At 65.5% G+C, this 57,340-nt stretch carries 48 protein-coding genes; 27 read left to right on the top strand and 21 right to left on the bottom strand.

The features are described 5' to 3' along the window. The first annotated feature begins 82 nt into the window (after positions 1-82). Positions 83-547: a DUF4442 domain-containing protein gene (locus ACE3P0_RS04410; protein WP_374400222.1), complete on the top strand. Its 465-nt coding sequence runs from the start codon at positions 83-85 to the stop codon at positions 545-547. Between the two features lie 79 nt (positions 548-626). Next, on the top strand, positions 627-2,303 hold the full coding sequence (locus ACE3P0_RS04405; RefSeq protein WP_374400220.1) for a SulP family inorganic anion transporter: 1,677 nt from the start codon (positions 627-629) through the stop codon (positions 2,301-2,303). 53 nt (positions 2,304-2,356) lie between these two features. Here the strand turns inward: ACE3P0_RS04405 and ppk2 are convergent, their stop codons facing one another. From ppk2 to ACE3P0_RS04360, 9 genes are all read right to left on the bottom strand, one after another. Further along, positions 2,357-3,190 carry a polyphosphate kinase 2 gene (ppk2, locus tag ACE3P0_RS04400; RefSeq protein WP_374400218.1) on the bottom strand — a complete coding sequence of 278 codons (834 nt, stop codon included), beginning with the start codon at positions 3,188-3,190 and terminating at the stop codon, positions 2,357-2,359. A 124-nt stretch (positions 3,191-3,314) separates the two neighbouring features. Next, entirely contained in the window at positions 3,315-4,724 is a 1,410-nt protein-coding gene (locus ACE3P0_RS04395; protein WP_374400215.1) for an efflux transporter outer membrane subunit, read from the bottom strand. 10 nt (positions 4,725-4,734) lie between these two features. Then, entirely contained in the window at positions 4,735-5,871 is a 1,137-nt protein-coding gene (locus ACE3P0_RS04390; protein WP_374400213.1) for an HlyD family secretion protein, read from the bottom strand. Beyond that, the gene (locus ACE3P0_RS04385; protein WP_374400211.1) at positions 5,871-6,407 is read right to left on the bottom strand and encodes a DUF3302 domain-containing protein; all 537 of its coding nucleotides are present in this window, start codon (positions 6,405-6,407) and stop codon (positions 5,871-5,873) included. Before ACE3P0_RS04385 ends, ACE3P0_RS04390 begins: the two co-directional genes overlap by 1 nt. Positions 6,408-6,568: 161 nt before the next feature. Beyond that, a complete protein-coding gene (locus tag ACE3P0_RS04380; protein ID WP_374400208.1) occupies positions 6,569-7,546 on the bottom strand; it encodes a CapA family protein in 978 nt (325 codons plus the stop codon). Further along, on the bottom strand, positions 7,543-7,995 hold the full coding sequence (locus ACE3P0_RS04375) for a hypothetical protein (RefSeq protein WP_374400206.1): 453 nt from the start codon (positions 7,993-7,995) through the stop codon (positions 7,543-7,545). Before ACE3P0_RS04375 ends, ACE3P0_RS04380 begins: the two co-directional genes overlap by 4 nt. Beyond that, the gene (locus tag ACE3P0_RS04370) at positions 7,992-8,858 is read right to left on the bottom strand and encodes an SPFH domain-containing protein (protein WP_374400203.1); all 867 of its coding nucleotides are present in this window, start codon (positions 8,856-8,858) and stop codon (positions 7,992-7,994) included. The genes ACE3P0_RS04375 and ACE3P0_RS04370 overlap by 4 nt, the downstream gene beginning before the upstream one ends. Before the next feature lie 101 nt (positions 8,859-8,959). After that, entirely contained in the window at positions 8,960-9,463 is a 504-nt protein-coding gene (locus ACE3P0_RS04365) for a DUF4442 domain-containing protein (protein WP_374400200.1), read from the bottom strand. Positions 9,464-9,474: 11 nt separating this feature from the next. Continuing rightward, complete coding sequence (locus tag ACE3P0_RS04360) at positions 9,475-11,505, bottom strand: FAD-dependent oxidoreductase (protein ID WP_374400198.1); 2,031 nt, start codon at positions 11,503-11,505, stop codon at positions 9,475-9,477. A 453-nt stretch (positions 11,506-11,958) separates the two neighbouring features. On the opposite strand from ACE3P0_RS04360, the gene glgC reads away from it, so the two are divergent. The 3 genes from glgC (at position 11,959) to ACE3P0_RS04345 (ending at position 15,311) form a co-directional block, all read left to right on the top strand. After that, positions 11,959-13,269 carry a glucose-1-phosphate adenylyltransferase gene (gene glgC / locus ACE3P0_RS04355; protein ID WP_374400196.1) on the top strand — a complete coding sequence of 437 codons (1,311 nt, stop codon included), beginning with the start codon at positions 11,959-11,961 and terminating at the stop codon, positions 13,267-13,269. Beyond that, positions 13,266-14,741, top strand: a complete 1,476-nt coding sequence (glgA, locus tag ACE3P0_RS04350) for a glycogen synthase GlgA (RefSeq protein WP_374400194.1) — start codon at positions 13,266-13,268, stop codon at positions 14,739-14,741. The genes glgC and glgA overlap by 4 nt, the downstream gene beginning before the upstream one ends. A 99-nt stretch (positions 14,742-14,840) precedes the next feature. Further along, a complete protein-coding gene (locus ACE3P0_RS04345) occupies positions 14,841-15,311 on the top strand; it encodes a DUF4124 domain-containing protein (protein WP_374400191.1) in 471 nt (156 codons plus the stop codon). Positions 15,312-15,318: 7 nt separating this feature from the next. Here ACE3P0_RS04345 and ACE3P0_RS04340 read toward each other — a convergent pair whose 3' ends face one another. Continuing rightward, a complete protein-coding gene (locus tag ACE3P0_RS04340) occupies positions 15,319-16,275 on the bottom strand; it encodes an NmrA family NAD(P)-binding protein (protein ID WP_374400189.1) in 957 nt (318 codons plus the stop codon). 122 nt (positions 16,276-16,397) lie between these two features. Between ACE3P0_RS04340 and ACE3P0_RS04335 the strand changes: the two genes are divergently transcribed. From ACE3P0_RS04335 to ACE3P0_RS04325, 3 genes are read left to right on the top strand one after another with little or no spacing between them, the layout of a single operon-like run. After that, positions 16,398-17,264 carry a LysR family transcriptional regulator gene (locus ACE3P0_RS04335; RefSeq protein ID WP_374400186.1) on the top strand — a complete coding sequence of 289 codons (867 nt, stop codon included), beginning with the start codon at positions 16,398-16,400 and terminating at the stop codon, positions 17,262-17,264. 7 nt (positions 17,265-17,271) lie between these two features. Beyond that, positions 17,272-17,955 carry a glycosyltransferase family 2 protein gene (locus ACE3P0_RS04330; protein WP_374400183.1) on the top strand — a complete coding sequence of 228 codons (684 nt, stop codon included), beginning with the start codon at positions 17,272-17,274 and terminating at the stop codon, positions 17,953-17,955. Between the two features lie 45 nt (positions 17,956-18,000). After that, complete coding sequence (locus ACE3P0_RS04325) at positions 18,001-18,297, top strand: hypothetical protein (RefSeq protein ID WP_374400181.1); 297 nt, start codon at positions 18,001-18,003, stop codon at positions 18,295-18,297. A gap of 21 nt (positions 18,298-18,318) precedes the next feature. Here the strand turns inward: ACE3P0_RS04325 and ACE3P0_RS04320 are convergent, their stop codons facing one another. Continuing rightward, positions 18,319-18,714: a VOC family protein gene (locus ACE3P0_RS04320; RefSeq protein ID WP_374400179.1), complete on the bottom strand. Its 396-nt coding sequence runs from the start codon at positions 18,712-18,714 to the stop codon at positions 18,319-18,321. 100 nt (positions 18,715-18,814) lie between these two features. Continuing rightward, positions 18,815-22,921: an ATP-dependent RNA helicase HrpA gene (hrpA, locus tag ACE3P0_RS04315; RefSeq protein ID WP_374400177.1), complete on the bottom strand. Its 4,107-nt coding sequence runs from the start codon at positions 22,919-22,921 to the stop codon at positions 18,815-18,817. 259 nt (positions 22,922-23,180) lie between these two features. On the opposite strand from hrpA, the gene ACE3P0_RS04310 reads away from it, so the two are divergent. Together ACE3P0_RS04310 and ACE3P0_RS04305 are read left to right on the top strand one after the other, a co-directional pair. Next, a complete protein-coding gene (locus ACE3P0_RS04310) occupies positions 23,181-23,495 on the top strand; it encodes a hypothetical protein (RefSeq protein WP_374400174.1) in 315 nt (104 codons plus the stop codon). Between the two features lie 577 nt (positions 23,496-24,072). Next, positions 24,073-25,038 (top strand): SDR family NAD(P)-dependent oxidoreductase, encoded by a 966-nt coding sequence (locus tag ACE3P0_RS04305; protein WP_374400171.1) that lies wholly within the window; start codon positions 24,073-24,075, stop codon positions 25,036-25,038. 56 nt (positions 25,039-25,094) lie between these two features. Here ACE3P0_RS04305 and ACE3P0_RS04300 read toward each other — a convergent pair whose 3' ends face one another. After that, positions 25,095-27,035, bottom strand: a complete 1,941-nt coding sequence (locus ACE3P0_RS04300) for a glycoside hydrolase family 3 protein (protein ID WP_374400168.1) — start codon at positions 27,033-27,035, stop codon at positions 25,095-25,097. 265 nt (positions 27,036-27,300) lie between these two features. On the opposite strand from ACE3P0_RS04300, the gene ACE3P0_RS04295 reads away from it, so the two are divergent. Further along, positions 27,301-29,463, top strand: a complete 2,163-nt coding sequence (locus tag ACE3P0_RS04295; RefSeq protein ID WP_374400166.1) for an SLC26A/SulP transporter family protein — start codon at positions 27,301-27,303, stop codon at positions 29,461-29,463. A 129-nt stretch (positions 29,464-29,592) separates the two neighbouring features. Beyond that, a complete protein-coding gene (locus ACE3P0_RS04290; RefSeq protein WP_374400163.1) occupies positions 29,593-29,796 on the top strand; it encodes a hypothetical protein in 204 nt (67 codons plus the stop codon). A gap of 22 nt (positions 29,797-29,818) precedes the next feature. Here the strand turns inward: ACE3P0_RS04290 and ACE3P0_RS04285 are convergent, their stop codons facing one another. Next, positions 29,819-30,085: a high-potential iron-sulfur protein gene (locus tag ACE3P0_RS04285; protein WP_374400161.1), complete on the bottom strand. Its 267-nt coding sequence runs from the start codon at positions 30,083-30,085 to the stop codon at positions 29,819-29,821. Between the two features lie 107 nt (positions 30,086-30,192). Between ACE3P0_RS04285 and ACE3P0_RS04280 the strand changes: the two genes are divergently transcribed. The 7 genes from ACE3P0_RS04280 to ACE3P0_RS04250 all read left to right on the top strand — a co-directional run bounded on the left by ACE3P0_RS04280 (position 30,193) and on the right by ACE3P0_RS04250 (position 40,543). After that, complete coding sequence (locus tag ACE3P0_RS04280; RefSeq protein WP_374400159.1) at positions 30,193-30,999, top strand: phytochelatin synthase family protein; 807 nt, start codon at positions 30,193-30,195, stop codon at positions 30,997-30,999. A gap of 187 nt (positions 31,000-31,186) precedes the next feature. Beyond that, on the top strand, positions 31,187-32,380 hold the full coding sequence (locus ACE3P0_RS04275; protein ID WP_374400157.1) for an extracellular solute-binding protein: 1,194 nt from the start codon (positions 31,187-31,189) through the stop codon (positions 32,378-32,380). 69 nt (positions 32,381-32,449) lie between these two features. Further along, positions 32,450-35,758, top strand: a complete 3,309-nt coding sequence (locus tag ACE3P0_RS04270) for an ATP-binding protein (protein ID WP_374400154.1) — start codon at positions 32,450-32,452, stop codon at positions 35,756-35,758. Positions 35,759-35,889: 131 nt separating this feature from the next. Further along, positions 35,890-37,059 (top strand): hypothetical protein, encoded by a 1,170-nt coding sequence (locus tag ACE3P0_RS04265; RefSeq protein WP_374400152.1) that lies wholly within the window; start codon positions 35,890-35,892, stop codon positions 37,057-37,059. A gap of 56 nt (positions 37,060-37,115) precedes the next feature. Beyond that, positions 37,116-38,021 (top strand): tetratricopeptide repeat protein, encoded by a 906-nt coding sequence (locus ACE3P0_RS04260; RefSeq protein WP_374400150.1) that lies wholly within the window; start codon positions 37,116-37,118, stop codon positions 38,019-38,021. A 69-nt stretch (positions 38,022-38,090) separates the two neighbouring features. Continuing rightward, positions 38,091-39,734 (top strand): NAD(P)/FAD-dependent oxidoreductase, encoded by a 1,644-nt coding sequence (locus ACE3P0_RS04255; RefSeq protein ID WP_374400147.1) that lies wholly within the window; start codon positions 38,091-38,093, stop codon positions 39,732-39,734. A 29-nt stretch (positions 39,735-39,763) separates the two neighbouring features. Further along, positions 39,764-40,543, top strand: coding sequence for a hypothetical protein (locus ACE3P0_RS04250; RefSeq protein ID WP_374400145.1), 780 nt, complete (start codon positions 39,764-39,766; stop codon positions 40,541-40,543). A 53-nt stretch (positions 40,544-40,596) separates the two neighbouring features. On the opposite strand, the gene ACE3P0_RS04245 is transcribed toward ACE3P0_RS04250, so the two are convergent. Both ACE3P0_RS04245 and ACE3P0_RS04240 read right to left on the bottom strand, forming a co-directional pair. Next, a complete protein-coding gene (locus ACE3P0_RS04245; protein ID WP_374400142.1) occupies positions 40,597-41,106 on the bottom strand; it encodes a methyl-accepting chemotaxis protein in 510 nt (169 codons plus the stop codon). A gap of 9 nt (positions 41,107-41,115) precedes the next feature. After that, complete coding sequence (locus ACE3P0_RS04240) at positions 41,116-42,180, bottom strand: methyl-accepting chemotaxis protein (protein ID WP_374400140.1); 1,065 nt, start codon at positions 42,178-42,180, stop codon at positions 41,116-41,118. 383 nt (positions 42,181-42,563) lie between these two features. On the opposite strand from ACE3P0_RS04240, the gene ACE3P0_RS04235 reads away from it, so the two are divergent. Further along, positions 42,564-43,880, top strand: a complete 1,317-nt coding sequence (locus tag ACE3P0_RS04235) for a hypothetical protein (RefSeq protein ID WP_374400138.1) — start codon at positions 42,564-42,566, stop codon at positions 43,878-43,880. Between the two features lie 147 nt (positions 43,881-44,027). Here ACE3P0_RS04235 and ACE3P0_RS04230 read toward each other — a convergent pair whose 3' ends face one another. Both ACE3P0_RS04230 and ACE3P0_RS04225 read right to left on the bottom strand, forming a co-directional pair. Continuing rightward, entirely contained in the window at positions 44,028-44,408 is a 381-nt protein-coding gene (locus ACE3P0_RS04230) for a hypothetical protein (RefSeq protein WP_374400135.1), read from the bottom strand. A 157-nt stretch (positions 44,409-44,565) separates the two neighbouring features. After that, positions 44,566-44,907: a zinc ribbon domain-containing protein YjdM gene (locus ACE3P0_RS04225; RefSeq protein WP_374400133.1), complete on the bottom strand. Its 342-nt coding sequence runs from the start codon at positions 44,905-44,907 to the stop codon at positions 44,566-44,568. Between the two features lie 207 nt (positions 44,908-45,114). Here ACE3P0_RS04225 and ACE3P0_RS04220 point away from each other — a divergent pair, with 207 nt between their 5' ends. Together ACE3P0_RS04220 and ACE3P0_RS04215 are read left to right on the top strand one after the other, a co-directional pair. Beyond that, a complete protein-coding gene (locus tag ACE3P0_RS04220; protein WP_374400131.1) occupies positions 45,115-45,555 on the top strand; it encodes a VOC family protein in 441 nt (146 codons plus the stop codon). A gap of 113 nt (positions 45,556-45,668) precedes the next feature. Then, positions 45,669-46,799, top strand: coding sequence for a methyltransferase (locus ACE3P0_RS04215; RefSeq protein WP_374400129.1), 1,131 nt, complete (start codon positions 45,669-45,671; stop codon positions 46,797-46,799). Positions 46,800-46,838: 39 nt separating this feature from the next. Here the strand turns inward: ACE3P0_RS04215 and ACE3P0_RS04210 are convergent, their stop codons facing one another. Further along, complete coding sequence (locus ACE3P0_RS04210; RefSeq protein WP_374400127.1) at positions 46,839-47,486, bottom strand: hypothetical protein; 648 nt, start codon at positions 47,484-47,486, stop codon at positions 46,839-46,841. Between the two features lie 171 nt (positions 47,487-47,657). Between ACE3P0_RS04210 and ACE3P0_RS04205 the strand changes: the two genes are divergently transcribed. Beyond that, complete coding sequence (locus ACE3P0_RS04205; RefSeq protein WP_374400125.1) at positions 47,658-49,709, top strand: bifunctional 2',3'-cyclic-nucleotide 2'-phosphodiesterase/3'-nucleotidase; 2,052 nt, start codon at positions 47,658-47,660, stop codon at positions 49,707-49,709. Beyond that, on the top strand, positions 49,706-50,503 hold the full coding sequence (locus ACE3P0_RS04200; protein ID WP_374400123.1) for a tetratricopeptide repeat protein: 798 nt from the start codon (positions 49,706-49,708) through the stop codon (positions 50,501-50,503). The genes ACE3P0_RS04205 and ACE3P0_RS04200 overlap by 4 nt, the downstream gene beginning before the upstream one ends. 130 nt (positions 50,504-50,633) lie before the next feature. Here the strand turns inward: ACE3P0_RS04200 and ACE3P0_RS04195 are convergent, their stop codons facing one another. Both ACE3P0_RS04195 and ACE3P0_RS04190 read right to left on the bottom strand, forming a co-directional pair. Next, positions 50,634-51,926 carry a hypothetical protein gene (locus tag ACE3P0_RS04195; RefSeq protein ID WP_374400122.1) on the bottom strand — a complete coding sequence of 431 codons (1,293 nt, stop codon included), beginning with the start codon at positions 51,924-51,926 and terminating at the stop codon, positions 50,634-50,636. A gap of 165 nt (positions 51,927-52,091) precedes the next feature. Next, positions 52,092-52,982 (bottom strand): LysR substrate-binding domain-containing protein, encoded by an 891-nt coding sequence (locus ACE3P0_RS04190; protein ID WP_374400120.1) that lies wholly within the window; start codon positions 52,980-52,982, stop codon positions 52,092-52,094. A gap of 217 nt (positions 52,983-53,199) precedes the next feature. Between ACE3P0_RS04190 and ACE3P0_RS04185 the strand changes: the two genes are divergently transcribed. The 3 genes from ACE3P0_RS04185 (at position 53,200) to ACE3P0_RS04175 (ending at position 57,024) form a co-directional block, all read left to right on the top strand. Beyond that, entirely contained in the window at positions 53,200-54,381 is a 1,182-nt protein-coding gene (locus tag ACE3P0_RS04185; protein WP_374400118.1) for an acyl-CoA dehydrogenase, read from the top strand. 168 nt (positions 54,382-54,549) lie between these two features. After that, positions 54,550-55,770 (top strand): CaiB/BaiF CoA transferase family protein, encoded by a 1,221-nt coding sequence (locus tag ACE3P0_RS04180; RefSeq protein WP_374400116.1) that lies wholly within the window; start codon positions 54,550-54,552, stop codon positions 55,768-55,770. A gap of 663 nt (positions 55,771-56,433) precedes the next feature. Beyond that, positions 56,434-57,024, top strand: a complete 591-nt coding sequence (locus tag ACE3P0_RS04175; protein WP_374400114.1) for a hypothetical protein — start codon at positions 56,434-56,436, stop codon at positions 57,022-57,024. Positions 57,025-57,340 lie beyond the last annotated feature (316 nt).

The following is a 57,340-nucleotide window of genomic DNA, read 5'->3' as shown; positions in this document are numbered from 1 at the left end:
CGCTGCAGTGGCAGGGCAATTACTGATCGCCGACTACGCCTTAATCGGCGAAGATTCGCGCTCCTGCCCAAGCAAGCACCTCATGAAAGCCAGCACCTTTCGCCGCCTGATCAATCTGTGGCCGCCCTTCTTCTTCGCCGGCATCCGCGCGACCCGGATTTCCGATGACTATCGCGAGGCCGATGTCGCGCTGAAGCTGCATTGGTACAACCGCAACTACGTCGGCAGCCACTTCGGCGGCAACCTGTTCTCGATGACCGACCCGTGGTTCATGTTGATGCTGATTCAGGTGCTTGGTCCGAAATATCTGGTGTGGGATCGCGCGGCGACGATCGAATTCGTGGCGCCGGGGCGAGGCACGGTCACCGCGCGCTTTCGGCTGAGCGATGCGGACGTGGCGGATGTGGTCGGCAAGACGGCCGGCGGCGACAAGTACCTGCCGACCTTCCATGTAGACGTCCTCGACGCGCAGGGCCAGCTGGTCGCGAAGATCACGAAGACCGTCTACATCCGTCTCAAGGCAGTACATCGGCCCACTGCCGGCTGACGCACGTCAGTTCCGGGGCGGTAACGCAGGGAACATAATCGGTGTGCGCGGCCGCCGCGCACACCAGATGGAGCTCTGCATGTCACACGGTTCGGAATTGCCTTCCACCGCCAGCGCAGCAGCCGGCGGCCCTACGCTGAAACTCGACCTCATCGCCGGTCTGACCGCCGCGGCGGTGGTACTGCCCAAAGCCATGGCCTACGCAACGGTGGCGGGCTTGCCGGTTGCGGTCGGTCTCTATACCGCGCTGGTGCCGATGGTGATCTACGCGCTGCTGGGCACCTCACGCGTGCTCAGCGTCAGCTCCACCACCACGCTGGCGATTCTTGCCGGCACCGAGCTCGCACTCGTGGTGCCAGATGGCGACCCGGCGCGCCTGCTTGCCGCGAGCGCAACGCTGGCGGCCTTGGTAGGCGTGATGCTGATGCTGGCAGCGGTGCTGCGTCTGGGCTTCGTCGCCAACTTCATATCCGCCCCGGTGCTGACCGGCTTCAAGGCCGGCATCGGCCTGGTGATCCTGCTCGATCAGGCGCCCAAGCTGCTGGGGCTGCATATCACCAAACAGGGCTTCTTCCATGACCTGCTAACGGTGGCCCAGCATGTGCCGGAGGCACATCTGCTGACGGCGCTGGTCGCCGCCGCCACGATGGTCGTGCTGATCGGCATGGAGAAACTGTGGCCGCATTCGCCAGCGCCGCTGGTCGCCGTCGGTGGCGGCATCGCGGCGTCGTGGCTGTTCGGTTTGAAGGCGCTCGGGGTATCCATAGTCGGCACGATCCCGCAGGGTTTCCCGAGTCTGACGATGCCGGACCTCGCCCTGGTGCAACAGCTGATTCCCGGCGCGATGGGCATCGCGCTGATGAGCTTCACCGAAACGATTGCAGCGGGCCGCGCCTTCGCGCTCAATAGTGAACCTCGTATCGATGCGAACCGTGAGCTGATCGCGACCGGCGCAGCGAACCTTGGCGGTGCTCTGCTCGGCGCGATGCCGGCCGGCGGCGGCACCTCGCAGACGGCGGTGGTGCGCGCGGCGGGCGGGCGTTCGCAGAAAGCATCGCTGGTAACCGCTGCTGCGGCGCTGGCGACCATGCTGGTGCTGGCACCGATGCTGGGCCTGCTGCCGAATTCGGCGCTCGCAGCGGTGGTGATCGTGTATTCGGTGGGCCTGATCCAGCCGAAGGAGTTCGCCGCGATCCGGAACATCCGCAACATGGAGTTCCGCTGGGCCTGTGCGGCGGCGCTCGGCGTGCTGCTGTTCGGCACGCTGAACGGCATCCTGGTGGCGATAATCGTGTCGCTGGTGGGTCTTGCGGCACAAACCGCACGGCCGCATGTGTATGCGCTGGGCCGCAAGCCGGGCACCGATGTGCTGCGTCCGCTGTCCGCCGAGCATCCGGAAGACGAGCGCTTCGAAGGCTTGCTGGTCGCACGCCCCGAGGGGCGGATCTTCTTCCTCAATGCCAACGCGATCGCGGATCGCCTGACCGAGCTGACCGACGAGTTCAAGCCGCGCGTGCTGGTGCTGGACATGAGTCGTGTGCCCGACATCGAATACTCCGCACTGCAGATGTTGATCGAGGGCGACAAGCGCGTCGCCGAACACGGCGTCACGATGTGGCTGGCGGGCCTGAACCCCGGTGCGATGGCGATGGTGCAGCAAGCCGGGCTCGCCGCGCACCTCGGGCGCGAGCGCATGATCTTCAACGCGCAGACCGCGATCGAACGCTTCCTCGCCCAAAACAATAAACCCGCCTGAGCGGGTTTCAGCATGGTCCGACAGGGCCGGCGCCTTGGCGCCGGCCTGCGTGATCAGTACTTTTCCGGCACGTACTTGAACGGATAGTCGAGCGACTTGACGCGCCCGATCTTGCGCTTGGGCAGCTTCACCGGTTCGGCCGGAATCTCTTCATACGGCACATGCGCGAGCAGGTGGCTGATGACGTTCAGGCGCACCTTCTTCTTGTCTTCGGAACGCGCCACGAACCACGGCGCCCAGGACGAATCGGTCTTCGCGAACATCTCGTCGCGCGCAACGGTGTAGTCGTCCCACTTGTCGAAGGACTTCACATCCATCGGCGACAGCTTCCACACCTTGCGACCGTCGTCGATGCGGTCGCGCAGGCGGCGTTCCTGCTCTTCCGGGCTGACTTCCAGCCAGTACTTGAGCAGGATGATGCCGGACTCGACCATCGCCTTCTCAACCATCGGCACCACGTTAAGGAACTTCTCGACCTGCTCCGGCTTGGTGAAGCCCATCACCCGCTCGACCCCGGCGCGGTTGTACCAGCTGCGGTCGAAGATCACGACCTCGCCGGCCGCCGGGAAGTGCTGGATGTAGCGCTGGATGTACATCTGGCTCTTTTCGCGTTCGGTCGGCGCAGGCAGCGCCACGACGCGGAATACGCGCGGGCTCACGCGCTCGGTAAGCGCCTTGATCGTGCCGCCCTTGCCGGCACCATCGCGCCCCTCGAAGACAATGCAGACCTTCAGCCCCTTGGCCACGACCCACTGCTGCAGCTTGACCAGCTCGACATGCAGGCGCTTGAGCTCCTTGTCGTAAGCCTTGGCGCTCATCGGTTCAGTCGAAACCGGCGCGGCCGGTTCGGACTTCTTGGCGGAATGCTTCTTCTTGTTGCCGGACATGACGACCTCCTTCGCGTGAGGCAGACCGGCTTCGGCGTGGATGCTGCGGCCGCGTCGGCCTGCAATCGGATCTGGTTCGTGCCGCCGCCGGCAAGCCGGCGGCGGTTGTTCGCCCTTGCTACGCTTACTGTGTTGCTGCCGCAACCGGCGCCGCGGGCGCGAAATCGCCGCCCAGCGCCAGATGCAGATTCACCCGCTGCACCCGTGCATCGCTTTGCACCCGCAGCTGTTCGCCCTGCACCGCGATCAGGCCAAGCTCTTCGTTGATCAGCGCGCGACGGTCGACCGACCCGACGCGCAAGCGATGGCCTGCGAGCTCCACCTGACGGCGGTTTTCAAGAACCCGCGCGTCGAGCTGCTTGGCACGTGCCTGCAGCGCAACGTTTGCCGCCAGCGCGTTCTCCACATCGGCGAAGGCCCGCTGACCTGCCGCTGTGTAAGCGGCTACTGCGGCTTTTTGCTCCGCGGTCTTGGCTTCGACTTGCGCTTGAAGCGCCCCACCGGTGAACAAGGGCGCCACAATACCCGCCCCCGCACTCCAGACCGGATTGTTGCGATCGGCCAGGATGAAGAGTGAGCTGTCGATCGAGTTAACGCCTGCGGTCAGCTTGATTGCCGGCAGCCGCGCAGCCTTGGCCTCTTCGACCATGTAGAAGCTCGCGGCGACCTTGCGCTCGGCCGAGATGATGTCCGGCCGGCGCTCCAGCAACTGCGACGGCAAACCGGCCGGCACCGCTTCCGGCATGGCAGGCAGGCTTCCGGCCACCGCCAGTTCGGCCGCCGGGTAACGGCCCAGCAAAAGTTCCAGCGCCCGCTGCGCCTGCGTTTCCGCCAGTTTCAGCTGCTCGACGGAATCCTGCCGCGCGGCGAGGGCTTCGCGCGCGGTGGACACCGCCGTGCCGTCGGTATTGCCGACGCGCTTGCGTGTTTCTTCCAGCTTGATCAGGTTCTGCGTCGCGACAACCGATTGCTCGGCCAATTTGCGCTGCTGCTGCGCTTCGATCGCGAGGTACCACGCGCGCGCCACGCCGGCCGCAAGCGACTGCCGTGCCCACGCCAGATCAGCGACGGTGCTGTCGTACTGCGCGGTGGCGGCAGCGCGTTGCGAGCGCACCCGCCCCCACAGGTCGACTTCCCAGTTGACGCTGAGCCCGCCGCCGGTAAGACCGCTGCCGTCCGACAGCTTGCCCCCCGTTCGACCGTAGGCCACCACATTCGGCCAAAGGCTGCCGCCGGCAGCGGTGACGATCGCGCTCGCCTGCTCGATACGTGCCGCCGCGACCTTCAGATCGGGGTTGTTGGCCATCGCTTCGTTGACCAGCGCGAGCAACTGCGGGTCGTTGAAGCGCGCAAGCCAGCCATCGGCAAATTGCCCGGAGGGAGCGCCCGCCTTCCAGCTTTCAGGCAGGGGCGCGTTAGGCAGTGTCTGCGCACGCAGATCCACCCCTTTCGGGGGGGATTGCAGCGCGCAGCCACCGGCCGCAAGCACCAGCGCGACAGCAAGCGCCGCGCGGCTTAGGTTGAAATCAGCCATGGTCCGCTCCTCAGTGCAGCTTCAGGACCAGGTAGTTCATGATCGACCCGATGCGCAGCACGACACGGCGCACCAGCTGAACCGGCTTGATGTGCTCGGTGTAGATAGCACCGTGCCCAACTGCGCCCGCTGCGAGGAACATGTCGCGGTGCCTGTCTTCCAGCTCAAGCTTCACTGCGAAGCGGCCGGGTGGCAGCGGTGCCGGGCCGGTCTGAGGAATCTGCCCGCTCATCGGCAACTGCCCCTGACCCTGCGCCCACACGATCGACTGCACCCTGGCTTTCAGCACCTCGCCAGGATAGGTCGGCAGCGCCAACTCCGCTTCGTTGCCGGGCTCAACGTTGTAGAGCTCGTTCTGCTGGTACAGCGCGAGGATCTGGTACTCGTCCTCAACGAAGGTCATCGCCGGTTGCAGCGGCATCGGTACCACCCAAGAACCCACGCGCAGCTGGTTATTGATCACGGTACCGTCTGCAGGCGCATACATCGTGGTCTGCGACAGTTCCCACTTGGCGTTGTCGAGCTGCGCACGCACCGCGGCAACCTGGGCTTGCTCGCCGTTGACCTGCGCCCCCATCTGCTCCTTGATCTGGCGTTCGCTGGCCTGCGCTGCCGCGAACTCAGCCTGCAACTGCTTGACGTTGGCCTGCGCCTGTTCGAGGTCGAACTTGTTGCCAGCCTCGGTCTTCGCGAGCTCGCTGAATTCCGCGACGCGCTTGTTGGCCAGATCAAGCTGCGCCTTGACGCCCTCGGTCTTGCTGGTCGCAGCCTTCAGCTGCTCGTTCAGGTTCTTTGCGCTGGCGATTGCGCTGGCGAGTTGCGATTCGAGCGAGCGCACCGTCTGCTCATACGGCGTCGGGTCGAGCTTGAACAGCACATCACCCTTCTTCATGTGAACGTTGCCTTCGGCCGGCACCGCGATAACACGGCCGCGAACCTGCGGCACAACCTGCACGGTATATTTGATAACCCGAATATCCGCCGACGAAGGCGCCACCACGTTCAAGGTCAGGACCAGCCAGGTCAGCGCAACGATCGGAATCGTCACCACGATGGCCTTGGAGATGGTGTTCCAAGGCAGCCACTTGAACTTGAAGAAGATCAGCCAGACGAAGAACGAATAGATACCGATAAGTAGGGCTTCCATTATGCGGCCCCTCCCTGGCTGCGGGCGGCAAGCTGCGCACGCACCGCTTCGAGTTCCGGACTGAGCTTGCGGACCTTGGCCATCTGTTCGAGTTCTTCCTTCAGGTGGGCGATCTCGGCGCGGACCGCATCGTCGCCCGGCGCCTCGGTGAGCTTTCTACCGTGCTCAATGAAATAGTCGTCGTGCTTGTCAGTGCCGTAGACGGCGCGGTAGGCCACCGGCTTCGTGTAGGCCCACAGCCAGGCAAGCGGCCACAGCAGCCCGCCGAAGAACAAGGAAAGCAGGCACAGGGTGGTGATGCCCTCGGTTTGCGGATGGTGTTTCTTGTGCGCAACCTTCTCCGGGAGGATGTGCACCAACCAGAACAGGGCGATGCCGACTGGCGGCATGACAATGAGTACGAACCAAGCGAGGAAGTTCGCGACCTTGTCTTCCATCTCTGGCGAGAGTAGCGAGGCGTGCGCGCCACTCGACAGGATCAGCAATCCCGCGAGACAGCCAAAACGCAGTGCTGACGATGTTTGAAACCGGGACATCGAGGAGTCTCCACCGAAAATATGGGGGGGTCGGCGTCGGCATAGCGGTTCAACGAAGGCTATGCCGACGCGCTTTGTAATTGTTTGCTTCGGATTGCGCGCAAAGCAAGCAAATCTGCTCGTTGCCGTTGATATGAGTCACGCGCTTCGCAGTGTCCGCGTCAGGGCGCCACCGACCCGCAACGCAGCGACACGGTACGCTCACCGCGACGCCAGCACGGCGCTGCGTTCGCCGACAAGTGCGCAGTACCCGCATCGTCCTGATGCGCGACGACCACATTGAACGCCGACGCACCCTGCCGATCGACATCGAGCCGCAACAGCCAGCCGGTGGTCGATGCAACGGTGTTGAAACCATCGAACACGAAGTTGCCGAGGCTCCACACGATCGGTTTGCCGCGGTAGAGGCTTGCCCCCTGCGTGACGTGTGGATGCCCACCGACCACCGCATCGGCACCCGCCTCGATCATCAACTCGGCCAGCGCGCGCTGGCGCGGCCCCGGCTCCGGCTCATGCTCCCAGCCCCAGTGCATGAACGGAATCACAATGTCGGCCCCGGCCTTGCGCGCGGCACGGATGTCGGCGACGACATGGCTGTCTTCGCTCCATGCGATGCCGGGCCAGTTCGCCCCCGCCTCGAAACTACGTGGCTTGAACTCGTTGTAGGCGAGCACCGCGATGCGCAGCCCTTTCTGTTCGATCCACAACGGCGCATGGGCTTCGGCGAGATTGGCGCCACCACCGAAACTTGCGATGCCGGCGGCGCGCACATGGCCGAGCGTTTCAAGGAAGGCCGCGCGGCCATAGTCGCCCGAATGGTTGTTGGCCACCGCCAGCGCATCGAAGCGGCCTTTCAGCACCCGCATCACTGAAGGATCTGCGCGAAACGTCCAGGGTTTGTTGTCGAGCGCCTTGCCGGTCGTCGCGACCGGGCATTCCAGATTGCCGATCGTGAAGTCCGCACTGCGCAGCAGCGCATCGAATTCGGCGAGCGGATCGCCCCCCGCGGCAATGGTCTTGCCGGGGCCGTCGTCGAGCATGATGTCGCCCGCGAACAGCAGATGCACCGGGTCGGCTTTCGCCGGCGCAGCCACTGCGGCCGCCAGCAGCGCCGCAATGAAAACCGTCACCACCCTCATGGCCGAGCCCCTTTCTTTCCGAGCTCGCACCAGTATTCGAGCTCGCCTTCGCGTACCGGCTCATACACCCGCTGCATACCGGTAAAGCCAAAGCGGCCGCCGCGCGCGAGCGGCAAGGGGAATTCGGCGACGTGAATCGGGACCGCAGCGTCGTCACGGTCCGCATAGGTGTAGAGCTTCACGGCGCCGGCCCTGTCGGATGCACGCTCAAACACGATGCGAAACAGGAAGTAGGAGCCCACCGACACCGGCGCCACGTTGTAGGGTGATGCGACTGCGCTGGCGCGCAGCAGCTGAGTCTCACCGCCGTAGCTCACATGGCAGCGCACCTCGTCAGCCGCCTGTACCGGCGTCGTCAGCAAACCCGCAGCGGCACACATCGCAACACAGCGACGTCGCCGCGACGACGCGCGCAAGGCCAGATCAATGCGACGCTCAACGCGGCTCATTTTCCGCTGTGCGCCGGTATGTTGATCAAGGGTGCAGAGCTCATGTTCGCCGGCACCACCACGGTGTTCGTGTTGCCCTTCTCGGCAAAGGTCTGCAAGGCCTGATTGGCCTCATGCTGCAGGTATTCACGCGTAAGGCTGTCGGCGATGATCTTGTTGGCGCGCGCGATGCCTTCTGCCTCGGTGACGCGGATCTCGGCCTGCTTCTTGGCGATCTCGGTCTGGATCGTCATCGCTTCGAGCTTCTTCTGATTCGCCACCGCGGCGCGAATCGATTCCTCGATCGAGGGGTCGGTGACCACGGCGCGGATCACCACGCGAGTGACGGTGAAAACATGCGGATCGTTGCGGTCCAGCTCCGCCTGCACGTTGCGGCGGATCGAGGCCGCCATCTCGTCGCGCTTAGTGTGCATCACCAGGGAGTCGACGCGGGCGACTTCTTCATACACTGCATTGCGCACGATGCGCATCACCACGCCCTGTGCCGGCATCCAGATGCCGGAATGTTCATCACGCACCGACTGGCCGGCGTACTTCACCTGCAGCGCGGGGATCTGCGCGTCGGCGACCTTGTAGTAAACGCTGACATCCATGTCGCGCAGGCTCAGGTTGTCCTTCGCCTTCGGCGTCAGGTCCTGCAGGTCGATCGCGACTTCCTTGGCACTGAATTCCGCGATGCTGGAAATGAACGGCCACTTCAGATAGACGCCAGGCGTCACCGCGTCCGACGAAATCACGCCCAGCGTGGTGCGCACGCCCACGTTGCCCGAGCCGATCGTACCGGCAAGCCCGAAGAAAAACGCGCCGACCGCCAGCAGCCCGAGTACCAACAACGGTACGCGACTACGCGACTGAAACTCCATGAGGCACTCCCTGCGTTGCACGAAATGCACTCATGGTATCGGCTCCGCGCCGGCGAGGGCAGCGCCGGGTCAGATCCTGCTCAGGCGCGGCTCGGTAGCGCTCAGTGCTTGGGGCGCTGACTCGGAATCCAGGCCCAGATGAATTCGCACTCGACCGGGTGCTCGCCGGCTTCATCGGTCACGACGACCGCGACACTGACCTCACCCTTGTCGGTGTCCTGCATCAGTTGCCGCTGCTCGGGCGTCAAGGTGGCCACCGCGCGCAGGCTGCCGGTGGCGCGCTTGCGGAAATGCACCGAGAGCGACTTGGCGAGCGGCAGGCAGTCGTCGCGCACATTCATGCCAACGACCATGCCGGTCGCCGTTTCTGCCAGCAAGGTCGTCGCCGCCGCATGCACACCCTTGATATGGTTCTGCACCGGGCGCCGGTTGGCGATCGCGATCTCGACCCGCGCGGGGCTCATCTCGACATATTCGAGCGAAGCCGTGCCGGTGAAGGGCACCGCGCGGCGCAACGCGAGATTCCGCGCAGCTGGGCGCAGGAACGCCGGCAGCGCGTCGAGCTTTGCGAGCGTGCGAGCGAGGCGATTCGGTTTCGCGCTCATCTCGCCTCCGCTCACAGCGCTGCGGCCAGTTCGGCGCCCTGGCGGATCGCGCGCTTGGCATCGAGTTCGGCGGCGACATCGGCCCCGCCGATCACATGCGCGGTCTTGCCGAGCGCCGCGAGATCGTCGGCCAGCTTGCGCAGCGGTGTCTGGCCCGCGCACACCACCACGTTATCGACGGCCAGCACCTGTTCCTTGTCGCCAACGCGGATATGCAGGCCGGCGTCATCGACCTTCAGATACTCGACGCCGGTCATCATCTGCACCCGCTTGTTCTTCAGTGCAGCGCGGTGGATCCAGCCGGTGGTCTTGCCCAAACCGGCGCCCATCTTGCTCGTCTTGCGCTGCAGCATCACCACTTCGCGCGGGCTGGGCGCAGGTTGCGGCTTGGTCAGCGCGCCGCCCTGCGCATAGCTCGGATCGACGCCCCACTCCTTCAGCCAGCCATCGCGATCCAGAGCCAGCGAGTGCCCTTCGTGGGTGAGGAACTCGGCCACGTCGAAGCCGATGCCACCGGCACCGACCACTGCGACACGCTTGCCGACCGGCTTCTTGTGGCGCAGCACATCGATATACGAGAGCACTTTAGGATGATCGCCGCCGGGCACCGACAGGCCACGCGGCTGGATGCCGGTGGCGATGACCACCTCGTCGAAGCTAGTGAGTTCTGCCGCCGCGACCCGCTTGCCGAGCTTCAGATCGACCTTGGCGTTTTCGAGCTGGCGCGTGAAGTAGCGGATCGTCTCGTAGAACTCTTCCTTGCCTGGTACTTGTTTAGCGATGTTGAGCTGACCACCCAGTTCGCTCTGCGCATCGAACAACGTCACGGCAAGTCCGCGCTGCGCCGCGTACATCGCGGTCGCCATGCCGGCTGGGCCGGCGCCAACGACAGCCACGGTTTTCTTCTTGAGTGCCGGGACAAATTTGAGTTCAGTCTCGCGACCCGCGACCGGGTTGACCAGACACGAGGCGAGCTTCTGCTCAAACACATGGTCCAGGCAGGCCTGGTTGCAGCCGATGCAGGTGTTGATTTCGTCCGCCTTGTTCGCCTTCGCCTTGTTCACGAAGGCCGGGTCGGCAAGGAAGGGGCGCGCCATCGACACCATGTCGGCGCAGCCATCGGCCAGCACCTGCTCGGCCACTTCCGGGGTGTTGATGCGGTTGGTCGTGATGAGCGGAATCTTCACCACGTTTGCATCCTTCAAGCGCTTGGTCACCCACGCGAAGGCCGCCCGCGGCACGCTGGTGGCGATCGTCGGCACGCGCGCCTCATGCCAGCCAATGCCGGTGTTGATCATCGTCGCGCCCGCGTCTTCAATCGCCTGGGCGAGTTCCACCACCTCGGGCCAGGTGCTGCCGCCCTCGACCAGATCGAGCATCGACAGGCGGTAGATGATGATGAAATCCGGCCCGACGGCGGCACGCACCGCCTTCACCACTTCGACCGGGAAGCGGATGCGGTTCTTGAACTCGCCGCCCCAGGCATCGGTGCGGTGATTGGTACACGAGGCAATGAACTGGTTGATCAGGTAGCCCTCGCTCCCCATCACCTCGACACCGTCGTAGCCGGCCTTGCGCGCGAGCGCCGCACAGTTGGCAAAGTCGCGGATCGTCTTGGCAATACCGAAGCGGCCAAGCTCCCAGGGCTTGAACGGGCTGATCGGCGATTTGATACGCGAAGCCGACACCGCCAGCGGGTGGTAGGCGTAGCGGCCGGTGTGCAGGATCTGCATCGCGATCTTGCCGCCGGCTTCGTGCACCGCGTCGGTCACCGGCCGGTGATGGCCGACCTGCCAGGGCCACGACAGCTGGGCCGCCGACGGGTAAGCACGCCCCTGCAGGTTGGGCGCGATGCCTCCGGTGACGATCAGCCCCACGCCGCCTTTGGCGCGCTCGGCGTAGAACGCGGCCATGCGCTCGGTGCCATCCTTCGCCTCCTCCAGCCCGGTGTGCATCGACCCCATCAGCGTGCGGTTACGCAGCGTCGTGAAGCCCAGATCAAGCGGTGCGAGCAGATGCGGATACGGTTGGGCGGCGGTCATGGCGCGACTCCTTGCAAGCGTTGCGGGCACCGGATCACGGCCCCCAGATGCGGCGCATTACACCATACCGTACCGTATGGTGCCAATCCTGCGCCGCAGCACGACTTTCCTGCCTGCCGCGGGCTCGCGCCGAACTGAGCAAGTGCGAGCGACTCCGAATGCCGCTTGCGCACTTTGCGGCGCTTGCCCCGCGGCGGTGCGCTGCAAGTGCACAATGCGCCGATGGCGTGCCCCAACTGATCTGGCGCAACAGCCTGCGGCTGCATCGTTGCAGCCACGGCAGCGACGGTGATACTTAGTCCAGAAGAGCGCAAGATTCAGCTTGAACAGCGAGCGGCATCCGGCTTGCTTCATCACACGCCGGCAACAGCCGCATGAAAGAGTCCGGATGCCGGAGCGGTCGGGGGACCGCGGCGGCGTAATCCAGGTTCATACATCTCAACGGGGGACATCATGGCAGCCGATCCTGCATCGACGGCGAGCACACACAGCGCTCGCCAACCACGCTTTGTCAGCCAGCTCACGCGCAATACCTTCGCCATCGTACTGGCCGGGGGGCGCGGCAGTCGGCTCAAGCAACTGACCGACTGGCGCGCCAAGCCGGCCGTGCCGTTCGGCGGCAAGTTCCGCATCATCGACTTCACGCTATCCAATTGCGTGAACTCCGGTATCCGCCGCGTCGGGGTGGCAACGCAGTACAAGGCGCAAAGCCTGATCCGGCATCTGCAGCTTGCATGGAGCTTCCTCGATGGCCGCCTCGGCGAGTTCATCGAGATCATGCCGGCGCAGCAGCAGGTGGATGAATCGCAGTGGTACCAGGGCACGGCTGACGCGGTGTTCCAGAACCTGCACGAGATCCGCCATGCGAACCCGGAATACGTGCTGGTACTGTCCGGCGACCACATCTACCGCATGGACTACGGCCGCATGCTGGCCGCGCATGCCGAATCGAAGGCCGACCTCACGGTGGCTTGCATCGAAGTGCCGATCGAAGAGGCCAAGGGCTTCGGCGTGATGTCGGTGGATGACAACAACCGCATCGTCGACTTCGCCGAGAAGCCCGCCAATCCGCAGCCGATGCCGGGCAAGCCGGACGTCGCGCTCGCCAGCATGGGCATCTATGTGTTCAACGCCCGCTTCCTGTTCGAACAACTGCTGCGCGACGCGGACGATCCGAAGTCGACCCACGACTTTGGCAAGGATGTGATCCCGCATTGCGTGAAGCGCTATCGCACCTTTGCGCACAGCTTTGCCGACAGTTGCGTCGGAGATCCGGGCAAGCCCGCCTACTGGCGCGACGTCGGCACGCTCGACGCGTACTGGGAAGCCAACATGGATCTGGTGCAGGTGATCCCGCAACTGAACCTGTACGACGAAGACTGGCCAATCTGGACCTGGCAACCGCAGAGCCCGCCCGCGAAGTTCGTTTTTGATGACGACGACCGTCGCGGCGCGGCAGTCGACTCGATGGTGTCGGGCGGCTGCATCATCAGCGGTTCGACGATACGCCGCACGATGCTGTTCTCTGGCGTACGGGTGAATAGCTACTCGCTGATCGAGGACTGCGTGATCCTGCCGAATGTCGACATCGGCCGCCATTGCGTGCTGAAGAAATGCGTGCTCGACAAGCGCTGCGTGATCCCGGAAGGCACTGAGATCGGCGTTGACCCGGTGCAGGATCGCAAGCGCTTCCATGTCACCGAGTCCGGCATCACGCTGGTCACGCCCGCCATGCTCGGGCAGAAGATGAATCTGATTCGATGAAGAAAAAGCAGCGCCCGATCCACGTTCTGTTCGCCAGTGCGGAGATCGCCCCCTGGGTCAAAACCGGGGGGCTGGGGGACGTTGCCGCGGCGCTGCCGCCTGCGCTCGCGCAGGCGGGTTGTCGCGTGCGCGTATTCGTCCCCCGCTACCCCGCCATCGCCAAGGCCTTCCCGCATGCGAAGGAGCTGGTGCGGATTCCAGGCCTTGCGGTGCGGCTGCCGGAATCCCGCGTGCTGGACGCTGGCGAGATCGCGCCCGGCGTCGGCCTCTGGCTGCTCGACTGCCCAAGCCGCTTCGAGCGCGAAGGCAACCCTTACGTGGACGCCGACGGCAAGGAATGGCACGACAACGTGTGGCGCTTCGGCCTGCTATCGCGCATCGCGAGCTGGCTCGCGGAGAACGGCAAGGAGACCGGCTGGCCGGTTGATGTGCTCCACTGCAACGATTGGCACACCGCGCTGGCACCCGCCTACCAGCACTACCTCGGGGGCGAGACGCCCAGCGTCGTCACGGTGCACAACCTGGCTTTTCACGGCCAGTTTCCGGAGTCGACCATTGGCGATCTGGGTCTGCCGAGGCGCGCATTCCGCTTCGACGGTATCGAGTTCCACGGCAAGCTCTCGTTCCTGAAAGCCGGGCTTCAGCTGAGCGACCGCATCACCACCGTGAGCCCGAACTACGCCGCAGAGATCCAGACCACCGAATACGGTTGCGGCCTCGACGGCCTGCTGCGCTATCGCAAGGCACGCCTGCTCGGCATCCTGAACGGCATCGACGAGGAACAGTGGAATCCCGCGAGCGATCCGTTGATCGAAACGCGTTACAGCATCGAGACGCTGGATCAGAAAGCCGCCAACACCGTCGCGCTGCGACGCGATCTCGGGCTCGACCCGGGCACCAGTCCGCTACTCGGCGTGGTCAGCCGCATGGGGCACCAGAAGGGCTCGGATCTGCTGATCGAGGTCGGTGACGCGCTGATCGCGATGGGCGTGCAGCTCGCGGTGCTCGGGTCCGGAGAGAAACCACTCGAGGCAGCTTTCGAAGCATTGGCCGCGCGCCACCCCGGCCGTGTGTCGGTCACGGTCGGTTACAACGAACGCCTCGCGCATCGCATTGAAGCCGGCGCCGACATTTTCCTGATGCCGTCGCGTTTCGAGCCCTGCGGCCTCAACCAGATGTACAGCCTGCGCTACGGCACGCCGCCGATCGTGCGACGCACTGGCGGCCTCGCCGACACAGTGGTCGATGCAACGGTGGAGACGCTGAAGGACGGCAGCGCAACAGGCTTCTCGTTCGACTACGCCAGCGGCGAAGCGCTGCTCGCCTGCATCCGCCGCGCGCTCGATCTGCACCGCGACCCGCTGCGGTGGCGGCAGCTGCAGCGCAGCGGCATGCAACGCCACTTCGGCTGGGCGCTCGCGGCCGCGCAGTATCGCGCGCTCTACGAATCGATGCTGCCGACGCGGCGTTAAGGCGCTGGCGCACGTCCTCCGGTCGCTGACGAGCGAGGCAAGGTGCCAGGCCGGACGAACGCGGGCTACACTGATGTCATGAAACTCGGAATGCCTACCATGAATGCTCGACTGCGCGCGCTGTTCCTGCTGCTACCCCTGCTCTTCGCAGCAGCCCCTTCACATGCGGCAGACGAGGTATTCAAGTGGCGAGATGAAAAGGGGCGTTGGCAGTACGGCAACCAGCCCCCACCCGGCGTCAAGGCGGAGCGCGTGAACGCCACGATCTCGACCGTGCCCGCCTACAAACCCAAACCGCTGGGAGGCCTGCCACGCGTGACGGAACCCGCCGAAGCCCCCGCTGCAGACGGTGGAGCCCCACCGGTTACGTCGGCGTCGCGGCAACAGATGATGGACGCCTGCGAACAGGCCGGCGGGACTGACTGCGACGCGATCGTCAATGCCGCGCTGAATGCGTCAGTCGGTCAGGCCGCGACACGCCGCGCTGGATCGGGCGCATCGTCCGGCGCCGCCTCCTCGGCATCCACCCCGAGTGGGACATCTAAACCCACAACACCACAACCACAGTAGCCAGGGTTCAAGCCGCAACCGCAGTAACCACGGCGTCGCTGTGAATCGACGCTAGCGACGCCGCCAACGCACGACTCAGCGGCGTGTGCGGCGGCTCGCCGATCAAACGGCGCAAGCGGGTATCGTCCAGCCGGTGTGGCCGCAGCCACAGGTAGCGCATCTCGGCCAAGGCACGGAAGATCGGCACCACCGGCGAGGCGAGCCGAAGCAGCCACCACGGCAGTCGCCCCCGCTTGAGCGGTCTCCCACATACCTGCTGCAGCGCCGCATGCAGTTGCGTCCCGGTCAGCGTTTCGCCGGCGAAATGCAGGGTTTCGAAGGGGGCGAGTTCGGCCCGGCGCGCAGCGACGGCAACGAACACTTGCGCCAGATCGGGCAGATAGGCCCATGCGTGCGGCACATCGGCCGGCCCCGGCAGCGTCACACGCCCCTTGGCGATGTCCTTCGCGATCACCAGATCGAACCACGATCCCGGCCCGCCGCCGAAGAAGTCCCCTGCGCGGATCACGATGCTGCGCACACCGTCAGCCGCTGCATCACGCATCTGCTGCTCCAGCGCGATGCGGATCTGTCCCCGCTCGGTTTGGGCGATCTGCGGCGTCGCCTCGGTCAGCAGCGGTGGCAAGTCGGCACCGAAGTTGTAGACGTTGCCCGGCAGCATCAAGGTCGCACCGCTGGCCCGTGCAACCGCCAGCACGCTGGCGGCAAGAGGCGGCACGAGTTCGCGCCAACGGGTGTAGTCGGGATTCAGTGCGTTGATCAGCACATCGGCGCCGCGTGCCGCCTCGATCAGCGCGGCAGTATCCAGCGCGTCGCAGATCACTGGGCTTACCCCCTCCGGCAGCGCATCGGTCGGTTCGCGGCGCATCTGCGCACGCACCCGCCAGCCCGCCGCCGCGAACGCGTCGACCAGCGCCCGCCCGATCCGGCCGTTCGCACCCAGTACCAGCACCGTTTCTCGCATGATTTGTTCTCCACACCGTCGGTTCGACATGAGCCCATTGTGGTTCGGCGCGAAATACAAAAGAATGCGCAATACAGAAACACATCAATTCAGAAATGCATAACAAACCGATCAGCCCTCCAATGCCAGACTGGGATCTGGTCCGCGCCTTCCTCGCGGTGGTGGAGGCCGGTTCGCTGACCCGTGCGGCCACACTGCTGAACACCAGCCAGCCAACGCTGTCACGCCAGATCGCTGCGCTGGAGGCGCAGACCAGCGCGGCACTGTTCGAGCGCACGACGCGCGGCCTCTGCCTCACCGAGGCGGGCGAAGCCTTGGTCGAGCCCGCCCGACGCATGCAGGCCGCCGCACAGGCGCTGTCGCTCGCGGTGGCGGGTCGCGCACAAACACTGGCCGGCACCGTGCGGCTCACCGCCAGCGAGATGATGTCGGCGTATGTGCTACCACCAGAGCTCGCTCAACTGCGCGCAGCACATCCCGAAATCGAAATCGAGCTGGTCGCCTCGAACCGCATCGACAACCTGCTCGCGCGCGAAGCCGACATCGCGATCCGCATGGTGCGGCCCGAGCAAGGCAGCCTGGTGACGCGCCACGTGGCCGATTACCCGCTCGGCTTCTATGCGCACGCGAGCTACCTCGCCGGGCGCCCGCCGGTCACGCCCAATACGCTGGCTGCGCACGATTGGGTGGGGCTCGATCAATCGCCGCAGTTGATCGAAGGTTTCCGCGCTGCCGGCTTTGCGATCGACCGGCACTTCTTCGCCTTCCGCTGCGACAACCAGATCGTTGGCTGGGAAGCGGTGCGCGCAGGCCTGGGCATCGGCATCACGATGCAGCGCGTCGCCGCGCGTGACCCGAACCTCGTCCGCCTGTTGCCGGAATTCGCCGTACCACCCTTGCCGGTGTGGCTCACGGCTCACCGCGAATTGCGCGCCACGCCGCGCATGCGCATCGTGTTCGATGCCCTCGCCGCCGCGCTGGCGGCCTAGTTGCATCGTGCCGCTCGGAAACGCCCCGCTCGTCTCCTGCCTGATGCCCACCTTCGATCGACACGCGTGGCTGCCCGCCGCGATCGCAGGCTTTCTGGCGCAGGACTTCAACGATGCAGAACTGCTGATCGTCAGCGAAGACGGCCTGCCTGCATCGCTCGAACCCGCGCTCGCCAGCGGGCGCGTGCGCCACCAGCCCTGCCCCGCCGATCTGCCGCTCGGCACCAAACGCAACATCGCCTGCGACGCGGCGCGCGGCCGCATCCTGCTGCACTGGGACGACGACGATCTGCAGGCGCCGGACCGGATTCGGCGACAGGTCGCCGCGCTCGCCACAGGCCACGCCGAAATCCATGGCTCGCGAGACATCGTCTTCCGCGAGCAAGCAAGCGGCCGCTGCTGGCGCTACCGCTATGAGGGCGCCGCGCCGTGGGTATACGGCGCAACCATGGCCTTCACCCGCGACTACTGGCGGCGGCATCCGTTCGAGCCGTGCAACATCGGCGAAGATAATGCCTTCGTATGGGCGGCGGCGCCGCACGAAGTCCTGATGGCGGACGCCCCGGATCTCTGCCTGTGCGGCATCCATGCGGGCAACACCAGCCCCAAGGACACCACCGCCGAATGGTGGCGGGAAGTTGACCTGCCGCCATACTGGCGCACGCACGTCACGCGCCTGCCGCATCGCTGAGGCTAGACTTGCGTTGACCGTACCGCTGCCCTCGGGAGGCCCTCGATGAGTACCGAAGCGCTCAGCACTTTCCTGCGAATCGCCCGTTCGGACGCCGCGTTGCTCGCGGAGCTTCGTGCGGCTTCCGACGCCGATGGCCTGCGCGTCGTCGCACTCGCGGCGATCGCCGCACGCCATGGGCACACGATCGACCCAGCATCACTCGGCGTCGCACCGCCACCACGCGCCAACGCTGCCGCTCAAACGCTCAGCAATGCCTCGCCACCGAGCCCGCTACGTGCCCGCTTCGGCGATGTGCAACTGTTCCGCGATGCCACGGGGGAACTGCGCGTACGCCTCTAAGCGGCGGCGCCCGCAGCCCGCTCAAACGCGGCGGGGCTCGACCAACTCCAGCGGAAGTCCGTCTGGATCCGCAAAGAAGGTGAAGCGCGCGCCGGTCAGCTCATCCACGCGCACCGGCTCCACGGTGACACCCGCCGCCATCAGCGACGCAACGCTCGCATCCAGATTCTCGACCGCGAACGCCAGATGCCGCAGCCCCTGCGCCTCCGGCCAAGAAGGCCGCGACGGCGCACCGGGAAACGAAAACAACTCGATCTGAGTACCGTCCGGCAAGGCCAGATCCAGCTTCCAGGAATCGCGCAAAGCGCGATAGGTCTCCGCCACAACGCGAAGCCCCAGCACGTCGGTGTAGAAACGCTTGGAACGCGGATAGTCGCTGCAGATGATGGCGGCGTGGTGGATGCGGAGTGGGGTCATTGGTGTCGTTCGATAGGTCTGGCTATGCGCAGGAGGCAAATGCGACTGGCACCTGACGGCGGGTCCACCGCTTGCATGGTTGGCAATATGCACAGCCACATCATCGCGGCCGCGCATCCCAGATCTTCTGCAGCCGCTTCACGCTCACAGGTATCGGCGTCTTGAGCTCCTGCGCAAAGAGCCCCACGCGGAGCTCTTCGAGCAGCCAGCGGAACTCCTCGAGCTGCGGGTCGATCACGCCGGCCTTGGCCTTGGCGAGCCATTCGCGCTCGAAGGGCTGCGCGAGCGACTTCCATTCGGCGAGGAGCTGCAGGTCGCGCGCGGGGTTGGTGCGCAGCTTGTCGATGCGCACGCCCATGGCCTTGAGGTAACGGCCGAAGTGCGTGAGCTTCTCGAACGGGTAGGCGAGCAGGAAGTTCTTCGGCATCAGCTTCGCGAGCTGTTGCTGCAAGTCGGCCAGCGTATCGGGCTGGCCCTTGAGCGTGAGAAAGCGCTTGGTCAGTGACGCATGCTCGACGACCAGCGCGCCCGCAAGGCGCATCAGCTCCTGCGCGACCAGAGAGATGCGTGATTTGGCATCCTGCGCGCGTTGCGCGAAGGCCTCGGCGTTGGTGGGAAGCGGGTCCATCAGGCAGGTGCGCTCCAGCGTCGCGGCGACGAGCTGCGCCTTCAGCTCCGCTTCGGTGCCGAAGGGGATGAACTGCAATGCGAGCTCACGCAGGCCGGGCAGTTTCTCGACCGCCTTGACCTGGTCCTTCAGCGTCAGCGCAAAGAGCCGTGCGAGGCCCTTGCGATGCACGCGAGCGGCCTCCTCCTCGGTGTCGACTGCAGTCAGACTCACCGACTCGCCGTCGTCCTGCAGCGCGGGGAAGCCGATAACCATGCGGCCGGCGACCTTCACTTCGAGCAGCTCGGGCAGTTCGCCGAAGCTCCAGCTGGTGAGGCCGGTCAGCTGGGCCGGCTGACTCTTCGCGGGCGCCTCCGCCTGCGGCGATGGGGCGCCCGGCTTCGCGGCGGCCCCACGCTGTGCAGGCTCGGGCGATGCTTCCGCCGGCTTGCCTGCCACCTTCAGCGCCGCCAGCTGCGCCCCCATCGAACCCGGCACCTGCGCCGCCTTGAAGGCCGCCTGCACCTGGTCCTTTAGCCGCGTGCGCAGCTCCGGCAGGTTGCGCGACATGCCCAGCACGCGGCCGTGCTCGTCGATGACGCGGAAGTTCATGAAGCAGTGCGGGTTGAGGTTCTCGGCGCGGAAGCTCTCCAGCGGCAGCTTCAGCGACACGCGGTCCTCAACGAACCTCTGCAGCGCGCGCATTAGCCCGTCTTCGCGGTTCACCTCGCCCGCCTCCACCTGCTCGATGAAGGCCTTGGTGCTCTGCCCGATCGGTTGCAGGCGGTGGCGATGCTTCTGCGGCACAGTCTTGAGCAGCGCGGTGACCTTCTCTTCCAGCAGGCCAGGCACCAGCCATTCGCAGCGCGCGAGCGGCACCTGGTTGAGCATCGCCAGCGGCACAGTCAGCGTGACGCCGTCCTCCGGGTCGTTGGGCTCATGCAGGTAGGTGAGCTTGAGCTTCTGCCCCAGCACCTCGAAACCGGCCGGGAAGCGGTCGCTCGACGCGCCCTCGGCCTCGTGCCGCATCAGCTGCTCACGCACCAGGAACAGGCCCTTCGCGTTCGCGCGCTCGGCCGTCTTGCGCCAGGCTTCAAAGCTGCGCAGGTCAGTGACGTCGTCGGGGATCTGCGCGTCATAGAAGGCGTAGATCAGCGCGTCGTCCACCAGCACATCCGGGCGGCGGGTCTTGTGTTCGAGGCGTTCGATCTCGGCCATCAGGCGCTGGTTGTGCGTCAGGAAGCCCATCTGCCGCAGGGCGGCCTCATCGACGTCGCCCTGCACCAGTCCCTCGCGGATCAGCAACTCGCGACACAGCTTCGGGTCGACGTCGGCGTAAGCCACGGCGCGTCGCGGGTAGAGCGTGATGCCATGCAGCACACCGCGCTCCCACGCGCGCACCGCGCCAAACTTCTTCTCCCAGTGCGGTTCGTAGACGCTGCGCTTGATCAGGTGCGCGCCCACCTCCTCCACCCACTCCGGCTCGATCTTGGCAATGCAGCGGGCGTAGAGCCGTGAGGTGTCGATCAGCTCGGCAGCCATCAGCCACTTGCCGGCGGTCTTCTTCAGGTAGGAGCCCGGATGCGGCCAGAACTTGATCGCCCGAGCCCCCAGGTAAGAACCCGCAGCCGGCCCCGAGGCATCTTCGACACGGCAACCAATGTGGCCCAGCAGGCCGGTCAGCAGTGCCTTGTGGATCGCCTCATAGCCCGCATCCAGTTCGCTTTCTTTCCAGCCGTGCTCGGCGCACAGCGAATGCAGCTGGCCGTGGATGTCGCGCCACTCGCGCATCCGCATCCAGTTGAGGAAGTGCTGCTTGCACCAGGCTTTCTGCTTCGACGAGGACTCGTGTTTCCAGATGTGGTCGAAGGCCTTCCAGGCATTCACGAACCACAGGAATTCGCTCTTCGGCTCGTCCTTGGAATCTGCCGCGGAGCGGAACTTCGCATGCGCCTGATCGGCGGTGCCGCTCTGCTCCTGCGGCCGCTCGCGCGGGTCCTGCACCGACAGCGCGGCGGCGATGATCAGCACCTCACGCAGCGCACCGCGGTCGCGCGCGGCGAGGATCATGCGGCCGATCTTCGGATCCAGCGGCAGTTTGGCCAGCTCGCGGCCGATGGCGGTGAGGTTGTTCGCATCGTCGGTCGCACCCAGCTCGTTCAAGAGCTGGTAGCCGTCGGCGATCATGCGCGGCAGCGGCGCTTCGAGGAAAGGGAATTCCTCGACCGCGCCGAGCCGCAGCGACTTCATGCGCAGGATCACGCCGGCGAGCGAGGAACGCAGGATCTCCGGTTCGGTATGTGCCAGCCGGCGGTTGAAATCCTCTTCGTCGTAGAGACGGATGCAGATGCCGTTCTGCACCCGGCCGCAACGGCCCGCGCGCTGCTTGGCGGCGGACTGCGCGATCTTCTCGATCTGCAGGAGCTCGACCTTGTTGCGGTGGCTGTAGCGGTTCATCCGCGCGAGGCCAGAATCGACCACGTAGCGGATGCCCGGCACCGTCAGCGAGGTCTCGGCGACGTTGGTCGAGAGCACCACGCGGCGCCCGTTCGAGCGCGAGAACACCCGTGCCTGTTCGGCGGCGGTCTGGCGCGCGAAGAGCGGCAGGATCTCGGCTCCGGGCGGGTGGTTCTTGCGCAGCGCCTCGGTGGCTTCGCGGATCTCACGCTCGCCGGGCAGGAAAACCAGCACATCGCCAGGCCCTTCGCGCTGCAGCTCGCTCACCGCGTCGCAGATTGCTTCGTACAGGTCCTTGTTCGGGTTGCGGTTCCTGGATTCGGCGACTCTCACGCCTGCGCGCACCGGCGGCTTCTCGACCGCATCCTCGTCCTCGATCGGGCGGTAGCGCACCTCGATCGGGTAGAGCCGGCCCGACACCTCGATCACCGGCGCGGGCTTACCGTTTTGCGCAAAGTGGTTCGCGAAGCGCTCGGCGTCCAGCGTCGCCGAGGTCACGATGACTTTCAGGTCCGGCCGCTTGGGCAGCAGTTGCTTGAGGAAGCCGAGCAGGAAGTCGATGTTGAGGCTGCGCTCATGCGCCTCGTCGATGATCAGCGTGTCGTACGCCGCCAGCAGCGGGTCACCCTGCGTCTCGGCGAGCAGGATGCCGTCGGTCATCAGCTTGATGTAGCTCTCGCGCTTCGTGTGGTCGGTGAAGCGCACCTTGAAACCGACCGTCGTGCCCAGCTCGCTCTGCAATTCCTCGGCGATGCGGGTGGCCGTCGCCCGCGCGGCCAGCCGCCGCGGCTGCGTATGGCCGATCAGGCCCGCCTCGCCCCGCCCGAGTTCCAGGCAGATCTTCGGCAGCTGCGTGGTCTTGCCCGAGCCGGTCTCGCCGCAAACGATCACCACCTGATGTGCGCGGATCGCCTCGGCGATCTCCGCCCGCCGGCCGCTGACCGGCAGCTCTTCCGAGAAGCTGGGCTTGGGCAGGTTCGCTTTACGCGCAGCACGCTCGGCAATCGACGCCTCGAACTTCGTCCGCAAGGCCTCCGGCAGCTCGGCGAGCGTGACGGCGCGCTTGGGCAACTCACGCAAGGCCCGGCGCAAGCGCGGGCGGTCGGCAGAGAGGACGAGGTCAATCAGTTGCGGCGGAGGCATCAGTGCAAAACCGGGCGAGGCACAAAGGGGTGGAATTCTACCGCCCCTCGGCATGGCGCCGCGCTGACACGCCCTTCGCATCGAAAAACTGATTCTGGGCGGGGAAATCTCGCAAACCGAGAAATTGATCGATCAATTCAATTTCCTAATTGCCGGGCTTCCAAGCAAGGCTTATGCGGACATGGAATCATTCAATTGGTAGCGGCAGGACAATCTCCCTAGAATTCAATCGTCGAAAAAACGATCAATGGAGATTCAGATGACCAACTCATATCGCACAACTGCCCTGCTGACTCCTGACCAGGCATATGGTGAGATTTACGAGGCCGACGGTCATTTCTGGGCCGAATCGATCCTGCTTTCGGACGGCATGGAATGGGTTACCGGAAAGTCAGAAGACTTCGCGTCCCGTCGCGAAGCCGCCGCCTGGCTGACCAAGCAAGGGCTCACCGCAACCGAATCGTTTGAGGATGTTCTTGCCGCCAGCATCAGCGCAGTGATCAACGCGGACATCTGGAAACGCATTGGAAGCCTCATTCGCCCGATCCAATTCGCACGTCATTCGGCTGCCTGATGAAATGTCTCGCGCAATAGGGCGAGGCACAGCCGGACGCCAAAATGCAATTACCCGTTAATTGCGCGAAAACGCTGTTTTTATTCGCCACCGCATTCGGCAACCGGATGCGGTGATTGTGAAATTGACTCAATCGAACCACCAAATAACGGCGCTCTCTAGATATCCGAAACGTCGGTAACTCCGTGACGAGCCTTGGCCTCCCCCGCGGCCTGTCGCGGCGCAATACACCCACATCCCAACCAGCACCAAATTGCCCTCGCGCCGCCGGCGTCTTGAGCGCAACCTCAATCGGACGGTAGTGCACCTGAATCAGGCAAAGCCGGCCGGCCCCCTCGATCACCGAGGCTCACCGTCTTGGGCCAGAGGTTCGCGAAACGATCCGCAGCTCGCCTTGCCGACACCGCTTCGTGACAAATATCGCGATACGCCACGCAATGCTCGAAGAGTGGCGGCCCCGCCGCCGCGCGGCTGATCCCTGTCAAAACTGCATCGCGTACGCCCGCCCTAGTCTGCAGGCTTTGCTTGGCGCTGACTCCGTGCATCGTTACCACCGCTGCCTGCCCGGCAGTTGGGAATGCGCAAAGCCGCTCACAATTGCGAGGGCAAGATGCTGCGATATCTCTGGAAGAGTCTGAAACGCTGGCGCGCCATTGAATTGGGGCCGATCGCCCAGGTGTTCCGGCTGGATCGCTCAACCCCTGTCACCCGCAATGGAGGGCGCCGCGTGCGACAAGCTGGCGCAAGACATCGCCGCTGGCTCGCCATTCCGGCTGCACCTGCTTCCCAGCCGTACGCGCCGACAGGGGCCGTTCCCGCTCCATCGCAGCCCCCGGCGAAAGAGCTCGCGCTGATTGTGGGGGTCGGCCCTGGGTATGGCTACGCGCTGGCGCGTCGGCTGGCGCGCGAAGGCATGGCCGTCGTCGTGGCGGCTCGTAATGCCGTGCGCCTCGACACGCTCGTGGCGCAGATTGAGTCGGAGGGCGGCACTGCCTTCGCATATGGCTGCGACGCGACGAACGAGGCCTCCGTCACCGGACTCTTCTCGCATGTGGCAGCCCAGCATGGCGTGCCCGATCTTGTCGTGTATGCGTTGCAGAGCTTCGGCCCCGGACTCACCATCGACGTTGAGGTTCCCGCCTTTGAAGAAGGCTGGCGCAAGAATTGTCTGGGCTCATTTCTGGTGGCGCGGGCCGCGGCCCGCGCCATGCTGCTGCGCGAGCGCGGCACGATCATTCTGACCGGATCAACCTCGTCGCTGCTTGGTCGCGCAGGCCATCTGAATCTTGCGGTGGGCAAGTTCGGCCAGCGCGCGCTCGCCCAAGTGCTGGCGCGCGAGTTGTGGTCCCAGGGTATTCACGTGGCACATATCGTGATCGACGCGGACATTCACGAGGGCCAGGGACGCGAAGACGGCGGCCCGCAATCCGACCCCGAACACATTTCGGAAACGATCATCGCGCTGCATCGACAGCCGCGCTCGGCGTGGTCAAGCGAGTTGGATGTTCGGCCATGGAACGAGCAGTTCTGGGAACACTGTTAAGCCTGCGCCTGTCTTCCATGCTGGCGCAATGACGCTGCGCCCGACGGTCGTTAGGCTCAGCGTCTGCAAACACTCGAGCCGACGGCCTTGCCGGCAACATCGATCCCGTCGCCCGCAGCCCATGTGAGGCTCGCGCAGCGTTTGTCGAGCGGCGCGTCGGCGCGTTGGTAGCCGGCAGCGTTGGCGGGCCAGCCGACCGGCAGGCGGCCGGTGAAGGGTTTGTCACCGAACAGCACGTCGGCGAGGCCGGCGCCTTCGCTGCCCGGTAGCCAGGCCATCACCACGGCATCGACCTTGTCGATGACCTTGTCGAGCAACTGCGGACGACCGGCAACGACGACCAGCACCAGTTTGTCGACGCGGCTGCGCAGGGCGTTGATGGCGCTGATTTCACGGCGGTCGAGGGCGAGGTCTTCGATGTCGCGATCGCCGACGCCCTCCGCATACGGCGGTTCGCCGACGAACACGATGCCGACGTCGGCGTGGCCTTGCAGCTTGCCGTCCTCCTGGAAGGTAACGGCCGTGTTCGCTCCACCAACCTGTTTGATGCCTTCAAGCAGGGTGGCGCCGACGATCTCGTTGTTGCCACTGACGCCCTGCCATTGCAGTGTCCAGCCGCCCGACTGGAATCCCAGGTTGTCGGCGAACTCACCGGCAACGAAGATCGACTTGCCGCGTGTCAGCGGCAAAGCGCCGGCGTTCTTCAGCAGCGTCGCGGACTTGGCGACCGCTTCGCGCGCCACCGCACGGTGCTGTGCGCTCCCGAATTCGGCCAACAGGCTGCGCTGAGCCCGCGGGTGCTCGAACAGGCCCATCGCGAACTTCGCGCGCAGGATGCGGCGCACTGCGTCGTCGATACGCTGCTGCGGCACCACTCCCTTGTTCACCGCGTCGCTCAGCACGCGGATGAAGGCGCGGTAATCCTTCGGCACCATCGCCATGTCCACGCCGGCATTGATTGCGCTGGCAACCTGAGTCTCGAAACTGCCGGGCAGTTGCTGGATGCCGTCCCAGTCGGAAATCACAAAGCCCTTGAAGCCGAGCCGCTGCTTCAGCACGCCGGTGAGCAGCGTCTGGTTGCCGTGCAGTTTCTCGCCGTTCCAGCTCGAAAAACTCGCCATCACGCTGCCGGTGCCGGCGTCGAGCAAGGCCTGGTAGGGCGGCAGGTAACGTTCGAGCAGCGTTTCGCTGTCGCCTTGCGTGTCGCCCTGGTCGAGCCGGTACTGCACGCCCATGATGCTTTGGCGCGAACTGCCCCAGGCGGTGCCGCCGTCGCCGATGAAATGCTTGGCCGTGGGCAGGATCTGCGCCGCGTCGGGCGCAATCGGCGCCATCAAGCCGCGGACGTAGGCGGTGGCAAGCGTGGAGACCGCAGCGGCATCTTCGCCCAGCGATTCGGCGGCGCGTCCCCAGCGGATGTCCTGCGTCACGGCGACCATCGGACTGAAGTTCCAGTAAATGCCGGTTGCCGCCAACTCGCGTGCGGTGACTTCGCCGATGCGCTTCATCAGATCGGCGTCGCCCGCCGCGGCCATGCCGATCATCTGCGGAAACACCGTGGCGCCGACAACCGACTGATGCCCGTGCACCGCATCGATACCGTAGATCACCGGGATGCCCAGCCGCGTCGCGAGCGCCGCATCCTGGTAGGCGTCGATCATGTTGGCCCAGCTATCGGGCTTGTTCGGGCTGGGCGCGCTGCCGCCACCAGATAGCACGCTGCCGAGCATCAGCGCGCCCACCTCGCCGGGCCCCGCTTCAGCGCGTTCCGCCTGCGTCATCTGGCCGATTTTCTCGGCCAGCGTCATGCGCGAAAGCAGATCTTCGACGCGGGCATCGACGGGCTGCGAGGCATTTTTGTAGCGCGCGTTCTTCGGTACCGGGGCAAGAGGCGAAGCGGAAGCCGGCTTGGCGGCGTGGCTGACCCCCGCGTCGCAGGCAGCAATACACAAAAGAACGGCGGCAAGGGAACCGTGAATCGATGCTGCGAGCCTCACTTGATGCGCTCCAGGGCATGCGCCGGGCTGGCGCCAGATCGGTCGATTCTAGGACGCGGGCCGTGTGATGAGGCTGTCCCGGCTTGCGGAGTTTGTTATGCGCTCGCGCGAATCCGACGCGCAATCGCGTTGTGGCGCACGCGTTCCAGGGCTAGGCTGAATCATGACGCGCCCCCTCGCGGGCGGCGCGCGAGGACGACGGTCACAGAACCGGGGCGCAGAACATGGATACGGCTAGCTCGCGGCAGGCTTGGGCCGGCGATGCGTGGGGGGGCTGGCGGCGATGCTGGTGGCGCTGCCCTCGGCGATCGCTTTCGGCGTAACGATCTTCGCCCCGCTGGGCGACGAGTTTGGATCGCGCGGCGCGATGGCCGGCATTCTCGGCGCCACCGCGCTGGGCTTGATCGCCTCGATCTTCGGCGGCACCGACCGCCTGATCACCGCGCCGTGTGCGCCGGCGGCCGCCCTGCTCGCTGCGCTGTCGCTGGATCTGGGCCGGCGCGGCACGCCGCCCGAAACCGTGTTGTTGATGCTGATGCTGATCGGCCTCACGGCCGGCGCGCTGCAGATTGCGTTCGGGCTCTCCGGCATCGGCAAGCTGATCCGCTTCATCCCCTACCCGGTGGTCAGCGGCTACCTGTCCGCCGTTGGCCTGACGATCATCGGCGGGCAGTTGCCCCGCGTGCTGGGTGCGGACAAAACCACCAGCCTGTGGGGCGCGTTGCTGCATCCGGAAGGCTGGCGCTGGGAAAGCCTGCTGGTCGGTGCGGTCGTCATCGGCGTGATGCTGGGCGCGCCGCGCCTGATCCGCGCCGTGCCGGCCGCGATCATCGCGCTGCTCAGCGGGGTACTCGCTTATCTTGCACTGGGCGGCGCCAACCCGACGCTGTGGCAGCTGCAGCACAATCCGTTGATCGTCGGCCCGCTGAACCAGAGCGAAGGGGCTTTGTTCGACGCAATGGGGCAACACATGCTGACGCTGCGTGCCTGGACGCCCGCGCTGCTGGCGCAGGTTTTCATGCCCGCGCTATCGCTCGCCGCGCTGCTGTCGATCGACACACTGAAGACCTGCGTGGTGCTCGATGCGATGACGCGGTCGCACCACAACCCGAACCGCGAAATGATCGGCCAGGGCCTGGGCAACATCGGCTCCGCGCTGCTCGGCGGCATCCCTGGCGCCGGTACGATGGGCGCATCGCTGGTCAACGTTTCGAGCGGCGCGCAGACGCGTCGTTCCGGCATGCTGGAGGGGCTGTTCGCCCTGCTTGCCTTCCTGCTGCTGTCCTCACTCGTGGCCTGGGTGCCGATCGCGGCCTTGGGCGCGATCCTGCTGGTGGTCGGCTACCGCATGATCGACTGGCACAGCCTCGCCTTCTTCCGCACCGCGTCGACACGCTTCGACTTTCTCGTGATCCTCACCGTGATCGGCGTGGCGCTGGTGTTCAACCTGATCGCAGCCTCCGGCGCGGGCATCGCGCTCGCGGCGGTCCTGTTCCTGCGCGAGCAGAGCCGCAGCACGATCCTGCGGCGCAAGCTCGAGGGCGGCGAGATGTTCTCGCGCGTCGTGCGGCACGAGGTCGAATTGAAGATCCTGCTGCGCGACGGTTTCAAGATGGTGATCGTCGAGCTGCAGGGCGCGCTGTTCTTCGGCACAGCGAACCAGCTCTATCAGGCGCTGGAACCCGAGATCGGCCAGCGCACCTATGTCGTGCTGAATCTGCGACGGGTGCAATCGCTGGATCTGAGCGCGACGCACGCGCTGGAGCAGATCAAGGATCGCCTCGAAGCCGCCGGCGCCTACCTGATCTTCACCGAGATCCCGCGCGGCCTGCCGAGCGGCCTGAAGATGAAGCGCTACCTGCGCGAAGTGGGCCTGGTGCGCGACACCGAGAAGGCGCTCGCCTTCCGCGATCTCGACCAGGCGCTGGAATGGATAGAGAGCCAGATGCTCAGTACCGAGCCGGGGCTAGCGCCCGTCGAAGAGAAACCGCTCGAACTCGATCAGATCGAAGCCCTGCTCGGCTGGAAGCCCGGCTGCCTGGCCGCCATTGCACCGGCAATCGAAGCGCGGCACTACGCCGCTGGCACCAAGGTGCTGAATCTCGGTGGCCCGGAAGACGAACTGCTGTTCATCCGCCAAGGTACGGTTCGCGTCTTGCTGCCGCTGCAGGGCAAGGACCACTGGCACATCGGCACTTTCGGCCGGGGCGACTTCATCGGCGAGATGGGCTTCCTCGATCCTTCGCGCCGCGCGGCCGACGCCACGGCGATCGACGAAGTGGATTGCTATGTGCTGTCGCGCGAGCGCTTCAACGCGCTGGCCGACGCGCACAGCGCAGCCGCCGCGCATATCTTTGAAGGCATTGCCTGCGTGCTGGCGATGCGCGTGCGCTTCATGAACAAGGAACTGCGCGCGCTGCGAACCTGAGCCCGACCACTACGCCGGGCCTTGACGGGCACCCGCGGCAGCCACGTTACAATCCAGCCGACACGCCCATGCACGCGGCTCGAAAGGCCGCGGCGCGCGCATCACGCAAACCTGCTTCGAGCCCCTGACATGCCGCTCTCCCCCGCCATTGCAAAGCACCTCCCGCAGAAACTGCGCACCTACTGCGAGGGGCTGCGGTTTCCGCATGTTTTCCTCGCGTCGATCCCGCTTTTCATCGTCACGCTGGTGCTGTTCGAACACATCCCCTACGGCAAGGACGTGGTAACCGGGCTTGGGCTCGCGCTGTTCATCAGTTCGCGGCTGCGCACCTGAAGCGGGCTATCGCCCGCCACCGCTACATCGTGTTCCACGCGGTGCAATAGCCCGCGGGCGAGATCTCGTCGTCGCCCGGCATCAGCCTGCAGCCGCCGGGCGCGGTATCGGATGCACCCGGCAGGAATTCCAGGCAGTTCGCGCACTGCGAGATGCCGTTCGGCGTTGGCTGGTATTTCAACGCGGCGCGCTGGGCGGCGTTGGTGCTGGCGCACGCGGATCGGGCCACAAACACTAGCGGAACGCTAAGCACTGCGCCGGATAGCGTGAGCATTCGGCGGCGGGTCATCGGAGCAATCATCGGGGCCTCTGTCTGGGGTGATTGTTCTTGTCGCGTCGACCGCAACGCCACGGCCGGTCTTTCCACTATAGTCAGCCGGAAAGCCGGAGGCCGACATGCACCTGCTCCACCGCCTTGCCTGCGCAACGCTCGCCAGCGTAGCGATCGCCTTGCCTGCCCAAGCGGACGATTCCACCGCGCGCGAGTTGCTGCCCTTCGGCAGCGCCGCCGGCATGGCGCGCCTCGCGCGGGCCAGCGGTACGGCGGACTTCCCGGCGCTGGCGAACCAGTTCGAGCCCCAATCGAACCGCGCCTTCTGCGGCCCCACCACAGCCGCGATCGTGCTCAACGCGATCCATTCTGGGCATCGCGACGCGCCGCATGATCGCCGCCGCCTGCAGCCGGACGACGAGAAGTACCTGCCCGCAGGCTTTGATCTGACGGTGGCGCGCTACACGCAGGAAAGCGTGATCGGCAAGGGGCCCAAAACACGCGCCCAGGTGCTCGGCGAACCCATGACGATTGCCGGCAAGGTGGTGCAGGACGGCGGATACCAGTTGCGCCAGCTCGAGGCGCTGCTACGCGGCCACGGGCTCTCCACCCGCCTCGTGATTGCCAGCGATGCGGTCAGCGACGCGCAGATTCGCGCCGACCTCGCCGACAACCTCGGGCGTGCCGGTGACTACGTCATCGTTAACTATCGCCGCGATGCCGTGGGGCAGGCCGGTGGCGCGCACATTTCGCCGCTTGGCGCCTACGACGCAGCGTCCGACTCGGTGCTGCTGATGGATGTGAACCCGGACAGCGCGGGCTGGGTATGGATGCCGCTGGCGCGCCTGATCCAGGGCATGCGCACCCGCGACATCGTCGAGCACCGCGGCTACATCCTGGTTCAAGGCGAGGCGACAACGCCGGCGCGCTGAACGACACCGAGCTGATGCGATCGGCATGGTGAATGGCGGCTGCAGCCTTTGACGGCGCGCAAAACGGGCGACGCAACGCCTGAAGTTTCCGCGCGCCAGGCCGTATACCCGAATTGATGCCCGGAGCCCGCGTCGCGCGCGGAGCCGGGCCGCCCAACGCCTTCTCGAGCGAATGCTGGAGCCCCTGATGACCCTTGATCGCCTGATCCGCAGCCTGGCCTGCCTGCTTGCGCTGGTGGCTGCCGCACCTTTGAGCGCCGCGCCCAAACTCGTGTTCTGGAACTCGCAGCAGAACGCCGAACTGCTCGCCGCGATCACGGCGGACTTCTCCAGGATCACCGGCATCAAGGTCGAAACGAACTGGCTCAACCAGGCGGATCTACGCAGTTCGTTGTTGCGCCACGCGACTGACGGCGATCTGCCGGACGTCGTGCTGGTGCCGACCGACTTTCTCGCGCTGGACAAGGAACTCAAGTACTCGGAGCTGCCCGCGCAAGGCAAGGCCAGCGATCTGGTGCCCAACGCCGCCGGGTCTGGCCTGTTCGAAGGACGCAATCTCGGCGCCCCGATGTTCTGGGGCAACCACCTGATGCTGTACTACAACCGCTCGCTGGTCGCCAAGCCTGCGCGCACGCTGGCCGAAATGGCGCAACAGGTGCCGGCGCTGCAGGCAAAAGGCGTGAAGGCGCTCGGCACCAACTTCGGCGAGATGTACTGGATGGTGCCCTTCTACGGCGCCTACGGCGGCTGGCCGGTCGATGCCAAGGGCAAGGTCACGCTCGATACGCCGGCAATGGCGAAGACGCTGGACACCTACTTCGGCCTCGTAACCCGCGGCCTGACCCTGAAGGAATGCCACACCGAGTGCGCGATGGACCGCTTCACGGCCGGCGAATTCGCCTATGCGATCAACGGCGACTGGGCGATGCGCGAACTGCAGGATGCGCTGGGCGACAAACTGGGCGTCACCACGCTGCCGCAGGTAGAGCCCGGCAAGAACCTGGTTCCGATGTACTCCGGCTATGTGCTGGCCTTCCCCGGGCTGGCGCTGAAGGGGCCCAAGCGCGACGCGCTGCTGAAATTCGTGAAATACATGCAGAGCCCGCAAGTGCAGCGCAAGTGGTTCGATGAAACCCACCACCTGCCGGTCAACGCATCGGTATACCGCGAGGTGCTGACCAAGGCGGACGACAACCTGAAGGCCTCGCTGAACCAGCTGAAACTGGCCCGCGCCATGCCCAACGACCGCGGCATGGCCTTCGCATGGGAAGGCCTGGCAAAAGGTTTCTCGGCGATGTACCAGGGGCGCGTCACCGCCGCCGAGGCCGCACGCCTGATGCAACAGCACGCCGACCGCGCGCAGCAGCGCACCGACTACTGAGCCCAGGCCCGGCATGACACCCCGACAGCGCACGCCGGCCCGCGCCGGCCGGCCTCAAACCTGATCGCGATGCTGCGCAGCTTCCGCTCGACCATCCTCGCCTTCATCCTCACCGCAGCCCTGGTGCCGGTGCTGACGGTGTCGATTCCCTACATCTGGCATGTGTACGCCAGCACGCGGGACGGCGCGGTGACAGAGCTGCGCCTCACCGCCGAGCGGCTGGCGACCGAGATCCGCCATGAGCTGAGCTTCGCCGCCTCGCGTTTTCTCGCTGCCACCCATGACAAGGATCTCGCGCTGTCGATCAGCAGCCCCTTCTTCGGCACCCGCGCAACCGCGATCGCCGACGAGTTCATCCGGGAGTCCCCCGCCGTCGCAGCCAACTTCCTGCTCGACAAGAACTACGAGTTGATCGATGTGGTGCCCGAGCCGGCCGGCATCGCCGAGCTTGGCCCGCTACTCGCGCACATTCGCGCCGCCATGCGCGAACCGCAACGCTTTCAAGGCCAGGCGATCTGGCTCAAGTTCAGTGATGCCAAGCTCGCCGACCAGTTGCTGCGGGCACGGGGCGACGAAGGCAAGGCCACCGACCCGCGCATGCTGGTGCTGGTCACACCGTTGTTTCTCAAGCGCTACAGCCGTCAGACGCCGATGGAAGGCCTCGTCGTGGCGGTGATCCCGCTCGAACTGCTGCATGACGCCGCCAACCGCTATCTGGGCCATGCACAAGCCGTCGCGCTCGATTTCGACGATGCCCCCCCCCACGCCGTCCGCCAAGATGTTCAGCAAGCGCAAGCCCGCGTCGAGGGCGCTTCTGCCGCCGGCGAACTGCCGCGCCTGGTGGTCGGCGTGTCGGAGCCGAACAGCGTGCGCTTCGCCGACCTGCGACGAACGCTGTGGCTGCTTTGCCTGCTGCTGGTGCTTGCGGTGGGTATTCTCGCCCTCGCGGTGACCTATCTCGGCCGCCGGCTGGGCCGGCCGCTACGCGAGCTCGAAGCCCTTGCACGCGACTACGCCGAAGGCCGCTACGCCGCGGCGCCGGCCGGCTCCGGCTTCGCCGAGTTTCGCCGGGTGTACAGCACGCTCAGCGAGATGGGGCAGCGCATCTCGCGGCAACTCGACGAACTGCGCAACACCAACGAGCAACTGCAGCAGGCCGACAAACTCAAGGACGACTTCCTTGCCAGCACCTCGCACGAGTTGCGCACACCGCTGCACGGCATCATCGGCATCGCCTCTTCGCTGCTCGATGGCGCAGCAGGCGATCTGTCGCCCAAGGTGTTCCGCAATGTCCGCCTGATCGAGCAAAGCGGCAAGCGGCTCGAAACCCTGGTCAACGACATCCTGGACTTCTCCAAGATCAAGAACCGCGCGCTGGCGCTGGAGCAGCGCCCGGTGGAGCTCTCAAGCCTGGTGGATATCGTGCTGTCGCTGCACGAAGCGGCCGCCCAGCGTGTCGGGCTGAAACTCGTCAACGAGGTGGCGGCCGACCTGCCGCCCGCTTGGGCCGATGAATACCGGCTCCAGCAAGTGCTGCACAACCTCGTCGGCAACGCGATCAAGTTCACGCCCGAAGGCACGGTCACGGTGCGGGCATCGGCGGCGGCCGGCACGCTGCGGCTGTCGGTGGCGGATACCGGCATCGGCATTCCGCCCGAAAAACGCGATCTGATCTTCGACCCCTTCGTGCAGGTCGAAGGCTCACTCACCCGCCGCCACGCCGGCACCGGCCTCGGCCTGTCGATCTCGCGCCAGCTGGTCGAGCTGCATGGCGGCACGCTGACGGTCGACTGCCCTGCAGAGGGCGGCACCGTCTTCACGCTCACGCTGCGCGCCGCCGAGGGTGAGGTACCGGTCGATGTGGCAACGCTGCGCCACCGCCTGCCGGGTTTCACCCTGCCGGACGAGGAGCCGGGCGACGATATCGATGCACCCGCCCTATCGGCCGATTCACTGCCGCGCCACGACGCGAGCGTGCTGATCGTGGACGACGAGCCGATCAACCTGGAGATTCTCTCCAACTACTTCTACAACGAGCCCTACACCCTGCACCGCGCCAGCAGCGGCGCCGAGGCGCTGGATCTGCTCGAAGCGCACGGCCCGGTCGACCTGCTGCTGCTCGACGTGATGATGCCGAAGATGTCCGGCTTCGAAGTGTGTCGCCGTGTTCGCGAAAACCCGCGTTTCGCCGCCACCTCCATCCTCTTCCTCACCGCACGCGAGCAGGCGCAGGACATCCACCAGGGCTTCGCGCTGGGCGCGAACGACTACCTGATCAAGCCGATCTCGCGCGTGGAACTGCTGACGCGCTGCCGCTACCACATCCACTACGGCCGGGTGAAAAACGAACTCGCGGCGCTGAACCAGTCGCTGGAGCAGAAGGTCGAGGCGCGCACGCAAGAGCTGCAGGAAACGCTCGCGATAATCCAGCGCAACAGCGACGTGTTCCGTGCACTGCTGGAAATCAGTATCGAACTGCAGGGCGACGAAGCGCTCGCCGGCCGTGTTGCCGGATCGCTGGCGAAGCTTGCTGCGCTGTATCCCGGCCGCGGTTTTGCGGTACTGCTCGCCGAGGCGGGTGAGCGGCAGGCTTTCGTCGGCGGCGCCGCGGGCACTGCTGACACCGGCATCGCCGACGCCTGGGCCGCGGACGAACACTTCCCGAACAACGACTGGCTCGCAGCGAACAACGCGATTGCCCTGCCGCTCATCGGCCCCCGCCGGGTCGAGCTCGGCCGCATGCTCGCCTGGCCCGCGGTGCTCGACCAGCACGAACGCGAGGTGGTCGAACTCTACGGCCGCCAGCTCTCCGCCGTGGCGGCGAACCGCAGGCTGCAGGACGAGCTCGAGCGCATTGCGCTGACCGACGCGCTGACCGGCGCGTTCAACCGACGCTACTTCGAGCAGACGCTGCTGCAGCTGCGCTACACCCAGCAGCGTAGCCCGGACCGCCACTTCGGGCTGATCTCGATCGACGTAAATGGCCTCAAGACGACCAACGATGTGTACGGCCACGAAGCCGGTGACGCGTTGATCTGCGCAGTGGTCGAACTGGTGGCCGGCGCGCTGCGCCAGACCGACATCATCTGCCGCATCGGCGGCGACGAATTCGTGATCCTCGCGCAGGACGCAACGCTGGATGCCTGCGAACACCTTGTCGCCCGCCTGGAAGAACGGCAGCGGCGCGCCAACGTGCTTGTCGATACGCCGCAAGGCCGCGTCACGCTGCCGGCCAGCTTCAGCATCGGCTACGCATCAAGCGAGGAAACCCCCGCCGACGCCATGCAGCGTGTCGCAGACCAACGCATGTATGCGCGCAAGCAGGCCCACTATGCCAGCCTGGGCGACGCCAGCAGCACCGCGCACGGCGAGCACTGAGCTGCCCGCACATCGCGATGTCGCCACATCCGTAACCTCCACCCGATCCGCCTCTGCCGCGCAGCCTGTCCGCCGCCTGTCATCGCCAGCGTCGGCGGGTTAAGCTTTCGGCATATTCGCGGGAGGCATCAATGCGCAAGACAATCCTGATCGCAGCCTTGTTGTTGGCCGGCTGCGGTGGTGGTGGCGGTTCGTCCGGGGGGCCGGACAGTGGTAGCCCGAGCGGCGGCGGCAACAGTGGTGGCGGCAACAGTGGTGGCGGCTCCGGGGGCGGTTCGGGCGGTGGTGGCGCGGTCGTGTGGGCCGACCCCTACCCGGCCGCGGGTAACCCGGACGGCCACTGCGCGGTACCGGCCGACGCGGCCGCGGAGGATGCCTCGAAGCCAACCAGCGTCATCGGCGACGGCACGCCAGCCAGCTGCACCAGCGACGCAGTCGTTGCCGGCATCGCCAAGGGTGGCGTGGTCGCCTTCAACTGTGGCGCCGACCCGGTCACGATCACGATGACGCAGCCGGCGCGCATCTACAACAACACCGGCCCGAAGATCATCATCGACGGTGGCGGTAAGGTCACGCTGAGCGGCGGCGGCAAGTCGCGCATCCTCTACATGAACACCTGCGACAGCGATCTGGTGTGGACCACCTCGCATTGCCAGGAGCAGGACCACCCGCGGGTGTCGGTGCAAAACATCAGCTTCATCGACGGCAACGCCACCGGCGCGAACCCGGATGGCGGCGGCGCGATCTGGGCGCGCGGCGGACGGCTCAAGCTCGTCAACACCCGCTTCTTCCGCAATCAGTGCGACGCCACCGGCCCCGATGTGGGCGGCGCGGCAGTGCGGGCATTCAGCCAATCGCAGAACCTGCCGCTGTACGTGGTGAACAGTAGCTTCGGCGGCGCGGCGGGCCTTGGCAACAGCTGCTCGAACGGTGGCGGGCTGTCGTCGATCGGCGTCTCCTACTCGGTGATCAACAGCCTGTTCACGCACAACAGCGCCATCGGTAACGGTGCCAACCCGGCCCGCAGTGGCACACCGGGTGGCGGTAGCGGCGGCGCAATCTACAACGACGGCAACACCTTCGACCTGCAGTTGTGTGGCACCCGCATCGCCAACAACAACGCGAAGGAAGGCGGCGGCGCGATCTTCTTCGTCAGTAATGACCGCACGGGTACGCTGTCAATCACCGATTCGGTGCTGAGCGCCAACCCCAGCGCCGGTTTCGAGACGGCCGGTTACCCGGGCATCTTCTATCTCGGCCAGGGCGCGCCGAAGATCAGCGGGTCGACACTGTCGCCCTGACCAAACGCATTCAATCGGTACGCTACGATGTGTGTGACAACACTTCGGAGACGCGCATGAGCGACCTGCCCGCTTGGCCCGCCCAGACTGCCATGAAGTGGACCATCGCGGGCAGCCTGGTAGTGGCCAGCCAGCTCGGCCACCCCGCCATGGCGCTGGACATCACCAGCCTGTGGGACTTCGGCAACCCCGCGCTCAGCGAACAGCGTTTTCGCGATGCACTGAACGGTGCCAGCGCCGACGAAGCGCTGACCCTGCAAACGCAGATTGCACGCAGCTATGGCCTGCGTAACGAACTGGCGCGCGCGCGGGAAACCCTGGCCTCGATCTGCGAAGCGGCCACGCGCGCATCGCCCGAAGTGCGCGTGCGCTACGCGCTGGAACTGGGACGCACCTGGGCCTCGGCCGCGCACTCACCCGAATCACAAACGCCAGCAACCCGCGACACCGCACGCAGGCTTTACACCGAGGCCTTCGAGATAGCACGCGACGCCAAGCTCGACTACCTTGCGATCGACGCGCTGCACATGATGGCCTTCGTCGATACCGAGCCGGCAGCGCAACTGGCGTGGGACCTGAAAGCGCTCGCCTACATGGAAGCCTCCCCCCAGGCTGAGGCCAAGCGCTGGGAAGGCTCGCTGCGCAACAACATCGGCTACGCGCTTCACCTGCAAGGCCGCTACGACGAAGCGATGACGCAGTTGCGACTCGCGTTGGCGGCCCGCGAGCGCGAAGGCAAGCCCGAGCGTATCCGCGAGGCGTGGTGGATGATCGCCTGGACGCTACGCGCCCAAGGCAAGCTCGACGATGCGCTGGCGATCCAGCTACGACTGGAGCGCGAATGGGACGCCGCCGGCAAACCGGACGCCGATGTATTCGAGGAGCTTGAGCTGCTCTACCGCGCCAAGGGCAACGCGGCCCGCGCCGCCGAGTTCGCTGAAAAACGGCTGTCGGCCAACTGAGGGCGGGCCCTGCCGCACAGGCGGCACGGGCTACAATACCGGCCGTTTCAACCCGGTCCGACTGCCCCCATGCTGCGCCTTACCGAAATCAAACTGCCGCTCGATCACGCCGCTGAAGAACTGCCAGCCGCGATCTGCCAACGGCTGGGCATCAAGGCAAAAGACCTGATTGAAGTCTCGATTTACCGCCGCGGCTACGACGCCCGGCGACGCAGCCGCATCCTTCTCGTCTACACGGTGGATGTCGCCGTCGCCAACGAAGCGGCTGTCGCCCAGCGCCTCGCAGGTGACCGCCACGTCGGCCCCACGCCCGACATGACCTACAAGTTTGTCGGCCAGGCGCCCGAGGGGATGCAGGAACGCCCGGTGGTGATCGGCATGGGTCCGTGCGGGCTGTTCGCAGGCCTGATTCTGGCGCAGATGGGCTTCAAGCCGATCATCCTCGAACGCGGCAAGGCAGTGCGCGAGCGCACCAAGGACACCTGGGGCCTGTGGCGGCAGAGCAAGCTGAATCCGGAATCGAACGTGCAGTTCGGCGAAGGCGGTGCCGGCACATTTTCGGACGGCAAGCTGCATACCCAGATCAAGGACCCGAAGTTCCACGGTCGCAAGGTACTAACCGAGTTCGTCAAGGCCGGTGCGCCGGAAGAGATCCTCTACGTCAGCAAGCCGCACATCGGCACCTTCCGCCTCGTCGGCATGGTCGAAGAGATGCGCGGCAACATCGAGGCGCTGGGGGGCGAGATCCGCTTCCAGAGCCGCGTCGCGGATTTCGACATCACGGACGGCCAGATCCGCGGCGTGATCCTCGCCGACGGCAGCCGCATCGATACACGACATGTCGTGCTGGCGGTGGGCCACAGCGCGCGCGACACCTTCAAGGCGATCTACGACCGCGGTGTGTATGTCGAGGCAAAACCCTTCTCGGTCGGCGTGCGGATCGAGCATCCGCAATCGCTGATCGATACCGCGCGGCTTGGCCCCAACGCCGGCCACCCGGTCCTGGGCGCCGCCGACTACAAGCTGGTGCATCACGCCAGCAACGGCCGCGCGGCCTACAGCTTCTGCATGTGCCCGGGCGGCACCGTGGTCGCGGCGACCTCGGAAGAAAACCGCGTCGTCACCAACGGCATGAGCCAGTACTCACGCAACGAACGCAATGCGAACAGCGGCATCGTCGTGAGCATTTCGCCGGAGAAGGACTACCCCGGCCATCCGCTCGCGGGCATCGACTTCCAGCGCTACTGGGAAAGCCGTGCCTTCGAGGCTGGCGGCGGCACCTACGCCGCGCCCGCGCAGCGCGTCGGCGACTTCCTTGCCGGTCGGCCCTCGACGGCCTGCGGCAGTGTCGAACCCTCGTACAAGCCGGGCGTGCACTGGACCGATCTGTCGCAATGCCTGCCGGACTTCGTCGTCGAAGCGCTACGCGAGGCGCTGCCGGCCTTCGCCAGGCAGATCAAGGGCTTCGCAATGGACGACGCGGTGATGACCGCGATCGAGACGCGTACCTCGTCGCCGATCCGCATCAAGCGCGGCGACGACTTCCAGAGCATCAACACCCGCGGCCTCTTCCCGGCCGGCGAAGGCGCCGGCTACGCTGGCGGCATCCTGTCGGCCGGTGTCGATGGCATCAAGGTCGCCGAAGCCGTGGCGCTGGACATGCTGGGCCAGACGGCCAGCGGCGGCAGCCGTGGCGAATCAACCGAGTGGTAAACACCGAATACTGACCAGCACCCGCCATCATGACGAAATCCCGCCTCATCACTGCAGCAATTCTGATCGCACTCTCGATCTGGGGCTCGATCGCGCTGCGCAGCCCTTACCGTGCGCAGCTGCCGGTCGGCAGTACCGATCTCTCTGCCATCCAGGCAAAGCTCGACAAGCTGCCGAAGAACGAGCGGGCGCTGGTATATGGCTATGTGAAGCGCAGCCGCGGCGATGTGCTACCACCGCAGTTCGCCGACCCGGACGAGCCGCTGACAGCGCGCAATGTGGGCGAGGCGATCGCACTGCAGCGCAAGTTCCTCGTGCGCATGGCCGAGCAGGAAAAGAAGATGGAAGCGCGCCGCGCCGAACGCGATGCCGCGCTGGCGCCGCTGCGCGAAGCGGTGTCGATCGACCTGGTACGGCGCGAGATCCTGCCCGCCAGCGAAGCACAACGTGACCCCGGCGAACGCGGCAGCGTGAAGCATGCGCAAGCCAACGAACACGACGTGCTGGTGACGACCTATCGCCTGGAGAACCTGACCAACCAGACGATCCGCGTGCTTGAGGCCACCGTGAACCTACGCAAGCTGCATCCGCGCGAGGATGAACTGGGCATCGCCGACCACTGCTACTTCAACCGCAGCGAGCCGCTTGAGCCCGGCGCGCCGGTCGAAGTGCGCTGTGCCGACTTGCGCAAGGGGGTGTCGGAAGACGACCGCGACTTTGTCGCGATGCCCGGCAGCGAGTTGCTGATCGACTGGGAGCCGAAGCGCATCCGCTTTGGCGACGGCTCCGAGCTCGAGTATCAAAACTGAGTCGCAACTCAGTCGCAACCGAATCGCGGGGGACCCGCGACCGGGCGCTCGACTTACAGACGATAAGCCGCCACCACCGCCTGCATCTGCTGCGCCAGCCGGTCCAGCGACTGGGCCGCCTCGGCACTGTTCTGCGCGGCTGACGCGCCTTCCTCCGCCATCTGTGCGATGCGTTCCACGTTCTGCGCCACCGAAGTGCTGGCGCTGCTCTGCTCGCGCATCGCATCGGCAATCTCGCCCACCGTTTCGACGGTACGGCGGCTGCCATCCTCAATCTGGCCTATTGCGGCGCTGGCGTTGCTCGCCCGCTCGACACCGCTCTCCACCCGCTGCACCGCGGCGCTCATCTGCTGCGACGCGGCCACCGTCGCCTCGCGCATCGCGCTGATGGTGTGGCTGATCTGCTGTGTCGACGCGGCAGTGCGCTCGGCCAGCTTGCGCACCTCGTCCGCCACCACCGCAAAGCCACGGCCCTGTTCGCCGGCCCGAGCGGCCTCGATCGCAGCGTTCAGGGCCAGCAGATTGGTCTGGTCGGCGACTTCCTTGATTACCTGCACTACCATCGATATCTGCTAACCCTGCTCGCCGAGGCGTTCAAGGTGCCCCGACGCGGCATGCACCACGCTGGCGATCTCGTTGATGTCGCCCACTGTCTGCTCGATCACCTGACGGCCGTCGCTGGCCTGTTGGCCGGAGGCGTGCGCGAGCGTGCTGGTTTCACTGGCGCGGTCACCGACATGGCTGATGCTTACCGTCATCTGCTCGACACTGGCGGCCATACTGGCCGCGGCGCTGCTCTGCTGCTCCGATGCAATTGCCACTTCGCCGGAAGTGGTCGCCAGCATGCCGGCTGCCCCTGCGACTTCGCTTGCGGATTGCTGGATATCACGCAGGTTGGATTGGAGCCGCTCGATCAAGCCGTTGAAGGCGTTGGCCATCTCACCCAGTTCGTCTCGCCCATGCACCGGCGCCCGCACGGTGAAGTCCAGCTCATTGCCGATGCGCAGCACGCTGTGCTCCAGCGCCAGGATGCCGCGGCCGATGTCGCGCACCAGCACCGCGCCGAAGACGAACATCAGCGCCGCGCCGACGACGATGATGCCCCACGAAATCCACCGCCCCTCACGCTCGTCAACAGCGGCCTGGGCGCGGGCCTCGTCCGCCAGCCGCTTGTGGTATTCGGTGTGCGCCTTGAGGTTGGCTGCCACCTCGTCGCCGGCGGGCTTCCACCGGCTCGCGACGATATCGCGCACCTTCGGTAAATCGTTGGCGCGCGACGCGGCCAGCACCTCTTCGAGAATCGACAGGTAGTTGGCGAACACCTTGCGGTCGGTTTCAAGCAAGGTGCGGTCGGTGTTGTCGATGAGCTGCTTCTCGATGTCGCCGAACAGGCCCGCCACCGCGTCGCGTGCCGCCTGCACGTTGGCCTCCAGCGCCGCCTTGCGATCCGCCTGGTCGGCCACGACATGGGCGTAGGCGTTCACGCGGATCAGGAAGAAGTTGCGCTCGACCGCATTGAGAGTCTGCAGGGCCGGCAGCGTGCTGGTGTGCACATGATCAAGGCGGCCAAGCGCCGAGCGCGCCATGAAGCCGCCGATCGCGCGCGCGGGCAGGCAACCGCAGGGATAAATAAGCACGACAGCACTGCAGCACAGGCTACGGCGGCACCGGTTAAGGGTTCGACATCGCTCTTGGCTACGGTTGGTGACGATGGCGCTTTAGGCGCGCCGCGAAGGCTTTTGATCCTGATTAAAGGTGGCGCAGGCGTGAACTACAAGTCCACATACGTCATCGCCAGCGATTTGCCGTTGTGCTACGCGCAGCGCTCGCTGCATGGGAGAAAGTCCCACGTCCGGTCACGTCTGCGCGGGCAAGGTTTCACGGCAGCGTGCCGCCCGGCGCCTGCGGCCTGCGCCCGCAGAATCGCAAGGGAGGCAAGATCGAACGCAAGCGCGGTGCGGCCCCCGGAAAGTCGCAGCCCGTATCGTGTCTCCACCACAAGAACCATCTGGAGACAAACATGAAACCAAGCCTCTTTTCCCGCTGCAGGACATCGTCGGCACTCTCCGCCGCGAGCCTCTGTCTGGCGCTTGCAGCTTGCGGTGGCGGCGGAGACGCGCCCCCCGCGCCAACCCCGACCCCTACCCCGACGCCCAGCCCGGCCGACGTGACGAAGACCGGCTTTGCCACCATCACGGCAGGCAAGCAGACCAGCGAGAGCGGGCTGCTCGACGCCTACGCCTACTCGGAGCAATCCGGCGCCATGGTGCTGGCCAACTGGGACAGCGCGGCAGGCAGTGCGACCCTGACCGGCACCTTGAGCGGCACAAACAGCTTCGCAGGTTTCGGGATCCGCCTGGCTGCCGCAGGCAACACCGACCCGACGGTGTCCGACCCCGCCCTGCGCAGAACCCTGAACGCGGCAGCCAGCACGAAGCTCTATCTGACGCTGGCGTCAAAGACCGACTCGAAACTGATCGTGCGCCTGCAACCCGCCACGCTGCCGTCAAGCGGTTGCGCAGTGCAGGCACTGGTTCCGGTCACTGCGACGCCATCGGAATACGTGCTGAACCTCGACACCAAGACCTTCGCCCTGCCAAGCTGGTGTGACCCGGCGAAAGACCTGAGCCTCGCGCAGACCCTGCCTGCGCTGTTTGCCGTGGATGTAATCAACGACACGAACGTCGCCGGCCAGCACGACCTTACGGTCGGGAATATTTCGATCGGCACCCCGGCCGGCGCCGCTGCACCTGTCCAGAACCCGGCCAGCGTGACGCCGACGCCGCCCGCGGATACCGCGCAACTTGGCTGGGAAGGCACGCAGGTCAGCGACTGGGCGTCGAACTTCTACGCGGCCGTTGGCGACGACAGCAGCAAGACCGTCGCGCAGGACTCCGCCCTGCACCATTCCGGCGCTGCGTCACTGGCCGTTTCCGCGACACAGGTGGTCGACACGAACTGCGGCGGCTGTGGCGATATCGTGTCAAGCCTGCAGATTTCACTCAAACGGGATCAGTCCGTGCTTGATCTGACGGGCAAGACGCTCAGCGGTCATGTCCGCATCGACGACGCCGTTGCCGGCGATCAGATCCGCTTCGACGTGGTTGATAGCAGCTACAACGAATGTCAGAGCGCCTATCTGGACTACGCCGGCACCAAGGACAGCAATGGCTGGGCAAAGCTGACGTACGTGATCGGCAACGCGTCGCTTGCGGCAAATCAGAACTGGTGCAACCCGGCGTTCGACGTTACCCACGCCAAGTACTTGCGGGTACGCATCAAATCCGCCGCTGGCCGCGCGGTTCACTACCACCTCGACAGCATCGCCTGGAACTGACCGGGCGTACGACGGGCCTGCCGCTTGTTCCGGGGCGGGCCCATGTCCTCACGCTGGATGAGCCGACGAATCAATCGCTGCGCGCTTGGAGCCGCGGGGCCTTTGGAGCGAGCGCCGGCGATCTTCACCGCCATGCGCCCTTCCTCATCACTTGTTCAGACTGACAACGTAGTCCCGCATTGTTTTCGCACGTTTGAAGAATCCATCATCCAGCGTGAGCAGGCGGTCGTCGTGGCGCCACGCGATCGCCCAGCCTTCGACGAGCACTTCCTCGCTCGTCAACGCGACAATGATGCGGTTCTGGCTGCGGCCGTTCTTCGTCTTGCCGCTGCCGGTGCAGTCCTTCTTCAGGTAGATCCCGTTCCACGAGACGCCCTCGTCGCGCAGCTCATGGCCGGCGTAGTAGGCGTGGCTTGTGTCCCGCGTCAGCTTGCCTGTGAGAATCAGGCCCTGCATCTGTCCGAGCGTGTCCGCGAAACCGCGGTGCTCCTGCTCGTTGTCGTTGTACTTCAGCGTCGTAAGCGGCATTGGGCGATCCTTTCACCATGGAAGGAGAGGCGAGCTCGTGGGAAGCATCCGCACGGATCGATGAGCTCGCCCGGTCTCACGACCGGGCTTCTCCAGCCCGAGAACGGAATGACTCCTGCATTAATAGCACAGCGCCCAACGCCTGCCTGCGCCGGATTCACGCCTTGCGGACAAACTCCGACTTCAGCGACATCTGGCCGATACCGTCGATCTTGCAGTCGATGTCGTGATCACCGTCGACCAGACGGATGTTCTTGACCTTGGTGCCGACCTTCACCACCAGCGAAGAGCCCTTGACCTTCAGATCCTTGATCACGGTGACCGAGTCGCCGTCCTGCAGCACGTTGCCGTTGGCGTCCTTGATCACGCGCGCCTCTTCGGCGGCCTCCGCCGGCGCGGTGGCAGACCACTCATGGGCGCACTCGGGGCAGATGTACATCCCGTTGTCCTCATAGGTGAATTCGGACTTGCATTGCGGACAGTTGGGCAGCGTGCTCACATTGAACCTTGTATGAATTGAATACCGCAGCGTGGATCGAAAAGTGCGCCCCGGGGCGCGGTCACTCGGGGGCAGAACAGGCATCGCGCTGGCGCGAAAGGCCGGCATTTTACCCTTTCGGCGACAGGGTTTTCGGGCCACACGCCTTGCGAGGCAGCAATACGCGCGCCAGACTCCACCGCACCGACCACCCGCGGAGCGCTGCCGATGCCCGAAATCACCGGTTTCGACCACCTCTACCTGAGCGTGTCCGACATGGCGCGCGCCGAGGCCTTCTACGATCGCGCTATGCTGGGCGTGCTCGGCTTCCGCAAGAACACGTTCGCACTGCATGGCGAGCCGCATGTGCAGTACTACAACCGCCACTTCGGTCTGGTGATCCGCCCCGCACGCAACGGCGCCGCGCACGACCGGTATGCGCCCGGCCTGCACCACGTTTGCCTGCGCGTCGAATCGATAGCCGATGTGGTCGCCGCCAGCCGCGGGCTTTGCGCAGCCGGCATCGCCGCCACCGAAGCCGCGCTGCACCCGGGCTACGCGCCCGACTACTGGGCCACGTTCTTCTGCGACCCGGACGGCATCCGTCTGGAGATCACCAACTACCGCGCGGAGCGGCGTGCACGGCACGACAACTGGGCGGACGCCTGAGCGGTGTACGGTCAAAGATTGCGGTCTGCCGTCGCCCGCAGCTGGCCGCAACAGACTATCCTTGCGCCCTTCGTCCGCCCATCGCGGACAGCCCACATCGAACAGGTAGCCCAGTGAGCGATTTTCCGCAGATTGAATGGACCGAAGCCGACGCGGCGCGCAGCGCACGCTGGCGCTCCGAGGCCGGCGTTGCGCCGCCCAAGCGCGTCGTGATCGCCGACGACACGACCAACGCCGATACCGCCTACAAACTCGCTTGCGAAGGCACGGCGCTGCTGTACCGCGGGGACTTCCAGAACGCCCGGCTGCTGCTGCAGGCAATGGCCCGCCGCGCCGACCGCAAGAAGGCAAAAACCGGCAACACGCCGACCGAGGCCTTCAACCTGCATCGCATGGCGCAGGCGCAACGCGCCCGCACGCTGGGCATGCTGCTGATCCCCTTCGATGCCGGCCACATGATTCCGCTGCGCCGCGCACCGGATGTGCACGACGCCTGCCTCGAAGCCTACGGCGCGGCCGATGAAGCCTATGTCGCCTCCCTGCGCGAGCTGCTGGGCCTGATCGGGGCGCACGAGTGGCGCAAGAAAGGCGTCGAGATCCCGGCGCTCGGCTCGCGCATCCACCCCCACTACGGCGTGTTCTCGCCGGTGCGTGGCGAGTATGTCGATCTGGTTGCGCGCACCGCGCTGCCGACCGGCGCCGAGGCGCTGGCCTTCGACATCGGCACCGGTACCGGCGTGATCGCCGCGATGCTGGCCAAACGCGGCATCAAGCGCATCATCGCCACCGAGCAGGATGCGCGCGCAATGGCTTGCGCCAACGAGAACATGCAACGCCTGGGCTTTGCCAACCGCGTCGAAGTGGTGAAGGCGGATCTCTTCCCGCAGGGCCGCGCGCCGCTGATCGTATGCAACCCGCCCTGGGTGCCGGCCAAGCCCAGCTCGCCGATCGAACACGCGGTGTATGACCCCGACAGCCGCATGCTCAAGGGCTTCCTCGCCGGCCTCGCCGCGCATCTGGAACCCAAGGGCGAGGGCTGGCTGATCCTGTCGGATCTCGCCGAGCACCTCGGCCTGCGCACGCGTGAGCAGCTGACTGAGTGGATCGAGAAAGCCGGCCTGAAAGTGGTCGGCCGCGAAACGATCCGCCCGCGCCACGGCAAGGCAATGGATAAGGACGATCCGCTGCACGCCGCCCGTGCGCAGGAAGTGACCACGCTCTGGCAGCTCGTCGCGGTCAAATGAGGCAGGCCGCCCCGCACAACCGCGCGGGGCGGATCAAGTTCAAAACAGATTGGCGTTCTGCGCCGCCTCGGCCAGCACCTTGGCAAGCTCGGCGAGCTGCTGATTGACCTGGTCCGAAGGCGGCGCAACCGCCTTCGCCGACCACAGCACGCGGCCGTCGGCCACGTTCAGCAGTGCGCTCTCGGCACCGTAGGCGGTACTGACGCTGCTGCCGCCCACCGGCATCGAGATGCCGACCCCGCCGCCGCCACCGCCGCCACCGCCCCAGCTACCCCCGCCAATGCCGAAACTGATCGACGGCCCCGGCGCAACATAGGAAGCATCCGGCGCCACGGCGGCAAACCACAGCGCGCTCGCGCCGGCGGCCTTCGCCGCGGGCAACTGTAGCGCCGCCGCCGCGGCGCGGTCAGCCACTTCCGGCCCCACGCCCTGCCCGGCGACCGCACGCGCGCCAAAGCGCCCGAGCTGCGCAGCGATCTGCTCCTGGCACAAACGCTGGATCGACAGCTCGACGGCCTGGCACACCACCAGCACCTTCGCCCCGCGTAGCGGCGCACCGGACAAAGCCGGGTCCACCCACTGAGAATTGATCTTCGTACTGGCACAGCCACCGAGGGCAAGCAACCCCAGCAGCAGGCCGGCCCGCGACATCGGCTGCGCCCACAGCCGTGAATTCGATCGAAGCATGGCGATATCCCCCGTAACGAACGCCCAGCTTACTCCAGCCGCGCCGGCCAGATCGACCCCGCTGCAACGCCGCAGTGACACGGAAACGAGACCGAACTGCCACAAAGCCTTAACGCCCCTGACACGAACACTGCGCACGCTTGCGGGTTTTTCACTCACAAGGTGACACCGATGCTTGTTCGAAACAGCCTCCTGACCGGCGGCCTCCTTTCCGCCCTGCTGCTAGCCGGTTGCGGCGGTAACGACGCGGCGCCCGCGCCCGTCGTAACGCCCACACAGCCGAAGATCGAGAAAGGCACCGCGGCAACGCTGGCGCTGCTGGAAACCACCGACCTGCACACCAATGTGCTGAGCTACGATTACTTCAAGCTCGCCGAGGACAAATCCTTCGGCTTCGAGCGCGTCGCGACGCTGATCAAGAACGCGCGCGGCGAGTTCCCGAATACCCTGTTGCTCGATAACGGCGACACGATCCAGGGCACCGCGCTGGCCGACTACCAGGCCCAGGTCAGCCCGATCGGCTGCGGCACGACGCTGGCGATGTACAAGGTGATGAACACCATCGGCTACGACGGCGGCGGCATCGGCAACCACGAATTCAACTACGGCCTGCCCTACCTGAACCAGGTCACCGGCAGCAAATTCAACATCGACGGTTTGCCCGACCCGGCCAAGCAGACGGCCTGCGCCGGCCCCGCCTTCCCGCAGGTGCTCGCGAACGTGCTGAGCGTGAAGAGCAAGGCGCCGCTGTTCCAGCCCTACACGATCCTGACCCGAGAACTGAAGGCGAAGACCACCGACGGCAAGGATGTCACCGCGCCGATCAAGGTCGGCATCATCGGCTTCACGCCGCCGACGATCCTGTCGTGGGACAAGCGCTGGCTCGACGGCAAGGTCTACACCGCCGGCATCAAGGAGCAGGCCGAGAAGTACATCCCCGAGATGCGCGCAAAGGGCGCGGATCTGGTGGTCGTAATCTCGCACGGCGGGCTCGACAACTCGGCCTACTCGCCAACGATGGAAAACGCGAACTACTACGTCGCGCAGGTTGCCGGTGTCGATGCGATGCTGATCGGCCACTCGCACCAGATCTTCCCGAACGCCACCAGCACGGTGCCGCAGTTCAACCTGCCGGGCGTCGACAAGGTTAACGGCACGGTGAATGGTGTGCCGACGGTGATGGCGAATTTCTGGGGCAAGCACCTGGGCGTGATCAAGTTTGAACTCGCCTACGACGGCAAGGCCTGGGTCATCGACAAGACGAAAACCAAGGTCGAAGCACGTTCGATCCAGAACGCGGACAAGAGCTATGTCGCAGTGGAACCGAGTGTTGCGGCTGCCGTGGCGGCTGAGCACCAGGCCACGATCGACTATGTGAAGACGCCGGTCGGCTCGACCGACTTCCAGATGACGACCTACTTCGCCGACGTCGGCGAGGTCGGCGCGATCGAACTGGTAAACCAGGCGCAGGCGGACTATGTCGCCAAGTATGTGAAGGCCAGCCTGCCCGAGTACGCCAAGCTGCCGGTGCTGTCGGTCAGCGCGCCGTTCAAGAGCGGCTTCGGCGGCGGCAACGACTATACCGATGTGGCGCAGGGCAATGTCGCGATCAACAACGCGGCCGACCTCTACCTTTACCCGAACACGATCTACGCGGTGAAGGTGACGGGTGACAACATCAAGGCCTGGCTTGAAACCGCGGCCAAGCGCTTCAACCAGATCGACCCGGCGAAGACGACCGAGCAGAACCTGATCAGCAGCTTCCCCGGCTACAACTTCGACATGTTCACGACGCCCGACCTCACCTACGAGATCGACGTCACCCAGCCGGTCGGCAGCCGCATCAAGAACCTGATGTACAAGGGGGCGGCCATCGTCGGCACGCAGGAGTTCATCGTCGCGACCAACAACTACCGCGCCAGCGGCGGCGGCAACTTCCCCGGCCTGGACGGCAGCAAGACGATCCTCGCCGCGCCGGACGCCAACCGCGACGTGCTGATCGCCTATATCAAGTCGATCAAGACGGTAACCCGCGCCACCAACGGTGCCGACCGCAGCTGGAAGTTCAGCAAGGTGACGACCGCGGGCCCGGTAACCTTCACTTCGTCGGCCGGCAAGCTCGCGCTCGCCACCGCAGCCGGGCTCAACAACGTGTCGCTGCTGCGCGCGGATGACGGTTCGGGCAAGGGTCTGTCGGTCTACGCGCTGGATCTGTCGAAATGATCGCAGGGGCCGCAGCGGTGCGAAGCCGCATGCGGCCCGGCGTGCATCGGGCCATCGCAGGCGCAGCACTCGCTGCTGCGCTTGCGGGGCTGCTCGGCGCGGCGTGGGTCACCCACGCCGCCCGCACGCCGGACACCGCACAGATTGAAACGCTGGCGCAACAAGCCGGCGCCGGCCGCGATGACATCACAATGCAACGCCTGCGCCAGATCGCGGAACACGACGACGGCGCGATTGCGCCTCTCCTGCTGGGTGAGGCGCTGATTGCGCGCAACACGGCAGAAGCCTTCCGAGAGGGTCTGGCGTGGCTGGCCAAGGCCGCCGCCAAGGACGATGCCGACGCGAACATGGCGCTCGGCAAGCTGCACTTTCTCGGCACGCCGTTTCTTGCACGCAACTACCCGGCGGCCTATCGACACTTCGCTGCGGCGGGGGCCAAGGGCCATGCTGGCGCGGCCTACTACCTCGGCTTGATGCTGCGCAATGGCTACGGTGTGCGCGAGAACCAGGCCGCCGCAGCGCGCTGGTTTGCGCTCGCCGCCGAGAAGAAATCCGCCGCTGCGATGTTCATGCTCGCCAATGCCTATCGCGACGGCGATGGCGTAGCACCCGACGAGCAACGCGCCCGCGAGCTCTACGTGGAGGCCGCCGAGATGGAACTGCCCGAGGCGATCCAGGCGCTGGCGATGGCCTACCGCAACGGCGAACTCGGCCTGCCCCGGGACGAGATGCAGGCGCGCCATTTCACACTGGAAACCGCGCACGCGCTGAAGCATCCGGCTCTGGTACCGTGAGGTGAAAGCCCGTCACGCCGAATAACGGCAGGGTGGGCCGTCACCAACTGGCATACAGCGCATACGGCCTATCGACCCATATGCCGGGCGAGGATTGTTCCCCTCGCGCAATCAGCGGCAGCCAAAAAACTCAGTCGAAGAACGCAGAGTCGGACTTGAACACGGTTTTGCTGCCCGACATCACGGTGTACTCGTATCGTCCCTTGTCGCGCAGGCGCTTGCTACACAGCGCTGAAGGCACAAAGGTTGCCGAGCCGTGCGTTTTGTCGAGCATCGCCTTGCGTTCGCCCGTTCGGTTCTGCACTTCCATCGGGCATCGCACCCAGGCATCGCGAAGTTGCTCATACGCGAGATTGACCCCCACCGACACCGGCGCTCCGCCTGAAAACGCCAGTTGCAACGCCTCGCCGTCGCGGCTTGCTTGTAGTTGCGGAGGCGGCTCGCCGGCAGGCGCGTGGATCACGTTGCGCATGCGGCTCGCGCGCTCACGCGCGGCCTCGGCCTCGTACTGCGATGCACTCAAGCGGCGCTCCGAGCCATCTTCGTTCTCGACAACGATTGGCTTGGCTTGTCGCCCCATTCCCGACCACAACAGCACACCAAGGCAGAGGCAGGATGCGATGATGCCAACACGCCGGCCAATGCCATGTGACGGCGGCGGCGCATAAGCCGCTTCGAGCATGCCGGCAGTGCCTTCTTCGAGCTTTCGGCGCGACACCTTGGGCTGCTGGCGTTGATAGTTGTCAGCCACTTCATCCAACACCGCGCTCGACACAGCGACCGCCATTGCACTCTCGCGCGGCCGCACCAGCGCGCGGCATTGTGGGCAAGCAACATCGCGGCTCGGATCGAGCATGCCGCCGCACGCCTCGCAGGCGACTTGGGCAGGCTTGGGTGGCAGCGATACCGGGGCGGCAACCTGCTCGCGGTCAATCGCCGCAGCCAACCGCGCAGGGTCATACACCCCAACCGGCGAGGCGCAGTAAGGACACGCGTTCTGCGGGCGGGCTTCCAGTGTGGCGCCGCATTGGCTGCACTGGATCGACTTGCCGGCTGCGCTCAGCGCATGCACGTCGTGCCATTCGTAAGGGCGGAAGTAGCCCTTCTCGGCAAGGAACAGCATGAAGCTCTGGTAGATGCCATGCTCCTGCGGGCATTCCAGATGCACGGTGCGGCCATAGCGGGTGAGGTTGAACGCCCGCTTGAGCGGCCCGCCGCATACCTGGCACGGCAAGGTCTGCGGCAGCGGCCTGAAGGTTGGCGCTACGGCCATACAGGCATCGATCTCATGCACCAGCGCCACCAAACCGGGGCCAGCAATGCGGATCGATTCCATCGCATCGAACCAAATCAGCGAGCACGCCGCGCACATATCGATCTCGACCGTGCGCTTGTAGTGGCCGGCCAGACGCAGCACACGCATCGGCGCGCCGCAGTGACCGCAGCGGCGAGACGGGGTGGATGACCGATCCATCGTTTGTTCGGTATCGCGCATATGGATGCCCGAAGCTGCACAGAGAAGTGAAAGCGATAAATCAGCTTACCAGCGCCCGCGCTTCGGGCTTCGTGCAAACAAAAGGTCTGCCCCTCATGCTGCACCCGTTTCGAGCGAAAGCCACTTCCTGAAAGCCCGCATCATGGGACTGTCGTCGCGCCCTTCCGGCCACACCAGCCAGTAGGCGCGACCCTCATCGAGCGCCACTTCACTTGCTTGCACTAGTCGCCCGCTTGCCAGCTCCTCGGCGATCAGCAGCGGCGGAATCAGCGCCACACCAGCGCCGCCGGCCGCCGCTTCGGCCAGCATCGAGAACAGCTCGTAGCGCGGCCCGGCGAGGTCGCTGTCGACCGTCATCCCCTGCGCTGCGAACCACTGGCGCCAGGCATAGGGCCGGGTGCTCTGCTGCAGTCTTGGCAAGCGCGCGAGCGCATCGGCCGCCAGCGCCTCGGTACCGCCCAGCAAAGCTGGGCTTGCGACCGGCACCGACACTTCGTCGAGCAGGCGCTGCGCCTGGGTGCCGGGCCAAGGCGCGAGCGCCGCGGTGATCGCGGCATCCAGCCCCGAATCCTCGAACAGGAAGGCCTGGGTGCGCACCGAAAGGTTCACGGTGATGTCCGGATGCGCTTCGTGAAAGCGCGACAGCCGCGGCACCAGCCAGCGGGTGGCGAAAGTCGGTACCACGCCCAGTTCCAGCGTGCCGCCCTGGCCACGGCCTGCCATCAGCTCCAGCGTGTCGCGCTCCACCGCGTCGAGTCGCGTCGCCACTTGCCGCTGGTAGCGCTCGCCCGCCTCGGTCAGCACAACGCCGCGCCGGGTTCGGCGGAACAGTTCTACGCCAAGAAACGCCTCCAACCCGGCGATCTGGCGGCAGATCGCACTCTGGGTCAGCGCGAGTTCTTCGCCCGCCTTGGTGAAGGAGCGATGGCGCGCGGCGGCCTCGAAGGCAACCAGGGCGGCGGTGGATGGGATCTTGCGGCGCATCGACGGCTCCGGAGTGCACTAGATTCAACCTGAGCGGCACATTCTGCGCCATACAGCCTCTCGGAGTGCAACATCCGCACGCCGTCATGCAGGAAAAGCGTTTGCGTGGGGGGCGATCCGGCGGCACGATACCGCCAACAACACGCTGCGGGTCGCGCGCGCTCCGGGGGGATCGCCGCGACACCCACCCGCAACCCCGACATCACAGGAGAGACTCATGGCCGGCACCGCCACCTTCAGCTGGGACGACCCGCTGCTCCTGCGCGCACAGCTCACCGAAGACGAGCGCATGGTCTGCGACGCCGCCCACGCCTATGCGCAGGAGCGCTTGCTACCGCGTGTGACCGAGAGCTTCCGCCATGAGCGCACCGACGCCGCGATATTCCGCGAGATGGGCGAGCTGGGCCTGTTGGGCGCAACGATTCCCGCCGAGTACGGCGGCGCCGGGCTGGGTTATGTCGCCTACGGCCTGATCGCGCGCGAGATCGAACGGGTGGATTCCGGCTACCGCTCGATGATGAGCGTGCAGAGTTCGCTGGTGATGCTGCCGATCTACGAATTCGGTAACGAGGCCACGCGCCGCAAGTACCTGCCCAAGCTCGCCAGCGGCGAATGGATCGGCTGCTTCGGCCTGACCGAGCCCAACCACGGCTCCGACCCCGGCAGCATGATCAGCCGCGCACGCAAGGTCGACGGCGGCTACAGCCTCTCTGGCAGCAAGATGTGGATCACGAACTCACCGATCGCCGATGTGTTCGTGGTGTGGGCCAAGGACGACGACGGCAAGATCCGGGGCTTCGTGCTTGAGAAGGGTTGGAAGGGCCTCTCGGCCCCGGCGATCCACGGCAAAGTCGGCCTGCGCACCTCGATCACCGGCGAGATCGTGATGGACGAAGTCTTCGTGCCGGAGGAAAACGCCTTCCCCGAGGTGCGCGGCCTCAAGGGCCCCTTCACCTGCCTGAACTCGGCGCGCTACGGCATCGCCTGGGGCGCGCTCGGCGCGGCGGAAGACTGCTTCACGCGCGCCCGCAGCTACGTACTCGAGCGCAAGCAGTTCGACCGTCCGCTCGCCGCCAACCAGCTGATCCAGAAGAAGCTCGCCGACATGCTCACCGAGATCAGCCTCGGCCTGCAGGGCTGCCTGCAGCTCGGGCGCATGAAGGAGAGCGGCACCGCCTGCGTCGAGCTGACCTCGATCATGAAGCGCAACTCCTGCGGCAAGGCGCTGGACATCGCGCGACTGGCCCGCGACATGATGGGCGGCAACGGCATCAGCGACGAATTCGGTGTCGCCCGTCACCTGGTGAACCTCGAAGTGGTGAATACCTACGAGGGCACGCACGACATCCATGCACTGATCCTCGGCCGGGCGATTACCGGCATCCAGGCCTTCTGCTAATCGCTTGAGCGAGTTTCTGCTGCACGCCGCGATCTCGAAGCTGCGATGCTCGCCGTACGTCATGTACGGCTGCGCGTCTCGCTTCGACCTCCGCGCGCTCGCGACGAAATCCGTCTCAAGTGCAGCGCTGAGTCCCGAACGCCCCGCTGTTCCCTGCGAGCTTCTGACATGACTACACACACCGCCTCAGCCCTCTCTCACCTGCGGGTCCTCGATCTCTCGCGCGTACTTGCCGGCCCCTGGGCGACGCAACTGCTGGGCGACCTCGGCGCGGAGATCATCAAGATCGAGCGCCCTGGCTCGGGCGACGACACCCGCGCCTGGGGGCCGCCGTGGGTCAAGGACGAGGCCGGCGAGCCGAGCGAAGTCGCCGCCTACTACCTCTGCACCAACCGCAACAAGCGTTCGGTGACGATCGACTTCACCCAGCCCGAGGGCCAGGTGCTGGTGCGCGAACTGGCGATAAAGTGCGACGTGCTGGTCGAGAATTTCAAGGTCGGCGGGCTGGCGCAGTACGGGCTGGACTACGCCACGCTGTCGACGCTCAACCCGCGCCTGATCTACTGCTCGATCACCGGCTTCGGGCAAGACGGGCCCTACGCCGAGCGCGCCGGCTACGACTTCCTGATCCAGGGCATGGGCGGCCTGATGAGCCTGACCGGTCAGCCCGACGGCCAGCCCACGAAGGTCGGCGTCGCCCTCACCGACGTGCTCACCGGGCTCTACGCCAGCAATGCGATCCTCGCCGCGCTGGCGTGGCGCGAACGCAGCGGGCGCGGCCAGCACATCGACCTCGCCCTGCTCGACGTGCAGGTCGCCTGCCTCGCCAACCAGGCCATGAACTACCTCGCCAGTGGCCGCGCGCCGCAGCGCATGGGCAATGCCCACCCGAACATCGTCCCCTACGACGCCTTCCCGACCGCCGACGGCCACATGATCCTGGCGATCGGTAACGACGGGCAGTTCGCCCGCTTCTGCAAGGAGGCCAGCACCGATTGGGCGCAGGACGAACGCTTCGCCACCAACGCCGCGAGGGTGAAACACCGCGACACACTGATCGCCGCAATGCATGAAGTCACCCGCACGCGCAGCACCGCCGCCTGGGTCGCCGCGCTCGAATCTGCCGCCGTACCCTGCGGCCCGATCAACGACATCGGCCAGGTCTTCGACGACCCACAGGTGCAACACCGCGGCATGCGCATCGACCTGCCCCACCCCAGCGCCGGTCAGGTCCCGCTGGTCGCAAACCCGATCCACCTCTCCGAGACGCCAGTCGCCTACCGCAGCGCTCCCCCGCCGCTGGGCGCGGATACGCGCGCGGTGCTGGCGGAGATGCTTGGCAAGCAGCCCGCCGAACTCGATCTGCTCGCGTCGAAAGGCACCATCTAGCCCTCCCTCCGGTGGTCCAGTAGCGATCGCTCCGCGTGTGCTCAACACGCAGAAGACGGTTGAGGGATGCAGGGGAGCCAGGGAAACCCGATATGACCAATGCGTCACGCTTGCTCGGAAAATCCGGCGGAAAAGCGCGGCACCATGGCCTTTACTGGAACCCAGCGGCACACGGATGGGGCTAGCGGCGTACCGCTATGTCATGCGCCGGCGCCGATCAACTCTGGATAACTGCAAAACACAAGGGCAACCCGCCTGAACGGTGCCATATGGTGAAACACGCATAGGACGCAGCGACGAACTCGCCAGCCCACTCCGCTAATAGCCTCGGCTGAGGACCGGCGTTCTCCTTCGTCCAACAACAACGTGTCACCTTAGCGCGGTCTGACAGAACTGCAAATTGGGAGTCTATCGAAAGCATTTCGGGCGGCGCTGGCGCCGGGATGGGGCGGCGCAAAAGCTTGTGTCTGCGGGCTGCGCGACTCAGGCAACGGCTCGACGCGTGTGCGCTTGAATGTTGTTATTGACCACTATCGGTCTACGACGAGGTTTCCGCCCAATTACTGAGTGCACGAGACCAGTGTGGTTATCGCGCGGTCCTTGGGGGCGACTGACAGTTTCAACGAAAGACCAAGCCGAGCAATTCAATCAAGGGGATCAGCCATGTATGCAAAAGACTCTGATGGACGTTGGCACAAATACTATGACCAGTCGAAAGGTTCAAGTTGCGGCCCGACGTGCGTGCGAATTGTCGCGGAGATGGTAACCGGCAAAGAGTTCGGTGAAGAGATGATTAGACAGATGATCGAGCGCGATGAAGGTGGCGTTGTTTCATCGTTGACATCCGAGGCACGGGGGGCTGCTCAAGCCGGCAGTCACAACTGGGGAAACCACGGTGGCCATGGCTCTGGCGGAGGCGGAACCGGCACTTGGAATCTTGACAATACGCTCAAGAATCTTGGGATACCCGATGCTCATGTCGAACTGGGATATCCACGAAATGCCTTCAAGAAGACAAGCATCAAAAACCCGGGAATCGCGGCATGCGGGTGGAACGCTGGTTGGAATGGCGCTAATGCTCAAGGTCTTCACTGGGTTGTTGTCGCTGGCACCTTGCGCAATGGGAACTATCTGATAATTGATCCTGTTTATGGAATTGGGGAAGTAAGCCCGAATGATGCTGTACTTCAATACAACCCGGGATCGCCCGCGACGTTCCTCAATAACCGGACCATCATCACCATTCGTGATTAAGCCGCGCGGGGCAAATCAAGCACCTCGGGGCGGGGTTCGAAGTGTCCAGATGGCGCGCGGTCGAGTCGTTCATTGGATCAAACGTTCGGCGCCATTGCGCGACACCAGCGCCCTGCCCCTAAAGTGCTGGACTCCCCCGGCCAAATACAAAATTGCCGGAGACGGAAAGCCGCCATTTCCGCAGCGAGCACAGCTTGCCAAGTCGCTGTTGCGGCCGGGGCTCGGGATCAAACGCGATTTCGCAAAGCGCTTGCTTATACCAACACGCTTGGACCATTCTGGCCACCGAAGCGAGCATGTCGTCGCGCATGACAGC

Origin of the sequence: Niveibacterium sp., from assembly GCF_041909475.1 — a bacterium.
Lineage (GTDB): Bacteria > Pseudomonadota > Gammaproteobacteria > Burkholderiales > Rhodocyclaceae > Niveibacterium.
The sequence above is the reverse complement of the archived record's forward strand: the minus strand, read 5'-3'. Positions and strand labels throughout refer to the sequence as shown.

What these genes read in the sequence shown, in the direction of transcription:
- ACE3P0_RS04255 (WP_374400147.1), top strand. Translation starts at nt 38,091, where the DNA reads ATGCTGCGCCTTACCGAAATCAAACTGCCGCTCGATCACGCCGCTGAA.
- ppk2 (WP_374400218.1), bottom strand. Translation starts at nt 3,190, where the DNA reads ATGTCCGGCAACAAGAAGAAGCATTCCGCCAAGAAGTCCGAACCGGCC.
- ACE3P0_RS04390 (WP_374400213.1), bottom strand. Translation starts at nt 5,871, where the DNA reads ATGGAAGCCCTACTTATCGGTATCTATTCGTTCTTCGTCTGGCTGATC.
- ACE3P0_RS04265 (WP_374400152.1), top strand. Translation starts at nt 35,890, where the DNA reads ATGCGCAAGACAATCCTGATCGCAGCCTTGTTGTTGGCCGGCTGCGGT.
- ACE3P0_RS04235 (WP_374400138.1), top strand. Translation starts at nt 42,564, where the DNA reads ATGAAACCAAGCCTCTTTTCCCGCTGCAGGACATCGTCGGCACTCTCC.
- ACE3P0_RS04325 (WP_374400181.1), top strand. Translation starts at nt 18,001, where the DNA reads ATGAGTACCGAAGCGCTCAGCACTTTCCTGCGAATCGCCCGTTCGGAC.
- glgA (WP_374400194.1), top strand. Translation starts at nt 13,266, where the DNA reads ATGAAGAAAAAGCAGCGCCCGATCCACGTTCTGTTCGCCAGTGCGGAG.
- ACE3P0_RS04220 (WP_374400131.1), top strand. Translation starts at nt 45,115, where the DNA reads ATGCCCGAAATCACCGGTTTCGACCACCTCTACCTGAGCGTGTCCGAC.
- ACE3P0_RS04190 (WP_374400120.1), bottom strand. Translation starts at nt 52,982, where the DNA reads ATGCGCCGCAAGATCCCATCCACCGCCGCCCTGGTTGCCTTCGAGGCC.
- ACE3P0_RS04280 (WP_374400159.1), top strand. Translation starts at nt 30,193, where the DNA reads ATGCACCTGCTCCACCGCCTTGCCTGCGCAACGCTCGCCAGCGTAGCG.
- ACE3P0_RS04230 (WP_374400135.1), bottom strand. Translation starts at nt 44,408, where the DNA reads ATGCCGCTTACGACGCTGAAGTACAACGACAACGAGCAGGAGCACCGC.
- ACE3P0_RS04340 (WP_374400189.1), bottom strand. Translation starts at nt 16,275, where the DNA reads ATGCGAGAAACGGTGCTGGTACTGGGTGCGAACGGCCGGATCGGGCGG.
- glgC (WP_374400196.1), top strand. Translation starts at nt 11,959, where the DNA reads ATGGCAGCCGATCCTGCATCGACGGCGAGCACACACAGCGCTCGCCAA.
- ACE3P0_RS04290 (WP_374400163.1), top strand. Translation starts at nt 29,593, where the DNA reads ATGCCGCTCTCCCCCGCCATTGCAAAGCACCTCCCGCAGAAACTGCGC.
- ACE3P0_RS04250 (WP_374400145.1), top strand. Translation starts at nt 39,764, where the DNA reads ATGACGAAATCCCGCCTCATCACTGCAGCAATTCTGATCGCACTCTCG.
- hrpA (WP_374400177.1), bottom strand. Translation starts at nt 22,921, where the DNA reads ATGCCTCCGCCGCAACTGATTGACCTCGTCCTCTCTGCCGACCGCCCG.
- ACE3P0_RS04345 (WP_374400191.1), top strand. Translation starts at nt 14,841, where the DNA reads ATGAATGCTCGACTGCGCGCGCTGTTCCTGCTGCTACCCCTGCTCTTC.
- ACE3P0_RS04380 (WP_374400208.1), bottom strand. Translation starts at nt 7,546, where the DNA reads ATGAGGGTGGTGACGGTTTTCATTGCGGCGCTGCTGGCGGCCGCAGTG.
- ACE3P0_RS04205 (WP_374400125.1), top strand. Translation starts at nt 47,658, where the DNA reads ATGCTTGTTCGAAACAGCCTCCTGACCGGCGGCCTCCTTTCCGCCCTG.
- ACE3P0_RS04310 (WP_374400174.1), top strand. Translation starts at nt 23,181, where the DNA reads ATGACCAACTCATATCGCACAACTGCCCTGCTGACTCCTGACCAGGCA.
- ACE3P0_RS04305 (WP_374400171.1), top strand. Translation starts at nt 24,073, where the DNA reads ATGCGCAAAGCCGCTCACAATTGCGAGGGCAAGATGCTGCGATATCTC.
- ACE3P0_RS04385 (WP_374400211.1), bottom strand. Translation starts at nt 6,407, where the DNA reads ATGTCCCGGTTTCAAACATCGTCAGCACTGCGTTTTGGCTGTCTCGCG.
- ACE3P0_RS04195 (WP_374400122.1), bottom strand. Translation starts at nt 51,926, where the DNA reads ATGCGTGTGCTGCGTCTGGCCGGCCACTACAAGCGCACGGTCGAGATC.
- ACE3P0_RS04360 (WP_374400198.1), bottom strand. Translation starts at nt 11,505, where the DNA reads ATGACCGCCGCCCAACCGTATCCGCATCTGCTCGCACCGCTTGATCTG.
- ACE3P0_RS04285 (WP_374400161.1), bottom strand. Translation starts at nt 30,085, where the DNA reads ATGACCCGCCGCCGAATGCTCACGCTATCCGGCGCAGTGCTTAGCGTT.
- ACE3P0_RS04365 (WP_374400200.1), bottom strand. Translation starts at nt 9,463, where the DNA reads ATGAGCGCGAAACCGAATCGCCTCGCTCGCACGCTCGCAAAGCTCGAC.
- ACE3P0_RS04375 (WP_374400206.1), bottom strand. Translation starts at nt 7,995, where the DNA reads ATGAGCCGCGTTGAGCGTCGCATTGATCTGGCCTTGCGCGCGTCGTCG.
- ACE3P0_RS04245 (WP_374400142.1), bottom strand. Translation starts at nt 41,106, where the DNA reads ATGGTAGTGCAGGTAATCAAGGAAGTCGCCGACCAGACCAATCTGCTG.
- ACE3P0_RS04210 (WP_374400127.1), bottom strand. Translation starts at nt 47,486, where the DNA reads ATGCTTCGATCGAATTCACGGCTGTGGGCGCAGCCGATGTCGCGGGCC.
- ACE3P0_RS04175 (WP_374400114.1), top strand. Translation starts at nt 56,434, where the DNA reads ATGTATGCAAAAGACTCTGATGGACGTTGGCACAAATACTATGACCAG.
- ACE3P0_RS04405 (WP_374400220.1), top strand. Translation starts at nt 627, where the DNA reads ATGTCACACGGTTCGGAATTGCCTTCCACCGCCAGCGCAGCAGCCGGC.
- ACE3P0_RS04275 (WP_374400157.1), top strand. Translation starts at nt 31,187, where the DNA reads ATGACCCTTGATCGCCTGATCCGCAGCCTGGCCTGCCTGCTTGCGCTG.
- ACE3P0_RS04370 (WP_374400203.1), bottom strand. Translation starts at nt 8,858, where the DNA reads ATGGAGTTTCAGTCGCGTAGTCGCGTACCGTTGTTGGTACTCGGGCTG.
- ACE3P0_RS04270 (WP_374400154.1), top strand. Translation starts at nt 32,450, where the DNA reads ATGCTGCGCAGCTTCCGCTCGACCATCCTCGCCTTCATCCTCACCGCA.
- ACE3P0_RS04335 (WP_374400186.1), top strand. Translation starts at nt 16,398, where the DNA reads ATGCCAGACTGGGATCTGGTCCGCGCCTTCCTCGCGGTGGTGGAGGCC.
- ACE3P0_RS04180 (WP_374400116.1), top strand. Translation starts at nt 54,550, where the DNA reads ATGACTACACACACCGCCTCAGCCCTCTCTCACCTGCGGGTCCTCGAT.
- ACE3P0_RS04200 (WP_374400123.1), top strand. Translation starts at nt 49,706, where the DNA reads ATGATCGCAGGGGCCGCAGCGGTGCGAAGCCGCATGCGGCCCGGCGTG.
- ACE3P0_RS04260 (WP_374400150.1), top strand. Translation starts at nt 37,116, where the DNA reads ATGAGCGACCTGCCCGCTTGGCCCGCCCAGACTGCCATGAAGTGGACC.
- ACE3P0_RS04410 (WP_374400222.1), top strand. Translation starts at nt 83, where the DNA reads ATGAAAGCCAGCACCTTTCGCCGCCTGATCAATCTGTGGCCGCCCTTC.
- ACE3P0_RS04320 (WP_374400179.1), bottom strand. Translation starts at nt 18,714, where the DNA reads ATGACCCCACTCCGCATCCACCACGCCGCCATCATCTGCAGCGACTAT.
- ACE3P0_RS04395 (WP_374400215.1), bottom strand. Translation starts at nt 4,724, where the DNA reads ATGGCTGATTTCAACCTAAGCCGCGCGGCGCTTGCTGTCGCGCTGGTG.
- ACE3P0_RS04185 (WP_374400118.1), top strand. Translation starts at nt 53,200, where the DNA reads ATGGCCGGCACCGCCACCTTCAGCTGGGACGACCCGCTGCTCCTGCGC.